Here is a 54964-nt window from a genome sequence, read left to right on the forward strand (position 1 = left end):
AATCTTCGGGCCGTCCAGATTCTGCTCGGTCATACGAAGCTGGAAAGCACCGTTCGCTATCTCGGCGTCGAGGTGGATGACGCCCTCAGAATTGCCGAGCAGATCGAGCTATAAGTTTTATGACCATCGGCAACAGTCGGTGGTCTCTCTCGCGCCATAAGCAGACATTGCAGAGGCCAGGGCCGGTTATATTTGGTCAACCTCGCTATCGCTGAGGGTTATCGTGAAGTTTCATATGAAGCTTCGACCAATCCGCGTTGACCGATCGGAGGCGTTAGCGAGTTGCTTTGCATCGCGTGGATGAATCCAACGAGCTGAATCTACGAAAGGAAATACCGACGAGCCTCCCATAGATGCCACCTTGGCTAGAGTAGTTTTTTCTGATTTCTATCATATGGGTTGCGTTGGATCATGCGTAGGGTTGGGGAAATGGTAATGTATTCCAAAGGCTCGGAGTGGCGGCAGTGGGACCTCCATATCCATTCGCCGTTGTCCTTTCACTGGGAAGGACCCAAGTTCGAGCCGGGAAAGGAAGACGCCATTATCGACCAGATGGTGGACGCCCTCAACAAGGCTGCACCGGCCGTTTATGGTTTCATGGATTACTGGACGTTCGATGGCTGGTTCGCTTTGAAGCGAAGGCTTTCGGCTCCGGGTGCTCCCAAGCTGAACAAGGTGGTATTTCCGGGGATTGAGTTACGCCTGATCGCGCCATTTGATGGCCGTCTCAATGCCCACGTGATCTTTTCCGACAAGATCGAAGACCAGGTCCTGATCGATTTCAAAGGCAAGCTGAAGCTAGCGCTCGGTGATCAGCCCCTATCCGATTTTGCCTTGCGAAATTACGCACGGGCTGCCGATGCGGATAAAATGAAACTACACGGTATCGACGTCGAACGCGTTAAGACCGACGATGCCTATGCGCTGGATGCTGGATGCAAGATCGCGGAGATCACGCCTGAAAGCTATCGAGACGCAATTGCATCCGTTCCCGATGGAATGGCCCTTGGCTTTATGCCCTTCGACACCAATGATGGATTAAGTAAGGTCCACTGGGACAAGCACTATGCTTACGCCCTTGGATTATTCAAGAATTCACCGATCTTCGAGGTGCGCAATCCAGACACCGCCGCTGCCTTCGCCGGCGTCCGCACCGATAAGAACGACAAGTGGTTCGACCAGTTTCAGGCTTCTCTGGGCGGTGTTCCGCGCCTCTCCGTATCTGGAAGCGACGCCCACAAATTCGTTGGGACGCCTGGCGACAATAATGACCGTGGGTACGGCGATTTCCCGTCGAACCGCATTACGTGGATCAAAGCCGACCCTACCTGGAAAGGCCTGCTTCAGGCACTTAAAGAACCCGCATTGCGGTCATTCATCGGCGAGATGCCTCCCAAAGTAAGGACGATCCGCGAGAACAGCACGTACTACATAAGCCGAGTGACCGTCGTAGCGGAGCACGAAAGGTATTCCGGCACCTGGCTCGACGGCACAGATATCGAACTTAACGCGGACCTAGTTGCGATTATCGGTAACAAGGGAAGTGGGAAGAGCGCCCTGGCAGACGTCATCTCTGCGGTTGGGGATTCGCAGCAGCACCAGCACTATTCGTTTCTCAAAGCCCGCCGCTTTAAAGGCACGTCTGGTGATCCAGCCAAGGGGTTTTCCGGTGAGCTCAGCTGGCTTTCGGGTAATCCCCTCAAACGTAATCTGAACGTTATCGCCGATCCGTCCGCAGTGGAAATGGTCCGCTATATTCCCCAGGGACGTTTCGAGGCGTTGTGCAACGCACATGTCGAAGGACGATCGGACGAGTTCGAACACGAACTTCGCGCGGTGATCTTCTCACATGTTCCGAATGAGGTCCGACTGGACGCCTCTGATTTCGATCGTTTGATCGAACGTCAGGAAGCGCCATCACGTGCGAAATTGAACGAAATGAGGCGCACCCTCGCCACTCTGAACGAGGAAATCGTAGACATAGAGGAACAGATGCGTCCGTCCGTGCGGATGACACTTCAAAACCAGCTAACCTTGAAGCGGCAGGAGAAGCAAGCGCATATCGCGACGAAGCCAGCAGAAATCGTTGCGCCAACAGGTGGGGTGTTGCCCGAGCAGCAAGCCGCAACTGCACGTATAACGGCGATCGTCGACGAGTTGTCTCAGATGGACCAGAAGCTCGCGGCGTCAATGAAAGTAAAAGAGCGGGAAGCTCGTCGCCGGCAGGCGATCGCTAATCTGCAAAGTCGTATCGAGATTTTGAAGTCACAATACGATGATTTCCTGGAGACGACGGCGTCAGACTGGAGTGATGCCAACGTTAAGGCCGAGGACGTCGTTAAATTTGCAATCGATGACAAGCGCTTAATTGCCGAAACCGCGAGATCGACGAACGCGGAAGCGGCGGTCAGTTCGCAGAGCGCCATGGATGATGCTCCCCGCACGGGACTGCTTGAAGAGAAAGCGAAACTGACGGAAACGCTTAACGCCCCCCAGCAGCAGTACCAAGCGTATTTGGAACAGTTGAATGTATGGCAAACTACGCTGGGCGATATCGAGGGGACGGCGACAAGCCCAGAAGCGAAAGAGGGCTTGAGGCCCGTCTCTCCCATTTGGATTCCTTGCCAGATCAGCTTGAAGCAAAGCATCTCAAACGCCGAGAAGTCGCGAAAGGCCTCCACGGTGTTCTCGACGAGCAGCGAGCATCCCGCGCCGCCCTTTTTGAGCCGATACAGAGTTTGGTCGAAGGGAACAAGCTGATCGGTGCCGAGTACAAGCTCGAGTTTCAGGCGCGCTTGACCGGGGCATTATCGGACTTCACCGATAAGGTTTTCAGTCTCGTCAAGCAGCAGTCGGGCATTCTTCGTGGACAGGTCGAGAGCAACGCCGCTCTGAAGGCTGTCCTCGACGGAGTGGATTTCTCGGATGCGGACCAGACAGTTCAGTTCGTCGAGAAAGTCCTGGAGATGATCAAATCGACCTCGGTTGACGGCGATATGTCGGCAATCCTTAGAAAGGATCAGAGCGCCCGAACCCTTTACGACTATATGTTTGGACTATCGTACGTGGAGCCCGCATACACCCTACTTTTCCAGGACACCCCGATCGAGCAACTGTCTCCGGGACAACGGGGCGCGCTGCTACTGATTTTCTATTTGCTGGTCGACACCAAACGAAATCCGATCGTCTTGGACCAGCCCGAAGAGAACCTCGACAACGAGACAATCGTGAGTCTTCTCGTGCCGGTGGTCATCGAAGCCAAGAAGCATAGGCAGATCATTATGGTGACCCACAACCCAAACCTAGCGGTCGTTTGCGATGCTGAACAGATCATTCACGCCACTTTCACCCGGGCGGATGGTCAGAGGATCGCGTACCATTCAGGTTCAATCGAGAACGAGGAAACTAATCTCCGGGTCGTTGACGTCCTGGAAGGAACGATGCGCGCGTTTACTAATCGCGGTGGAAAATACCACAGCCATTGAGTTTGTTAGTGTAGGGGCTGAAATGCCGCGTATTCCTGTTGATTCTGATATTCCGGTCTATCTGGCACTATCGCTTGCCGCCGCTTTGCAGCGTCCCATCGAGGGCCGCGCGCTGGTTATTGTTCCAGATGACGGCAACTGGAACGATTTCGGGTCCAGGCTACGAGCCGACTTGCATCTCGTCGGGGTCCATGGTGCCGAAGGTTCTCTTCGTATGAGGCTGTTGATCCAAGGCTGGAATTCGCCTCGGAGCTATTTCATCGATGAGCTCAACCTAGATGAACCCGAACGACCGCTGAGGAGGCGTATCCGTTGGATCAGAGCGCCGTTTGTTTCAGTATTGGAGAGCGAAAACGACTATCGCGCGCTCGTCGATCTGCTCGGATTTGAAGATAGCATCGGTTGCCTTCGGCGCATGCACGATGCTGTGCTCGCGAAGTTGGAAGAAGAGGCGGAGGACTTAGCAACACTCACGCTCACTCGCACGATTGACTTTCATCAGGGCGCACTCCGGGACGAGGCCACTTGGGTCGCCTTCCGCCAGGCCGATCGTTTTTTGACGCCCAATCGCCCGCCCGATGTCGAGGAGGCGGCAAACTCGTTCATGGTCGAGGCCAATCTGCGCGGAATGACCGGCATACATATCCCCGACGCTGATTTCGGCGAAGCCTTTCCGTTGTCGCGACGCGCTCTCGTTGTGGTCGGTCAAAACGGCACAGGCAAGACTCGATTATTCAAGGCGATGATAGACGGTTTGAGGGTTGCGCCCCCCTGGGAAGATGAAATCGACGTCGATCGTGCCGCCACCTTTGAGCCGCGGCCGCTTTTTTCGCGACTGATCGTCTTTTCATCGGTGGCGTCGGACTCGTATCCGCAGTCGTTGCCGCCTTGGGAAGGAATCGACTATCGATACCACCGAATGATTGGCTCTTTCGGCGGCGAGGGCGGCGGCCTAACGATGGCATTAATCGACTGTTTGCGCGCCGACACCGGTACGCAGGGCTTTGGACGCTCGGGGGCGATGGCTCTGTTGAACTCCGTACTCGAGCCACTTGGTATTTCAGACAACCTCTTGGTCGAGCTAAACGAAGCGATCGAACCCGACACTCTGCCGCCGCCTTTGCGCATCGAAGACCACGATTACTTCCCCGTCTTCCGTCGCATGAACGAGCAGCGCAACCTCCAATTATATGCCCGCATTAACACCTCCCGACCACCGATCATCATGACCGGTCGTATGCAGCCGCGAAATTTGAGTAGCGGTGAAGTTGCGTTGCTCCGTTTCGCCGCCTATGCGGTAGCCTCGCTTCGCCGCGGAACCATTTTCCTATTCGACGAGCCCGAGACACATCTTCATCCAAACTACATCTCTCAGTTCATGGAAATGCTTGACCGCTTGCTCGAACAATCGGGTTCGGTCGCACTCATTGCGACCCATTCAGCCTATGTCGTGCGCGAAGTGCCGCGACGACGGGTGCGAATAATCACGCGCGATCCCGACGATGAGACGATCATGATCGATCCGCCAACAATGCAGACGTTCGGTGCAAGCATCGATACGATTTCACAGTTTGTTTTCGGCGACGTTGGGCCCAAACACAGGTTCCAAAGCGTCATCGAGCAATATGTCGAGGAAAATCCTGAGGCGACTTTGCACCAAATCCGCCGAAGATTTGCGTCCGATTTAAACCCAGAGACTTTGTCCTATATTGCCGAACTAGTCGCGCGGCGGGATCAGCAATAATGAAGTATCTTCCATTGCCGCCCGGCGCGGGTGACGGCGTCATCATGAGGCAATGCCGCAAGCCGGGATGGGCTCTTCGGCAGGCCCGCTGGCTAGCTTCGGCTGCGACATACCAAAGATTTCATGGCAATCCGTGGAGAATACTGCCAGCCGGCTTCACTGGTGCGGACGCAGATGCTCTTTTTGGGTTATACGACAGCCGCGGAGGTTCAGGGCCGATTGCTCGGATACGGCGGCCAGCAATTCCTTACCAAAGCTGCCCGATGTGCGGTTCTCTCGGTGGACGCTCGCTTGATCATGCGTTGCCCCGCAGCCGCTTTCCCGAATTCTCGATCCTACATGAGAATCTCGTGCCGGCCTGCACGATGTGCAACACCGACGAGAAGGGAGGAACCTATCGCGGTATTCGTCGTCCCGAAAGATTCATTCACCCCTATTACGATCGTTGGGCATCGCGCGCGCTTTGGCGTATTGAATTTGGTCCCGATCTCGATGCTTTGCAATTCAAAGCCGTATCGTTGCCGACTCTCTCCCGCCTCCGGCGTCATATCGTTGACTTTCATGTGCAGACGCTGCTCGGAAAGGAATGGCGGGACTCTGTTCGACGTGAATGGGGGCCTCTGCCCGCCAATTTGCGAAGGCGGGTGGGCGCAGCGCCGAGCGTAGACGAGATGCGAGCCGAACTTGAGATACGATTGAATGATGCAATCGCCTGCTATGGCGATAACTGCTGGGACGCAGGCTTCTTGCGTGGCGTGCTTGCCGATCCTGCAGTGGTAGCTAAGTTAATCTTGCGGGTACAGGCGCTTCCAGGCTGAGCAAATCAGAAACAACAATATTTGGCAGGTCCGGCCGCTGGCCTTCGGCTCTTCCAAGCCACGAACGCGACTAGGAGTTCCCTCCGCCGAGTTAGTGGAGAAAACATAGCAACCGTTTCCACCTTGTTTCAGACACATGGATTAGCTCCGACATGACCGCTTCGGGCCGATAGTGGTCATCTCACCCTATCTGGAGAAGACATTTACGCACAATCGATCTTCAGCGTGACCATAACGGGATCGCCGGCGCGGTTCCTCAGTTGCCACGCCGGAGGTCACCTCCAAGATGCGCACGAATTCGCAAGGCGGTTCTATCCACGCTAGGTTTGAGCCGAAACAGACCGGATTTTGGCTTCCATCCTGCGTCGTCCAAGGCCGATCCAAACGACGATTGAGGTCTTCGGTCGACCTCTTTACGCTCAGGTTTTCGGCGTTTCGCCATATTGATTTCCCCAACTTTCCGGCGACGCTGAGGAGCGTCTACACTGTTGAAGACATCATCCTTCTACAGACCGCAAGTTGGTCGCGGTGCACCACGCTGTGGAGAATTGGGGTCAGCGGTATCCAATCCGACGGGTTCTTTCGAGGTGGTAGGTAGTCTCGCCAGGGCTTCTTTCACTTCGGTCACTGACATCACTTTTTTCCCGAGCAGTTCTTCGGCTATTGCGAGAAGGGCGTTGTGACGCAAGTCCAGTATCTCCTTCGCTCTTGTAAATTGGCTTTCCAGCAAGTCGTCGACCGCTTTGCGTAATCGGTCGTCACTGGCACGAAGCCGTCCGACGTCATTGTATCCCGCGATATCGATCGCCAGTGTCCGACCCATTCCAAAGCAAGCCTCGAGCTTGGTGGCCAATTCCGTTGCACGGCCCAAGTCGGAGCTTCGATCGCCTGCGACAGCTTCTGTGAACTCGCCGAGAACCAATGTCTCCGCTGCGAGACCGCCGAGGTTCATTCGAGAAAGTTTGGTTGCGGGGGCAGGATTTCCTGACGCCATGACGACGCCACGCTGAAGCGCACCGTTGAACACCGGCTGAGAGGAAAACGGCTTTGGGTATGTCCAGGCGAGATTAGCAGCGCTAGTGAACAAACCCCCGCTCGCCGTTGCAATCGCAGTGTCAGTCAGGTCAACGATTTTCGAGCACTCCTGATAGCCGCAGGACCAGCGGATGTAGGAGCCGTTCTCATTTTGGCCCGTCTCGACGATATCGCCGGTCGGGCGGCCACCAGACTGCGAGACCGTGCCGAGAAACTGCCTCGCCTTGATGCGCTGAATAATGTCAATCGCGACGCTCCGCACCTCTGCGGTATTTGCTGCCGTGCCCCCGGTTTCAACGCCATAGGCGACGATCATCGTGCCGGTATTCGGGTTGATGAACATCGAAGGGTAGCCGGAGCGTGTGTTTACCCCGGTGATCACGACTTCCTCTGGTCCCCAAGCAAGTGGTGACGCGAGCAGATCGGACATGCGCGCCCAGCGCAGGCAGATCGTGTTCGGATTCGGCGGATCGGGATTGATCGACGTGTCGCGGCACATGTAGAGCATGACGGCGTAAGCGATGCCATCGACATAGGCCATGACGAGCTCTTGCGAGAGATAGCCGCCTGACGCTACGAGGTTTGTCTGCCCCTGCGTGGTCCACGTGTCGCCACCGTTTACGGTTTTCATCTGATAGAGTGCGCCTACCGCCGCATCGATACGCGAGATGCTGAGCCAGTTTGCCTCGTCCTGCACCAGGAGCGACGTCTCGGACAGCGCTGGCGAGCTGCTCGTAATCTGGATCTTGGAAACCCACGTCGCACCGTCATCGTCCGAGGTCAGCACGAAGTTGTCGGCCGCTTGGTAGGCGTAAAGCAGCAACCTGCCAGAAGGCGTGCGCTTGATCTGACCGTAGAATGAGAACGTATCGCCCACGATCGGCGATCCGCTCGGCATATCGCCGGTGATGACCATCTCCGTCGCTTCGCTGAACTCGTCGCCGAAGATGGACGTCCGCTGCAAGTGCGTCGGCCGGCCGTCCTCGATGTCTTGCTGTACGTAGCAGAGGATCAGGCTACCGTCCTTCCGTGCGCCGAGCGCTGGATAGTTGTGGCGGTGCTGACCGTCGGTGATGCCGTCCCCGATCGTCACGATGTTGGGCCAAGTCTTACCGCCGTCCGGCGAGCTTTTGTACATCAGGTTGCTGGGAAGGCGGCGCAAGCCGACCTTGACAGTGCCGGCAGCGTTGCCGCTGAGCTGCACCTGCGTAACCTTCGTGATGAGGCCGATATAGTCGATCACGCCGGCGTTGGGGCAAGCGAACGGGCCAAGCGTGACGGGCTGATCTTTATTGAAGCCAGTGATCGTCACCGTGATGCCGCTGTCGTTACCGCTCGAGGTGAACCGGATCTGTGTCGAGCCTTTCACGCCCTCCGCAGCGAAGCGGCCGTTCAGCACGAGGTTCTGCACCCCGCCGGCATTTGCCGTCTGGCTCAAGCAGATGCAGTTGTCTTCGTCACCGCCATGGTTTTCGCCCATGTAATAGGCCACGCCGATGCGATCGGAGCTCGCGGCCAAAACGGGAAAGTGCGAATACTTCTCATTCGAGATGAGCGACGAGCCGAAGGGTATCTGCGGCCAGTCGCGTTGCGCCTTACGCACGGCAATGTCGGCGTTGTCGCCCTGCTGGCGCGTCGCGAAATAGTTGGTCGGCTTCTGCGTACCGGAACGATCGCCCAGCTTACGCATCGACCGGCGCCCAATCGAGCTTGTCACCGGGCTCGACGAACCAGTCAACGGTTTCGTCTGCCGGCAGGAATGCGCGAGGGCTCAACGCCGCGTCCGGATTCGGCCTGATCGAAATCCATGCATCCACACTGCAACGCAGCTGGAAAACCGGCTGGCCCGCAACGTCACCCGCTCTTGGCGCGACGTTCGTCGTCTCGCCTGCTTCGGGCAGCGTTTCCGACCACATGCGTTTCGTGATGAGAGGTTGAACCGAGTCCTTGTACCCGCGGGCGCCGGCATAACCGGCAAGAACATGAAGTCCTTCAAGAGCCATGTGCTATCTCCGAGTAGACAGCACATAATGCGCGAACGATACGCGACATTACCGCGCTTCTCGGCAATTGGCTAGGCCTTGCACTCATAAACCGGGTTTGCAAATCGGTTTGATTTTGATTCACTGAGGCCTTGATTTGGAGGCCTCTCATGACCCGTCGCCGGTTTGATCTCACCGATTTCGAATGGACTGTTATTCAGCCCTTGTTGCCCAATAAGCCGCGTGGCGTGCCGCGGGTTGACGACCGGCGTGTAATCAACGGCATCTTGTGGCGCTTCCGGACAGGCTCGCCTTGGGCAGACGTTCCAGATCGATATGGTCCGTATACAACCTGCTACAACCGGTTCGTGCGATGGCGCAAGGCGGGCATCTGGGATCATGTTCTGGGCGAGATTTCCAAGGCTTTCGATGGCGATATCGTCATGATCGACAGCTCCTGTGTCCGCGTTCATCAACATGCGGCGACGGGAAAAAGGGGGATCAAGACGATGGCTGCATGGGACGTTCCCGTGGCGGCTTGACCACCAAAATCCACGCCGTTGTCGATGCCGATGGACGACCGATCCGTCTCGCACTACCGCCGGCCAAGCCCATGATGGCCGCATGGCGGAACCATTGTTACAGACAATATCCAAGGGTGCGATCCTGCTGGCGGACAAGGCCTACGATACCAACGCGATCAGAGCATTTGCAAAGCAAAGGCAGGCATGGGCCAATATTCCTGCCAAGAGCAATCGTAAGGGAAGCTTCCCTTTCAGCCAATGGGTTTACCGGCAGCGCAATCTCGTCGAGCGTTTCTTCAGCAAACTCAAACAGTTCAGAGGCATCGCAACCCGTTACGACAAAGACCCCATGAACTTTCTCGCCGCCGTCAAATTGGCAGCGGCAAGAATCTGGATCAGATCGTTATGAGTCTGCGGCCTAGGGCGCAGCCGTCGTAGCCGGCTGCGTCACGACGGGTCTTCCTCCGCATCAGGGTCTTCCGCGTAAGCCAGCCGAAGATTGAAAAGAACCTCTCCCATTTCATCCAAGATTTCCCCTGTGCCCCAGCCTGCCGCATTGGCAGCTGCTATAAGTTGCTGCATAGCGGGCTCGATACTTTCCTGAAATTTTTGATCACGGTCATGATGATCCGGGCCAATTCTAGAAGCGGCGGCAGGCATGGAGGTCTCCTTTGCAGCAGAACCACAAGGAGGCTCTAATGTTCCGCGCTGCCGCTGCCATTCTCCAGGAGATATCACTGGCTAATGAGCCGCGACCGGTGCACTGACATGGAACCAAATTCTAGTTTCTGGGTTCGGCGCCCGGAGGTGCCCCATATGCCGAAGTATTTTTTCCATGTCCGCGACTACGAAGAGTTTTTTGAAGATCTCGAAGGCGCGGATTTCGCAGACGATAGAGCTGCTATCCAGGAAGCGACCGCAGCGGCGCGCGAAATTTGTGCGGAAAAGTTAAAGTTTGGCGAGGAAATTGACGGCCATGTATCCGAGGTTACTGCCGAGGACGGGGTCGTTATCGAAACTATCCCGTTTAACTCGGTGATTGACATCTGACACCCGCGTCTTAGCCGTTTGCAGGCCGTGCTTGTGTTCCTGATGGAAACGGCGCAAGGTGTATTCATCGCTCCCAACCGAGATCGTAGGCGGTGGCGACTGAGGGTTACTATGAGCTCCCGCCTGCCGAGCAGGGGGACGCCATGGAGCGCCCTGAAAATATACCCGACAAAATCGAAACTCTGCGCCCCGTGCTGATGACGTGGGCGAGACACTATTGCGCGGACGAGGAGAGCCAGAAGCTCCTTGTCGATGCGACGTTTGAGCTGCTTTCCAGGACGGCCGAGATAACGGAAGAAGCTGCCAAGCGCCACCTCCATCACCTAGCGCGGATCGTAAATTCTGGCGCCCTAGTCGCTGCTCTGACTGATTAGATTTGCATCCCAAGCGCCAACGATCACTACCTGACATCGCTCGGAACAATCGAGGGGTGCACTGGTTTAGGGGCCGGAGGTGCAAACCATGCCAAAATTCTATTTTCATGTTCGCGCGGGCTCGGAGTTAGAGCCCGATCCGAGTGGCGTTGACTTCCCGTCTGCCGAAGCCGCGAAATCAGACGCGACGGAAGCCGCACGCGAAATCTTGTCCGACATGGTGCTTACGGGAGAACCAATTGACGGTGAGACCTTCGAGATAACGGACGAAGTCGGAAACTTAGTCGCGAGAGTACCATTCCGCTCGGTACTCCGGCTGGAGTGAGTGCTCGGAGAAGCTTCAAGATCCGGTGCGGGTTTAGCTCCTGCTATACCGGCTGCGATTTCCAGACCCTGGGCGCGGCCATAGTACAAGGCTCCTTCCGTAGTGCTGCAATCGTATGGGCGAAAGGGCCCATCTATTGACAGCACGCGTCAGTTCCTCACCCCGGCATTTTTCCGTCTCTGCAGAACATACCTATTGGGGATGACTATGACTGAAACACCACGCTACGGCGGGTACGATCGCGCCGGAAAAATTATAGGCTTCGTTCTGACACTTGTCTGCTACGCGCTCGTAGTCTGGCCAATCGCGCGAACTCTTTTTTAGGTTCAAGCGACCCTCAGGTGAAAGTCCTGACGCCATCTCAGCACCGCCGGTTCGCTAAAACTGCCGCCGCGTGTTCAAGTACGTCGTACATCGTAGTCTCCCGTCATTGCAGTAAACCGCGGCGACCGGCAAACCTTCCCGCCACGCCGGGAAAGCTTGTCGGCGAAATTCATTTCAAAAAAGCGGTTGAGAAAGCGAATGCTCATGAATAATCTCCACGTATGGCTCAGCACCCGATTGTTCCGCCAGATCATTTGAAGATGCTCCAGCGCGTCACTGAGCGCTTGTGCCTTGATCGCGGTATCGATGTGAACTCAGCCGATGCCCAGGATCTAGCTGCAACAATTGTGGCCCGATACCAGAGCGGGATCGACAGCGAAGAGGCTCTACTGGCTTCTTTCTCTGAAGATGATGAATGGCGATATCGGTGAGACCTAATCTCTCGACGATCAAGAACATTCTGTTAACCAGTTGAGTATTAGAATGCATTTGTCGAAAGAGTTGAGCATCTTTCCGCAACATGCGAAAATCTGAGCCCTCCCGCGCCTCTTGGTGCTGGAGGGTTCTTTTTGTTTTATGGCCGCGGATTTAACAAGTGGGTGGCAAGACTAGCGAAATCTTCCCTCAATCGTATACTGGCGCCATGAACATAGATCTCTCTGCACTTGATGAACGCGCCGAAGCCGAAGAGCAAATGGCGGAAGCGATGCGCCTCTTGAACGCCTCCATCCGGCGCGTCCATCGATCAGGTCTCTTGGTACAGGCTGAGATCCTCACCATGCACTCCCCGGGAGGCTCTGTTCCCCAGTTGAACCTCGCCACGCTAGACCGGCAGTACGGAGCAATCTGAGACAGGACTGGCGGCTGAAAAAGGGCCTCGCCACTGCACATGACGAGACCCTTTTTACCAGAGCGTCCAACTTCTACTGGCAGCGAAACGTAAACGCCACGGTCAGTTGCCAGTCAATGAAACCATCAGCCTTTTCCTACGGCCGATGTCCTATCGCGAACGAAGCATGTCCGAGAATATCTTGCCTATCAAACTATGATGAAATCCGCGTTCGTGATTGTGGGTTTATTCGTCAGCGTTGCAAACAGCACGCCATCGAACGAGACACCGGACCCGTCCCGATCATAGAACAGTTTGCCGGTGTCCGTTTCGTAGACGATGCGATCCGTCGAGTCTGCGGCAAGGCCTGTACCGTTTGCACGAAATGCGTCTGCTGAAAGCGTCCCTGTCGAAGCTAGAGCTGTGAAGATTGCGTTCTCCAACTGGATCGTGTCGTCGATCGCGCTGAAGTCTGTGATTTTGTCGGCGTTGGTCGCGGCGTTGAGTGCGGTATGGAACAGGAATGTATCCTTGCCGCTTGCCCCCGTCAGCGTATCGTTTCCAGCGTAACCCTTGATCACGTCGTTTCCGCTGTTGCCGAATATCGTGTTCGCAGCCGAGTTCCCGGCAAGAGTATCGTTAAACGCGGAGCCGCTGATGTTCTCGATTGAGATGAAGGTGTCGCCAGCAGCGTCTCCCTTGTTTGCAGATGGCGTCGTGAGGCTGACTGTCACCCCGGCAGAAGAATAGAAGTACGACGCGGAATCAGTGTCTGCGCCGCCATCAAGACTGTCCGCACCGGCTCCTCCGGCGAGGACATCATTCCCTTCGCCTCCGGCGAGCGTGTTGTTGCCAGCGCCAGCGTAGAGCTTGTCTGCACCAAGTCCTCCATTTGCAACGCCGGTATAGCTGCCGCCGCGCGTGTCGAAAGTGTCGGCGCCATCTTCCAAATTGACATCGCCAATCATGGTCCCGTTATTCAGGACAACGTCCTGCCCTGTGCCGCCGGACACACCGCCTTTGATGATCCCGGTATTTGTAAGTTTAAAGGCCTCCGAGGCATTCACGAAGACCGCATAGGTCTTGCCTTCGATAACACCGCTGTTTTCAACCGTCGATTGGGTGGTTGCGTCTGACCCACCGATCGCAATAGCAGCATATTTTTTCCCGTCAATTCGCCCTTCATTGATCAACGTACTTCTGTTGCCGTCGAGCCGTACAGAGAACGCGCCGGTATCGTAACCTGCCAGGTGACCTGTCTCAGCAACATAAAGAGTGTTGTCAAAGTCTGTGGTGGAACTGCCTCCCATGAAGATTGCGCGGAAGTCTCCCAAGACGGTACCATAGACATCAATAAGGTGCCCACTGCCGCTCGCGGTAATCCCGACATCATCGGTGGATGCCACCGTTACGCCTTCGGCGACAAACCCGTCGTCGCCAGCAGCCAGTATACCCTGTACACCTGTTCCGGAGATACTTGAGACAAATGCCCTCAATGCCATTGTTCTACTCCCTGTTGTCGGGTCCAACGGCGGGAGTATCTATGAAAGTTCGAAAACAGCAATGGGTAATATAGAACGGTCAGACGGGAGCAGTTCTTGACGATTGGCGCCACGTACCGGCTGCATCACCCCCTGCCATTTTATCTGAGGGTGGAATGGCTGCAATTGGGCCCAAAGCGGCCATACGGTTACAAAGCGAGCGTGATCTTTGTGCCGATACGGACTTCAGGTCCTTCATGAACATCCAGATTGTAGTAATCGCTCGTTGATCGGGGAAATCCGAAGCTCATGGTGTGGCTGGGGAACTCGGCGTCGGCATCGAAAGCGTCCGTTGAATACCAGAGCAGCATGGGTTTTGTTATGCGGTTCTTTACCAAGTAGCGGGCGAAGTAATCGCAGATAGCAAAATAGATAAGGATGATGTCCTGAGCAGGATAATCGTCTTCTAGGTCATCCTGCAGATGAATCTTGTTTAGGAACATTTCCACCGAGAAGTCATCTAAACGTGTAGCTGCTTCGGAGGTCTGCTTATCTATCGAGGCAGGTGGATTGCGCGGACCTAAGAAATAGCCGTTGTAGAAGCTCGCTTCGACTAGCCAATCGACCAAACCTTTCGGGAGGGTGGGAGTGAAAAGTCCGGCGCTCCGTGCCACGACATCAGCCGCCATTTCATTAAATCGGTGTCCAATGTCTGCGTGCATGAAGTACCCCGCCGAGCCCAGTCGGGCCGATAACAACCCAACCTATACGGATGAACACTGCCGACTGCAATTGGGCGCGAAGCGGTCACCCCCCAACGATTCCATTTTAACCGCGGGCGGAAAGGCTGCAATTGGGCCAAAAACCGCCGCACGATGGCCCAAACTGGTTCGCCGCCCTTCGTTGTTCTCGCAGGGGTCATGAGGTCGAACTTCAAGTTTTCGGGAACTCTTGTAAGTTTTGCCAAGATCAGTCGTTATTGCAACGTAACAAGAAGCAGTCGTCGGCCCTGCGTGGGAAAACCCTACGATTGCGTTGCCGCACCATTCCGGAGGCATTTTATTTGCGGCCATTAGCCTCAGAACCGCTCGTTGGTAATACAACGAGGTAGCGTTGAGATCTGGGTGCGAAGGCAGTGTTTCCCCATCACACAATAGGAACTTTAGCTCTTGTGACCCGGCGTGAAGGATGTTTACGAACTGGCCAAGCGCCCAGTAGCCATTAAGATCGTTGTATCTGCTGACGAAGGTATCAAGAACGTCGTGGCAAATCCCTTGGAACTGACTTCTTCTGGCCATTTCCTCATCCATTATCAACCCGCTCGCACGCCACACGATAGTGGGACTAAACATGAAGCCGCAATAGCCGCGCTGTCGGCAAACGGCCATGACGTCTGCCCCGTTTGCCTCGAAGTCCTGGAGGCAGATGATCTCTGCGCCACCGATATAGAAATGGGGATTTGCCACGCTGAATGCCTCGAAGGCTCCCCGGTCGTCGATATCGACACCGGCGAGGTATTGCCCGATGGCGAGCTCGATACTTATCGCTTCGGCGACCTGAATGCTCCGGCACCGCGGCCTGCCAAACTCGACGGCACTTCGCTCTGGGCCGCGATCTACGGCGTCATGGGCTCCGACATGCCAGCTGAGCTTACGAGCGACGTGCTCGAAGGCGTGGCCGACATCCTGAACGTCTCGGTGTAACGATGATCAATCTTACTCGAAGCGGTCTATCCTTCACCTCGAGCAGGATCATCGAGAGTGCCGAGGCGCTCGTCCCTCCCAAACCCGCAATCTCTGATGACATGCGCGCCATGGTCGACGTCCTTACCAACTTCGGCCAGATCCGAAGCAAGCCCGGCGCTTACAGGATGGCCGACGGCACGATGATCATTCATCCGGTTCTCAGAAGAGAGCTTGATCGCCACGTCGCGCGGCAAGCGGACCTGATTAAGGCGGAGAGCGACCGCATGCTACTCGCCGCTATCTTGGGGCGTAAACATGGATAGCCCCCTCCGCCTTCGCCTGTCCCGCGCGGCCGGTTTCGATCTTCAAGCGCTCTCGAAGGCTGCGAACGGCCTGCCCGCCGTCAACGTGGCGCGGCCATCCGCGTTCGGAAATCCCTATGTCGTCGGCGGCCCTGTCGATCGAAAGCAGGTGCGCCGCTGGGGCTGGAATTTCGGCCACCTCGATTATGTCTGCGCCGACAACATGGACGCGGTTCGGCGCTTCCGAGCGTGCCTCCTTACGGACGAGGCCATCCACTCTCACGTCGTCAAGAAACTGGGCGGCCGCAATCTCGCGTGCTGGTGCGAACCCGACGAGGATTGCCACGCCGACGTTCTCCTTTGGTTTGCCAACCGGCCCCAGTGCCAAGAGGTGCAACAGTGAAACTTTCAACTCTCCTTACCGCCTACGGCGACGACACTATTCAGTTTCAGGCGCTCGACCAGTGCGCCGACAGCATGAACATGAACCGAGGCGTCACGAAGATCACCTTCGGCACCGAGCAACCGATCGGGCCGAACGGCACCGTGAAAATGGGCCTCGTGGTTTGGCTCGATCGTAACCGGGTCGCGCAGCTCATCGCCGACGAAAAGGCGGAGGCGTCCAAGTGAAAAATCCTAACCCTGTGAACCTCCAGACCAGTCAGGAATTGCGGGCACAAGGCTGGCAAGCCGAGAGCCGAGACGCCGACGGGCATCTGACAAGCTGGCATGCCCCAATTGATGCTGATGACCGCGGTATAGCCGAGTGGATCATGGAATGCACAAGCAGCGGCGAGACGGTGACATTCTGGCCCGCATCCGGTCCCCTGCCGCCTGCGAAAGAACTCGCAAAGGGTGACGAGTGCTTTACCGTCGTATTTTCCGGCAATTTGCGTAAATTGAAGGGTAACCCACACCACTTCAATACGCAGTTCGGGCCAGTTTTGTCGATCGGCGTAGGAAATGCGTTCGAAGAGGCGACGCCCTCATCAGTTCCGATTGTGTTCGGTCTCGAAGCACAAGGCCACATCCCGACTATAGAAGCGATGCTTAACGACGGTGAAGAGTGGCCGGAAATTGGTCGCCGCATCGGTTGGGACTGGAAAACTGCTAAGGCCTATTATCAAAGGTTTCTCTCCAATTCCCCAACCAGCGACGTTCCCGCGTCGGACACTGCCCCAATTTCACCCTCATCAGAAACCGCAGGGACCGTAGAAGTATGCCCAGAGTGCGATATCGCAGGCTACAAGCATTTGCGCCGCAGGGGCGAACCCGTCCAGCGCCGCGCCGGGAAGTGGTTGCCCCCGGAGGAAGCTAATCGACCGGAAGGATACGAGTGCCTTGTGACCATCCCTGTACGGTGGGAACGCTGCTTCAGCGGTCACGGCTTCGTATGGGCGTCAGTCAATCCTGAACTTGTCATCGAAGCCAAAGCGGTAGCCTGGGCGCCATCACCGGAAACACTGCCACCCGTTGATCAAATGGCAGGCACGCATTGCCTCGACCGGGGCCAAAACAATCATATTCGTCAGACCCGTAGTTTCCGCAGGATACGTTCAGCCAGCTCCGCAACATCTTCCCTAACTTGGTCCAGAGTAGGCGACCTAACCATCTGCTCCAGATCGCTACGAAGCAGCCCAGCAGTAGCGGGTGGAAGTCTATCGATGACCAAAAGAAGCGCAAAACGCTGGTGGATCGCGTCATTTCCCTGCAGTACCCGGCGCAATGCAGGAATTGCGGCAGCACCAGTTGCAACAAACAGATCAGCGATCGGCTTCGCCACGGGCCAATTACCGTCGGCAATCCAAGCGGCTAGGCCGTCGAGTAGTGGGGTGATGGCGGGAAAATCCGCTGCTCCGAGTTTCTCAACAGCGTCTAGGTCATATTTATTCACGGGTAATCGCATCTTGTCGCCATTGAGGCTGTCCAGCTCTGACATAAACTTCCAATCTGTTGAACGAAGATCGGCGTCGGCATTACGCGGAAACCATAACTCACGCCTCTTCGACCATCCCTTTGTCTCTCACCAGGTACAGGGCGCTAGCTGTAGATGGCAAGCATTTGCTTCCTTTAGGACCACGAACGTGCTGCCACCCGCACAGAGTTTGGCAGCGCATATGCTACTTGATAGGAGGGGCGTTAAATTCTTCTTCGAACGCGTCTTTCCATTCCTCCATCGAATAATAAAGGTCCGTCGACGGCCATTCTGGCGCGTTCTCTACACTCCATGTCAGATGGATTTGAGCAAACACATTGTCGGGGATTTGGAAGAGGTAATCGCTCCGGCCCGTGCGTTTTGCAATTGCCTTGGTATTCGCCCCGTAGAGAATGTGCTCTTTCGACATCTCTCGGTGGAGCTCTGCCTCAGCTTCAGCAGCCTCATTGCTGTCCAAGATAGTCCATTGCGAAGGGTAAGAAAATTTCGGCTTGGGCATGAACTTGCGCATTGTCCGTTTCTAGGCTGCAGGTTTTTGCCAAGAAATGGCGGAGCTGGCTACCCCCCATCACCCTCACAGAGGGAGGCAGGGACCAATGCTTAACCGTCGCGCCTTTTTGACTAGCGCCGCAGCGCTTGCCGTAACGCCAGCAATCCCCGCGCAGCTGTTGGCAGCAACAGCGCCAGCCGCCGTATCAGTGACAACCATATGGGTCGGCGGCCACTATGGCGAGTTCGACTGGCACCCATTCCACGCAAAGGACAGGCTCGACGCCTTGCGCCAGCTCCTGCACTACCACGGCTGGAACGAAGAAGAGATCGGCCGGGCGCTCACCCTTCCGGAGGATAAGCTCGCGAAGGAGCTCTCTAGCGCCGAGATCGACGTTGCCCGCGCTGAGGCCATGGATGGGCTTCAGGTCGATGAGATCAAGGCACATCACTGGATCAGAGCAGGCATGGGTGCGTGCTGCAGCCGTTGCAGCTACGAATGCGATGCCGAGAGCGGCGCCCGTGCCGTCGGCGAGGAAGCTGTCTGCGAGGAGTGTCTGACGCTCGAAGACAAGTTGACCCTCGGCGACAACGATGAGGTTGAGGAAGAGCTAATTGAACTGATGATGGACTACGAGTGCGCCGAAGCCGAGGTTCGCAAAGTCCTGACGCGCAGCATGGACCCGACAGTCATCCCGGCGGCTATGTGGGAGAAGTGCTTGGCAACCGCGAGGGCAGAGCTATGAGCGACGTTTTCGGCTCGCGCCTGTACCGCACGCCTTACCTCGTAATTCCCCGTCTAGCTCTCGAAGCCATGCCCCTCGAATGGCAGGAGCGCTTCGAAGCACTTTTGAAGGAAGCGGATGAGGCAGGCATTCAGACGCCGTCCTACCACGTTTTCAGGGACGTGTCCGACGGCAACCCGGAGGCTATTCGCGGCTGCAAGCAGGTCAATCGCGGGAAATGGGACGAGCGCCCGTTTTACCGCCTGACCGGGGGCTGGCATGACGACCCTTGGGCAAATTACCGCCACGGCGATGCAAAAGCCTTGTCCGGAAGGGGCGGCACGGATGAGCTATAAAATGGGCCCGATCCAGATCACGGTCCACGGCGACCGGTTCAAGCTGCTCAACTCCGGCAACGGAGATTTCAACACCGTCACGTTTTCATACCCCGAGCTAATCCGGCTTCGCTCGCTGCTCGACGCGGCGATCGAGGATCATCGTCACGATGAACCAGAGGAGCAGCAAGCGTGAATGTGACCCTCCGACATCAGCAGTTAAGTTGGGGAGCGGTCCCCGTCCCTTATGCAGCGCTCTGGAGTGGCGAAGCGGCCCAGATGTTCATCGCCACCTGCCCGCATGCAAAGGTTCCTGCCATCTGCGATCACGAGGCGCGCGGCACCGGCAAGCCAATTTTCGGCAAACCCCACATGACGCGTCAACGCGAACTGATCATATGCGAGCGCTGCGACCTTTGCGCTCGTCCGCTTGCGGGTCGCACGAAGATCTCTCTATCGCATGCGAGCTTCCGCGTGAGCGGAGCCCAAGGTGGCTGCATTATGCAAGTCGAACCTCTGGTGCATAAAGACTGCGCCTTAGAGTGCGTGCGCCATTGTCCGTCGCTGAAGCGGGACATTGATGCAGGAACGCTTTTCGTTCGCCACGTCCTCAAGCACCGAACCCAGCTTGCCTTACTGACGGAAGCCGCAGTGGAAGAGTTCTGCGGGGTGAGGCGCAAAGGCATCGTTGGTCACGCCAAGGTGGAATTGCAACGCTGGCGCGATCGTGACCTTCATTGGCTTGTGAATAGCGGGAATAACGGGGACAAATGAGACGCACTGCCGAGATCCCGGCGGGCTGTTGGCCCGCCCTCTTACGAGACGAACATGCCGCTGCCTATGCTGGGGAGCGGACGGTAGAACAGTTTTTGAGCAGGGTCGGGAAAATCTGGCCCGAGCCATTCATTGACGTTGGGTCCGGGAAAGGGAAATTCCGGGCTTGGCGGAAGGTGGACATAGACCAGGTGATAAACCCGGCATCGGCCGTAAGCGCCGGCGACCCGGAGGGACTTTGATGGTCCCGATGGAGATGCCTCGCTACACGTCGTTTCGCACGCTTGCGAGCGGCGCCACCGGTTTTTACTGGATCTGCCCGATGCGATACCGGAAGCTCGGAAGTCCTTACAAGGCGTCACCGCTCGGTGAAAACCTCTCTGTCAAAGAATTGCACGCGGCGGCCAAGCTCTGGAACGATAGGCTCGACGCATGGCTTGTCGAGCGGCGCGGCGGTCATGAGGTGGACACCAGCCGATATGGCAGCATCGAGTGGCTGATCAACACGTACCTCTCCCATGACAGCTTTCTTGAAAACGTGCAGGAGTTCAGCCGGCCGGATTACAAGCGCATCCTGGACCGCGTCTCGGACACAAAGATCAGAGCGGAAAAATCTGGCCTGCTAGTCAGGATCGGTGACGCGAAAATCAATCAGGTGTCGGTTCGCACCGCAGAGAAGATCTACAAAGAGTTTGCCGACGCGCCGCGCTCGGCCGAGAAAGTCGTTTCCTACTGCAAGACGATGTGGAAGCGCATGATACCGCACTACCCCGAAATGTTTCGCCAGGACACGAAAAACCCGTGGGAAGGTGTGACGGTCAAAAAGCGCGTGAAGAACATCAAGGGTTACGTCGATCGCGCGACGGTCTACAGGTTCGCCAACGCGGCTATCAAAGAAAAGCGCGGTGAGCTGGCCGCGGCTGCCATACTGGCATTTGAATGGCTGATGCGCCCTACCAGCATCGGCGCTGGCTATGCCGCGTGGACCGGCTATCGTGGCGCGGCGCATCCGGACAAGATTTCAGTGCGTCACCGTAAGACGGGCGAGCCGGCGCTGCACCCGCTTGAGTTCATTGACGATGACGGCCAGCTCGTCTCACTCTATCCCGACGCTGAGAAGATCCTGAAGCAGGTGCCTCGGTACGGCGTTTCGATCGTGGCGCAACACAACGGCAACCTCTTCGGTGACGGCGGCTACCTGACACAGGAAGTTGCCGCGCTGGCCGCGAAGGTCGGCATGCCCGGTTTCACGCTGGACAAGGCCCGCCACGGCGGAATGACCGAACTGGAAGAGCTCGGGTTGACCGAAGGGGAAGGCCGGGCCTTGTCGCGGCACCGTACCTCGCGCGCCTACAGCGGCTATGCAAAAGAGACGGAACTGCGGACGCTCAACGCCACGAAGAAGCGTTTCGGCCATTATGAACAGCCCAAAATTATGAACAAAAACAATGCTGAAAAATCGGCCGAAAATGCCGAAACACCCGCGATTGTTCATAACAAACGTTGATTTTCCTGCATCCTGCGAGGCCTGCAAATCCTTGTACCCCGGTTCAATTCCGGGCGAGGCCTCCAAAGTCTTTCACCAAGACGAACTCTCTGTATTCCCTTGAAAATTTCCACGTCGGGTCGTTTCTTAGCCGTGCGCGCCCATGAGCTGGGAAGCTGTTCGCCTGCGCATGTCAAAAGTGATTGTGCATGAGCCGGTCGATGCGACACGGTGCGCCTCTCAAAAATGCACGCAGCGGGTCTGCCAAAGAACAAAGACATAAAAGTGTAAGCGCGGCCGATAGATCGCCTCGCGCTTGCGAGGAACTTTTCCAGCTTTTTTCCATTCTCCTTCACAGCAAGAAATATATGCGAAGGAGTGCATGTCATGGCGACCTACATCGATGAACGTGGAGATCGCGTTGCAAGCGCGGAAGCGGACAAGAAGGTCCGCGCCACGACGACAGAAGCTCGGCAGGGGCCTTTAGGGAAACCTATTTTCATCGTCCTCGTCTGCGGCCTGCTGCTGGCACTCGTCGCCTGGGCGGGCGCCGAAATTTTCGGTGAAAGCACCGATAACGACGCCGCGACTGAGACGCAGCAGGTGACGCCGGCGGAGACCGCAACCGACGCGCCGACAACGCCCAGCAGTGATGTTCAGCAGCCAGCGCCCGTTGATCAGGATCCGACACCACAGTCCGGCACCGGTGGCTAAAGTCTCCAGGAAAGACACGGTAAAAGGTGTTGTCAGAAACGCTTGAGAGAACATGCAAGCGAAAGGCCGTCCGGTTCTTAAAGACCGGACGGCCTTTCGCCTATGTCGTGTGACCAACATCAAAGAGTGTGGTAATCGCGGTGGAAATAAACCAGCGCTTCGCGGGGATCGCCGATTTCCATGGCCATCACCTTGCCGAAAAGCACCATATGCGTGGCGATTGCTTTGCTGTCGATTATCTCGCAATCGAATGCGGCAAGCGCACGGGAAAGCACCGGCGCCCCCGTCGAAAGCGTTGTCCAGTTGCCGTAATCGAAACGCAGTTCCGGCTCGATCCCGTCTCGCCCGGAAAAAACGTGGGCGAGGTCCATCTGGTCGGCCGCGAGTACGTTGAGCGCAAAGCGGCCGCTCTCCACAAATATCCTGTTTCTGGGATTGGCAAGATTGAGGCAAACGAGAACCGTTGGCGGATCGTCGGATACCGAGCACGCCGCGGTGATGGTGACACCGCGGCGAACGCTCCCCTCGGCGGTCGTAACGATATGGACGTGCCCTGCCAGCCGGCTCATTGCATCGCGATAGGAAAGGGGATCGAGGGCAAGCGGACGCGACACGAAATTCTCCAGGGATTTGACGGCATACACATAGACGCTGACGGACAATATGTAAGCCGCAATCACGAAAACGCATACCGCAAGACGATCTTTTTCCTTTGACCGCATCCTCCGCATCCGTAAAACAGCAATGGACTGCGTCCATGACGTATTCGCGGCAGCCTCTGAATAGGATGATTATGCGTAGACTGATTGCCAATCTCGCCCTGGTCACGCTTCTCAGCACGTCGGCGGCGTCCGCTGCAGGCCTGAAGATTGCAGTCGTGGCTCCCGAGAGCGGACCCTTTGCGCTTCTGGGCAAGCAGATTCTCGATGGCGCGACCTTTAAGGCAAAAGAACGCGGCAGCGAGATCGTCACCGTCGCAGAAACCTGCGAAGCCGCGGATAACGACGCCTTGGGCAAAGCGATTGTCGATAGCGGCGCGGAAGCGGCAATAGGATTTCTGTGCAAGGAAAGCCTTGAGGCGAGCCTCACTGCCCTGGCGGCCGCCAACATCCCGGCGATCACAGTGAGCGTGCGCTCCGATATCCTCATGGAAGACGCACTCAAGAACAACTGGCCTCTCTTTCGGCTTGTTCCCAATGCGGCAGCCGAAGCGAAAAAGATCACCGAGGTCATCCTTTCTGGCTGGAAGGACAAGCCGCTCGCATTGATCGACGATGGCACCATTCATGGCCGGGAACTTGTCGAGGCGGTCAAGACCGCGATCGGCGAAGCGGGTCTGACGCCGGTTTTCACAGATACGTTCCGCCCGTCTCAGGAGCAGCAGGTCTCGCTTGTGCGGCGCCTGATCAAGAGTGGCGCAACCCATGTGTTCGTGGGCGGCGATCGATCGGACATGGCCGTCATCGCCAGGGATGCCAAGGCGGAAAACAGCGGCCTCACCTTTCTCGGATCGGAAGTCTTGAACGCAGCCGACCAGCCCGTGCCGCTTCAGGAAGGCGTGATGGCGGTCGCCTTACCCGATTATGCCCGCGACCCGATCGCCGCAAAAATCGTGACGGAATTTTCCGAAGCCGGCATCGTGGCGGAAGGATATGTTCTTCCAAGCTTCTCGGCCGTCACGATCCTGGAGGCGGCCAAGGACACGTCTTCCGCGCAGAACCTGCCGCTACGGGACGCCGTTGCGGGTGGACAGTTTGAAACTGCGATCGGAACCGTGCGTTTCGGTCCGGATCACGAGCTCACCCCCTCCCCCTACCGGCTGCTGGTGTGGCGCAACCATCGCTTCGTTGAGCCGGCACAGCAGAACCAGTGAGCAAAACCGGTGATCAGGAACGCTGACATGAAGGCGGGCATCCGAAATGCGATCACCGATGTCGCCGGCATCAAGGTCGGCAACGCCCAGGATCAGCGATTGAAATCCGGCGTTTCAGTCGTCGTCTGCGACGAGCCTTCGGTTGCGGCCTGTCAGGTGCTCGGGGGCGCGCCCGGCACGCGCGAGACGGATCTTCTGGAGCCTCACAACACGGTTCAGTCCGTCGATGCCATCGTGCTCTCCGGCGGGTCAGCCTTTGGGCTTGATGCCGCCTCGGGCGTCCAAAGCGCGCTGGCTGAAAGCGGCCGTGGCTTTGCCGTCGGTCCGGTGCGCGTTCCGATCGTCCCGGCCGCAATTCTCTTCGATCTCCTCAATGGCGGCGACAAGGATTGGGGACGATATCCGCCCTATCGCGAGCTCGGTTACGAGGCCGCCCGCAACGCCGGGCTTGACTTCGAAACCGGAAGCGCCGGCGCTGGTACTGGTGCGTTGACCGCCGGTCTGAAGGGAGGCCTAGGCACCGCCTCGACAGTCGCCGGCAACGTGACGATCGGTGCGCTGGTCGCGGTCAATGCGCTCGGTTCGGCAACGATTACCGCCACGCCGCACTTCTGGGCGGCGCCCTTCGAGGAAGGCGACGAGTTTGGCGGGCTGGGCATGCCTCATCCCTTTCCGCGGGAAGCCCGCGCCATCCGCACCAAGATGGGCGGAGACACAAACGGGATGCGCAACACGACCATCGCCGTGATCGCAACGGATGCGATCCTGACGAAGGCAGAGGCCAAGCGGCTCGCCATTTCCGCCCATGATGGTTTTGCGCGTGCTTTGTGGCCGGCCCATACGCCATTCGACGGCGATATCGTTTTCGCGCTCGCGACCGGAAAAAGCGGAACGAGGCCCGACGAGCAGGATTTCATAACCCTTTGCGCCCTTGCCGCGTCGACCATGGCACGCGCCATCGCGCGCGGTGTGCATGACGCATCGTCCGATGACGGCGATATCCTACCGTGCTGGAGCCAGATAAAGGCTATGGCATGAGGCGCGTTCACCACGCTGACGGCGAAATGCGCCTGCAATATTGTTTGCATGGCTGAGCGGTGGTATTGCCCGGGAAACTCTGGAGCCCAAGCATCATGACCCTGCCAATCCGCATCGCCCCTTCCATTCTCGCGGCCGATTTCGCCAAGCTCGGCCAGGAAGTGCGCGATGTGACGGATGCCGGCGCTGACTGGGTGCATCTCGACGTCATGGACGGGCATTTCGTGCCGAACATTTCCTTCGGCCCCGACGTTATCAAATCGCTGCGCCCCTTCACCAAGGCAACATTCGATTGCCATTTGATGATCGCCCCGGCCGATCCCTATCTTGAAGCCTTCGCCAAGGCGGGCTGCGACATCATCACGGTTCATGCCGAGGCCGGTCCACACCTGCATCGCTCGTTGCAGAGCGTGCGCGCGCTTGGAAAGAAGGCGGGCGTATCGCTGAACCCGGCAACGCCGCCGAGCGTCATCGAATATGTCCTCGATACCGTCGATCTCGTTCTTGTCATGTCGGTCAATCCCGGCTTCGGCGGCCAGAAGTTCCTGCCGTCGGTGCTGGACAAGATCCGTGCCATCAAAAAGATGATCGGCGATCGTCCGATCGATATCGAGGTGGATGGCGGTGTCGCCACCGACACGATCGCCGATATCTCGGCTGCCGGCGCCAACGTCTTTGTTGCAGGCTCCGCCATCTTCAAGGGCGGAAAGATTGAAGCCTACAGCGACATGATCGGCACGCTGCGCACCCTTGCGGAGGCTGGACGCTGATGGCCGCGCCGGCCCGCAGGATCGCATGGATCGCGGGCTGGCTTGCGCTCACGGTCGCGCCTGCGTCGGCAGGGGATATCGCCTCCCTGCAGACGATCGGTTTTTCGGCGGATGGCGCCATCTTCGCTTTTGAGGAATACGGCGTGCAGGACGGCTCCGGCTTCCCCTATTCCAACATCTACATGATCGACACGAAGGCCGACCGTTTTCTGGAAGGAACGCCCGTGCGTTCGCGGATCGACGACGAACGTGCCTCGCTCGGCTCTGTCCGCGCCCAGTCGGCGAAGGCAGCCTCAGCCGTCTTGAACCGCTACGGCGTTTCCGACAATCCCGGTCTGCTCGCGGCCTACAATCCAGTGACCGAAGGCGGCGATGGCAAGACATTAGCCTACCGTGCCCACGCGGCGCTGCCCCCCGTCGGCGAGCCCTATAGGCTGGCCTTGGAAAACGTTCCGCTTCCCGCGCCTGAAAACTGCGCCGGACTTGTCGGCGATACCAAGGGTTTTCGACTTTCCTATACCCGTGAAGACGGCAAGCCTTCCTCCCGAACACTGCATCTCGACGAACGTTTGCCAGAAAGCCGCGGGTGCCCGACGGATTACAGGATCGGTGCGGTGGCCATCCATCATCCATTCGGCGGCGCGTCCGTTCATGTGGTGATGGTTCAGGTGGTCCGTTACGGTTTCGAAGGCAGCGACGGCCGCTGGATCGCCGTGCCCGTGACGGATATGCCATGAGACTTGAAAAGGGTGCCGACGCACACGGGAAATCAGGCCCGACGACGCGGATCCTGCTGCGTTTGAAGCGAACGGCGCCGGGCGGCGGCGAAATCATTCTCGGCGCAATCGCATGGGGATTGCTGATGGCGGCCGCAGCCTTCGGTGCCCTCTATCTTCAAAACCGGGCGGAAACGTCGCGTCTGGCTTCCGTGCTCGTGCTCTATCTGTGCGGCGGCGTGCTGGCCTGGCCGTTTGCCCTTTCCTTCGCCCGCTTCTGCGCCGAGGGTCGCCGCGCCGATGCGCGTTTCGCAGCCTATTTCTTCTGTCTCACGGTGTTCACGGTCCTGGCGACGGCCTTCCTCTTCGCCATGCAATACAGGCAGTTCTACGAGCGCTGGCATGCCCCCTTCGGCACGCGCATCTGGGTCTACCAGTTCCTGTTTACCGGCGCGAATTCGGTCTATCAGTTCGTGGTCATGGGCGTTCGTCTCTTCGTGCCGTTCGGAGTTGTCATACTGGCTGTCGCAAGCCTGTGGCTCGCCCGCCCGAAGCTATCCGCCCACCCACACGTACTCGAACGTTGAGCTTGCCGCCCATCTTTGCTAGAGGCACAGCCAAACTCATCCAATTACGAAAGAAGAGCCCATGATCCCCCGCTATTCCCGGCCGGAAATGGTCGCCATCTGGTCGCCTGAAACCAAGTTCCGCATCTGGTTCGAGATCGAGGCCTATGCCTGCGACGCACTCGCCGAACTTGGCGTCATCCCGAAGGAAGCGGCAAAGACCATCTGGGAAAAGGGCGGCGCTGCGGAGTTCAACGTCGCGCGGATCGACGAGATCGAAGCCGTCACCAAGCACGACGTCATCGCCTTTCTGACCCATCTCGCGGAGTTTGTCGGACCTGACAGCCGTTTTGTCCATCAGGGCATGACCTCTTCGGACGTTCTCGACACGACCTTCAACATCCAGCTCGTTCGCGCCGCCGATATCCTGCTCGCAGATATGGACCGCGTGCTCGCAGCGCTCAAGGCGCGCGCATTCGAACACAAGGACACCGTTCGCATCGGTCGCAGCCATGGCATCCACGCCGAGCCGACGACCATGGGCCTGACGTTGGCGCGCTTCTATGCCGAAATGAACCGCAACCGTGATCGCCTCGTTGCCGCCCGCGCCGAAATTGCGACCGGTGCGATCTCCGGCGCCGTCGGCACCTTCGCCAATATCGATCCGAGCGTCGAGGAATACGTCTGCGAAAAGCTTGGCCTCCAGCCGGAGCCGATCTCGACGCAGGTCATCCCGCGCGACCGTCATGCCATGTTCTTCGCGACGCTCGGCGTCATCGCCTCCTCGATCGAGAACGTGGCGGTCGAGATCCGCCACATGCAGCGCACGGAAGTTCTGGAAGCGGAAGAATTCTTCTCGCCGGGCCAGAAGGGTTCGTCGGCCATGCCGCACAAGCGCAACCCTGTGCTGACCGAAAACCTGACCGGTCTTGCTCGCCTCGTGCGCATGTCTGTCGTCCCGGCGCTGGAAAACGTGGCCCTCTGGCACGAGCGCGATATCTCGCACTCTTCGGTGGAGCGGGCCATCGGCCCGGATACGACGATCACGCTCGACTTCGCGCTGAACCGCCTTGCCGGCGTCGTCGAAAAGCTGGTCATCTACCCGGAAAACATGCTGAAGAACATGAACAAGTTCCGCGGGCTCGTGCATTCGCAGCGCGTCCTTCTGGCGCTGACCCAGGCCGGGGTTTCGCGCGAGGATTCCTACCGCCTCGTCCAGCGCAACGCCATGAAGGTCTGGGAACAGGGCAAGGACTTCCTTGAAGAGCTGCTCGCTGACGAGGAAGTACGCGCCGCCTTGCCGGAAGCGACGATCCGCGAAAAATTCGACCTTGGCTATCACACCAAGCACGTCGATACGATTTTCCGCCGCGTGTTCGGCTGACGGGATCAAGGGGAGCCAGGCGGCTCCCCTTTCCGCTCCGGCGCCTTTCCGTTCCGCTTTGAGCCAGTTGCGTCAAATCCGAACAGTTTTCTCAATCGATTTCTCAGCTTTGTATGAAAAGCTTCCGTTCAAATGAAAAAACGGGAGGCAAGACATGCCAAATCAGCAGGTTGTCGAACGCAAGGCCAAGAGAACGCAAACGAAATTCACCGGTGAAGTGACCTGCAAGGGCAAGAGCAGCCGAGGCGTGGTCAAGGATCTGTCGCCCGCCGGGATCTGTTTCCAGCTCTATTTCGATATCGATGCGAAAACCGGTCAGGAAGTGACCATCCAGAGCGAAGAACTCGGTCATATGAGCGGTATCGTCCACTGGTATCGCGGCGACAAGATCGGCATCCGTCTTCTGTCGTCGTCCAACACCTCGGCGCAGGTCTCGTCCTACTTCAAATATTTTCGCTGAGGACGCAGGAAGCCTGCGGCCTCGCATCCGCTGACGGCATCAAAGCGCGCCATGAGAACTCAAGGGCGCGCTTTTTCCATCAGGCCAACCTCTCAGGCTCCACCATCCTTCGATAGAGATGCCATGTGGCATGCCCCAACACCGGCATGATCACGGCGAGGCCGACGAAGACGGGAATAGACCCGATCACGAGGCCAGCGGCGACGATGAGCCCCCAGACGGCCACCGGCAATGGATTGACCAGGGTTGCCCGAATAGACGTCTGCACCGCGCTGACTGCGCCGACATCCCGGTCCAGTAGCAAGGGGAAGGATACCACCACCGTCGACAACACCGCGACCGCGAACACGAACCCGACGGCATTGCCGACAAGGATGAGGTTCCAGCCGGCTTCGGTGTAGAGAATACCGTTCAAAAACGCCATGAACGAACGCGGCGGCTCCTCGGCGATCATCTGGACATACAGTGCCTGCGCGACAACCAGCCAGGCCACGAAAAGCACGAACAGCATGGCTGCGATTGCAAGGATCGACGGCATGGCGGGGGAATGGCGAACCTCAAGCGCGTGATACCAGGATGTATCCATGCCCGCTTCCCGACGCCTGCTGATCTCATAGAGTCCGATGGCCGCAATCGGGCCGATCAAGGCGAAACCGGAGACCAGCGGATAGAGCAGCGGCAGCATGTTTGCTCCGGAACTCCACGCCGCCAGAACCACACCGGCAATCGGATAGATCAGCCCCAGAAAGACGTAGTGAGACGGTTTTTCGCAAAAATCGTCCCAGCCGCGCGCGAGCGCGTCGAAGACGTCGGATACGCCGATCTTTCGGATACCGGGATGGGCAACGGTGCCTTCGGCGCCGGCCATTACATGAAATGCTGTCATGACGAGATCTCCTCCGGGGAAAATCTGCGCCGCGTCGATCCGAAAACAGTATGCAAGGACGAAGCCGGCGCAACTGGTATCGTGACATTCCGCATTCTTCGAAACCTGCGATGGCGCCGGAATCGATCATTTATGCGATAAGTATACACCCGATTTGCTTTTCCATCACTTGACTTCAAAGACCGACAACCTCACATCGCCGTTACTATGAAAGCATCCGACGCAGATATCCTCATCGTTCCCGGCTATACCAATTCCGGCCCCGACCATTGGCAGACCCGCTGGCAGAACAAGCTTACCTCCGCCCGCCGCGTGGAACAGGCCGAGTGGGCAAAGCCGGTGCGCGAAGATTGGGTTGCGCGCATGGTGGAGGAGGTCAATGCCTCAGCCAAGCCGGTGGTGATCGTCGCCCATTCGCTCGGCGTCGCCACGGCGATCCATGCCCTGCCCCATGTGGAGAAGAAGATTGCCGGCGCCTTTCTGGTTGCTCCGCCCGAAGTCACCAATCCGAAGATCCGCCCGAAGCATCTGATGACCTTCGGCCCTTATCCGCGTGACCCGCTTCCATTTCCCTCGGTGATGATCGCCAGCCGCAACGACCCCTTCGGCTCCTATGATCATGCCGGCGATATCGCCAACGCCTGGGGATCGTTGCTTGTCGATGCCGGCGAATCCGGGCACATTAACAGCGAATCCGGCCACGGCCCATGGCCCGAAGGCACCATGGTTTTCGCGCAGTTCCTGAGCAAGCTGCAGGTGTAATGCGTAATCTCCCGTATCGCCGTGACATTCGGCGGTACCTCAGCGTATTAATCTGACTTTCACAAGTGATGTAGACAATAGGGCCCAATCTACTCGACAGACGGCCGGGACGTGACGACATCCAGAACCAGAGGCACGCGCAAGCCGAGCGATCTTGCCAGCACCGATCCAGCCGTTCGAGCGTTTCTTGACGGCATGCCGGCCGCGTATTGCCTGCTGAACGGCAAAGGCGTCATCCTTCATTCAAATGCAGCCTTGTCTGATCTCCTGCCGGGGGCAGCACCCCCTGCTCATCTCGAGGATGTTCTCAGCGAAGAGTGCGCGTCCAGCTTTCGTCAGGCCATCGCCGCGCTGGACGAGGCCGGTGCACCTGTCGCCCTGTGCGAGCTGAAATCTCCCGGACGCGGTTGGTTGCAAGCCTCCATTTCGGCAAAAGACATAGACGGAACGCGGCACTATCAGCTGCAGGCATTGCCGATTGATGGCGTGATGCGCAGGCTCCTCGTCTCTCAGGCGCATGAGCGGCGGTGGAAGTATGCCCTCGACAGCGCCCATCAGGGCGTTTGGGACCACGATTTTCAGGCGAATGACCTGTTTTATTCGGCGGCCTGGAAAAGAATTCGTGGCTTGTCCCCGGATGCGGCCGTCAACGGTGAACTCGATGTCTGGATCGAGAGTGTCCACCCCGACGACAGGGCCTGGGTTCTCGAATGCATTCGCCGCCAGGACGAAGGTGAAGTCGAATTCAACGTCTTCGAATACCGGGAGCGCCACGCGGACGGACACTATGTCTGGATCGAAAGCCGTGGGGCTTCGATCGAATGGGGGCCGGATGGCAGGCCCACCAGGGTCATCGGGACCGACACGGATATAACCGAGCGCAAAGTCAATGCGGGCCGCCTGGAAGAGATTTCACGCCGGCTGCAGCTAGCACTCGATATTTCCAAGATCGGCGTCTTCGAAGCCAATTTGGACCGCGGAAGCGCTGTTCGCGATGCCGAGCTGATCCGGATGTATGGCTTCGATCCGGAAACGACCGATCCCTCCCGTGCGATCTTCGAGGAATGCCTTCATCCAGACGACTATGAGCAGGCCTTTAGGACCATCGCGGAAGGCATCGCATCCGGCGAGCCGTTCCTGAATGCGTTTCGCATCGTGCGCCCGGACGGCTCGGTCCGGTATATCCGTTCGCGGTCCATGGCCTTTGTTGATACCGAAGGTGAGCGCAAGCTGGTCGGTGCCAACTGGGATGTGACGGAAGACATCGAGCTGCGCAACGAACTCGAGAAAGCCCGACAGCTGGCGGAAGCCCGCAACGAAGAGCTTGAAGCGGCCAAGGCACGCATCGAGTACAACGCCCTGCATGATCATCTGACCGCACTTCCCAACCGCAGATATCTGGACCAGCAGCTGGATGACTGGATCGGAGGCAAGACCGATTACTGCGCCATCATCCATATCGACCTTGATCGCTTCAAGCAGATCAACGACACGCTCGGTCATCAGGCCGGCGACGCAATGCTCGTTCACACCGCGCAGGTTCTGTCAGGAGCCGTTGAAGCCGGCGATTTCGTTGCCCGTATCGGCGGTGATGAGTTCGTCATTCTCTGCGCAAGCCGCAGTTCCGCCGACGATATCGTTCCGATGGCAAATCGTGTCGTTGATCTCTTGCGGCGGCCGGTTCCCTATCAGGGCCATCTCTGCCGTTTCGGCGCCAGTGCCGGCATCGCATGGGTTGGCAACGAAGCGCACGATGCGCGCTCATCCCTGATGAACGCCGATATCGCGCTTTACCGCGCCAAGAACCTGGGAAGAAACCGCTCCGAATTCTTTACAGCGCACCTGCAGACCCAGATCCAGCACGCCAAGCGCACCGCAGACGATATTATTCGTGGGATCGAGGAGGGAGAGTTCATCCCCTTCTACCAGCCGCAGTTCGATGCAAAAACCCTGGACCTAGCAGGCGTCGAAACGCTGGTGCGCTGGCGCCATCCGCGCCTTGGCCTGCTGACGCCCGACCATTTCCTGAAAATCGCCGAGGACATCGACGCGCTGTCAACGATCGACCGAGCCATTGCACTTCAGGCTTTTGAAGATTTTGCCGACTGGGAACAATCGGGGCTGCCGGTCGCACGCGTATCGCTGAACGTTTCCTCGCGGCGCCTGCGCGAACCGGATCTCGTCGAGAACCTCAAAAAACAGAACATCCCGCAGGGGCGTGTTTCCTTCGAGTTGCTGGAATCGATCTTTCTTGACGAACTGGAAGACGGCGTCTCCGAAACCATCGCGGCGCTCAAGGCGCTCGGCATCGACATCGAGATCGATGATTTCGGCACGGGTCACGCCTCCATCATCGGCCTGCTCAAGCTCAGCCCCGCGCGTCTGAAAATCGATCGCGCGCTGGTAAAGCCGATCGTCGATATGCCGGAACAGCGCAGGCTCGTCGGCTCGATCATCGATATCGGCCACTCTCTGAATGTGGAAGTGGTTGCCGAGGGCGTCGAAACGATCGCGCATGCCGTCATCTTGCAGGAACTGGGCTGCAATGTCCTGCAGGGCTATGCTTTTGCAAAACCGATGGAAAAGCAGGATTTCGAGGCTTTCGCGCGCGCCTGCAACTGGCCCCAGCAGGTCGGCGGTTCCCCCAGCCGATCGGCCTTGCGCTGAACGATAAAACGAAAACGGCCACCCGCTGATGATCAACGGGCGGCCGCGTTTCGATGAGAAATGTCGCGCTATCAGCCGTTTTCGATCTGGGAGATCGCTTCGGAAAGCAGCTCGACCATCTTGTGGCGAATCTGCTCGTCGGTCTGCGCTACGCCGGCAGCATCGAAATCGGCGCGCAGCTTGCGCACGACGTCTTCATGGCCCGCTTCCTCGAAATCCGCTGCAACAACCTCGCGGGCATAGGCCTCGGGATCCTGCTTGCCAAGCAGACCGGCAGCCCACAGGCCGATCAGCTTGTTTCTGCGCGCCTCGGACTTGAAACGCAGTTCCTCATCCAGCGCGAACTTCGCTTCGAATGCCTTTTCGCGATCCTGCATACCGGTCATGTTCGATCTCCCTAGAAATTCACTGCCTTAGCGGCCTGCGCCCCATAAACCAAAAGCATGACAAAAGTGCAATGCGAAGTTTTTCGCTTTCATGACTTTGAAGTAGACTGAAGGCGCGAATTCCGGGGACGGGGTAAGACGCCGATTGTGAAATCGTTTCTTTTCCGCTATGGACCCGCTTAGGAAATGCATATCGGCGCGGCCCAAGCGTGCCGGAAACTATAGAGACACCATTGATGAATCGTCGCCGCCGTATTTACGAAGGCAAGGCCAAGATCCTTTATGAAGGTCCAGAGCCAGGCACGCTGATCCAGTTTTTCAAAGATGATGCCACCGCCTTCAACAAGAAGAAGCACGACATCATCGACGGCAAGGGCGTGCTGAACAACCGTATCTCGGAATACATCTTCACGCACCTGAACCGGATCGGCATTCCGACCCACTTTATCCGCCGCCTCAACATGCGCGAGCAGCTGATCAAGGAAGTGGAGATCATTCCGCTTGAGATCGTCGTGCGCAACGTTGCCGCCGGTTCGCTTGCCAAGCGCCTCGGCATCGAGGAAGGCGTGATCCTGCCTCGCTCGATCATCGAGTTCTACTACAAGGCCGATGCGCTGGATGACCCGATGGTCTCCGAAGAGCACATCACCGCCTTCGGCTGGGCCAATCCGCAGGAACTCGACGATATCATGGCGCTCGCCATCCGTATAAACGACTTCCTTTCCGGCCTCTTCCTCGGCGTCGGCATCCAGCTCGTCGATTTCAAGATCGAATGCGGCCGCCTGTTCGAAGGCGACATGATGCGCATCATCCTCGCCGACGAAATCTCGCCGGACAGCTGCCGTCTGTGGGATATCGAAACCAAGGAAAAGCTCGACAAGGATCGGTTCCGCCGCGATCTCGGAGGTCTGGTCGAAGCCTATCAGGAGGTCGCCCGTCGCCTCGGCATCATGAACGAGAACGAACCGCCACGCGGCTCCGGCCCGGTTTTGGTCAAGTAAGCAGGATTAATCGACAGTGATCAACGCACGAGTAACTGTGACGCTGAAAAACGGCGTTCTGGACCCGCAGGGCAAGGCAATCGAAGGCGCCCTCGGCGCCCTCGGTTTCGACGGCATCGGCCATGTCCGCCAGGGCAAGGTCTTCGACCTTCAGATCGAAACCGCCGACAAGGCGAAGGCCGAAGCCGACCTCAAGGCCATGTGTGAAAAACTTCTGGCTAACACGGTAATCGAGAACTATTCTATTTCCCTCTCCTGAAGGTTGAGGAAAATAGTCGATGGCAGACATTACAAATGATCTGATCTACGAACTGCTCAAGAAAATGCAGATGGATCTGTCCAATCTCAAGTTTGAGATTTCGAGCATGAAGTCTGAATTGGGCAACATTCGCAGCACGATGATCGTGATCCAGCAAGACATAAACAATATTTATGCCACGCTCGCGCGTCACGAAACCCGCCTCGACCGTATTGAAAATCGCCTCGAACTGCGCGAGCTCGCCGAGGCCCAAGCAAGGTTTGAACCGCACCCATGAAATCTGCAGTCGTCCAGCTTCCCGGCCTCAATCGCGACCGCGACATGATCGCGGCGCTGACCAAGATTTCCGGCAAGGCGCCGGTGACCATCTGGCAGACGGAAACCGAAATCCCGGATGTCGATCTCATCGTCATTCCCGGCGGCTTTTCCTATGGCGATTATCTGCGCTGCGGCGCGATTGCCGCCCGTATGCCGGTGATGCAGGCGATCAAGGCCAAGGCCGAAGCCGGCGTCAAGGTTCTGGGCGTCTGCAACGGCTTCCAGATCCTGCTTGAAGCCGGTCTCCTGCCCGGCGCCCTGATGCGCAATGCCTCGCTCAAGTTCGTCTGCCGCGAGATCAAGCTTGAAGTCGTCAACGCGGACACGGATTTCACCCGCGCCTATCAGGCCGGCCAGATCATCCGCTGCCCCGTCGCCCATCACGACGGCAACTACTTTGCCGACAGCGAAACCCTGAAGGCGATCGAAGACAACGGCCAGGTTCTGTTCCGCTACGCCGACGGCACCAATCCGAACGGCTCGCTGAACGACATCGCCGGCGTGATGAACAAGGCCGGCAACGTTCTCGGCATGATGCCGCATCCGGAAAACCTGATCGAAGCGGCCCATGGCGGCTCCGACGGCCGCGGCCTGTTCGCCTCGGCCCTCGACGTAATCGCCGCTTAACCCTTCGCTTGCTAGAAGGCAGCTGACCGCACGACGCGACATGATTCGCGTTGTGCCCCGCTAAGAACGAGGCTGCTCATGCGCGCTGTTTCATCCCTCCGCCTGTCGATCGCCCTTGCCGGCCTTGCAACCCTCGCCGGCTGCCAGACGGAGCCGCCGGCACCGGCGCGCAACACCGCCGCCCTGCCGACGATGGAGCGGATCGCGCTGGCCGCCAGCAGCTGCTGGTTCAAGTCGAACGACCCGGCTTTCAAGGCCTATCGTCTGGCGCCGGAACTCAACTCCTTCTCAGGTCGTCCGCGCATCCTGATCGTCAAGCGCAATTCTCCGGAATCGCGCCCTCTGGCGGTCGTCCAGGCAGAAGGGCAGCCTGCTCGCCTGCAGGCGTTCGGCCCGCTGTTCAACGAAGCGATCGGGGCTCGCATGACCTCGGATATCCGTCGCTGGTCAACGGGAAACAGCACCTGCAAGAGCGCCGCCTGACAGCGACCCGGTCCAACCGTCAAAACTGGAACAACTTGGCTTCAGGACTCTCGAACGTGAGTCGCCTTTTGTCCTATCGCGTTCAATATTGCGCGGGAATGCAACCTGCGATTTCTGGCCTGGCTAATTCTAGCGAGTTCCTTTTCAATCCGCGCTGATAAAAGCTCATCTCGACGCCGGCTCCGAATCCTCCCGTCGTTCAGCAGGGAGAGCTTCGCATCCCCGTCATGAAATCACTTTAGATGCGAATGACCGGCACCGCTGGCGTCCATCATTCCTTGACCTTCTTGGCGCTACCCGTCGCATTCAAAAAGGCATGACCATGAGCATTACCATCTACCACAACAACCGTTGCGGCACGTCCCGCGCAGTTCTCGAAATGATCCGCGAGGCAGGCGCCGAGCCGATCGTTGTCGACTACATGAAAACCCCGCCCGAAAGAGAACTGCTGCTCGCCATGCTCGTGGCGATGGATCTGTCCCCCCGCGCACTCCTGCGCACCAGGGAAGCGGCCTACACCGAACTCGGACTTGCCAACACCGAGTTGACGGACCGCGACCTGCTGGACGCCCTCATTGCACACCCGCAACTCATGGAACGCCCCGTCGTCATCAGCGAAAAAGGCGTTCGCCTCTGCCGTCCAAAGGAAAAGGTGCTGGAGATCCTCTAAACAAGGATTGACCCGGGTTCGAGGCAGCCGGAAAGCCGGCGGCCTCATCTCATTCAAAACTAGCCTTTGAATTCAATTCCAAAATGGCCGCGCCGCCTCTTGCCGCGCCTCGTCCGCGGTGACACCAATGTCGAGCAATTGCTCCGGCGACATCTCGCTCAACGCCAATCGGCTACGTCTTTTCTGGCCACAGACGATTATCCAATCAAGCAATGCCCTGAAAAATCGCCGCTTTTTCTGACGTGAAAGCGATGGCGGGATTGCGCCTCCGCAAATTGTATCTATTGCCACCATTGCATCACCCAGACATTGATTGAACCATTACAATTTGTATGTCCGACTATTGATTGACTCATTGATTGTTTCAATCTACAGAATTGTAACCATGACAAATTGGATTCCAGACCCCCAACAAGGCGATGGCCCGATGTATGCCCGCATCGCAGAGCAGATCGAGCACGCCATTACGGATGGCACATTGCCGGTCGGCGCAAAGCTGCCGCCGCAGCGCAACCTCGCCTTCGATATCGGGGTGACGCTTGGCACGGTGGGACGCGCCTATCAGATCGTGCGCGAACGCGGCCTGGTAAGCGGCGAAGTCGGTCGCGGCACTTATGTGCTGGAACACACGGAAAGCCGCCCCGCCGAGCAGGCCGATCCGCTGACGACGGCGCTTGCCGGCACCCGGCCGATCAAGGCGCCACCGGGAAAGCTGCGCTTCGATAGCACCGCTGCTCCCGATATCGGCCAAGGCCGATCGCTGGAAAAGATCGTCGTCGATATCAGCCGCGAGCATCACGCCGAGATTGCCAGCTATACCCGCGATTTTCCCGAACACTGGTTCGAGGCGGGCAGCCAGTGGTTGGCAAAAGGCACTTTCCGCCCCCTCCCCGAGCGCATTGTCCCGACGCTCGGTGCGCACGCCGGCGCGGTCGCCGTGATCGCGGCCGTCACGGCGCCCGGCGACAAGATCGCGTTCGAAAACCTCACCTACTCTCAGGTCAGCCGCAGTGCCGGGCTGATCGGCCGTCGCACGATCCTGCTGCGTTCGGATGATTACGGCCTCGACCCGGATGACTTTGAGAAGGTCTGCGCCCAGCAGCATCCGAAACTCGCCTTCCTGATGCCGACGGCGCAGAACCCGACGGTTGTCAGCTTGTCGCTGGAACGACGCCAGGCCATCGCCGACATCGCCCGCCGCTATGGCGTCTGGCTATTGGAAGATGATCTCTATGGCGCCATGACCGGCAGCATGACCCCGCTGCTGGCCGAACTCGCACCGGATCGTACCTTCCTTGTCGGAGGCCTTTCGAAATCCGTTGCCGCCGGCATTCGCGGCGGCTGGGTCGCCTGCCCGCCGCATTTCAGCCAGCGCATCCGCATTGCCCACAAGATGGTGAGCGGTGGCGTGCCTTTCCTGATGGCGGAACTTGGCGCGCGAATGGTGCTCTCCGGCGAAGCGGCGCGCCTGCGCGCCCGCACCATCGAGGAAATCCGGGCGCGGGAAGCGATCGCGCAGGAGATTTTTGCGGGGCTTGACTTCAATTCAAACCCCAACGTGCCCTTCCTCTGGCTGAAATTGACGGAGCCCTGGCTTTCCGGAACCTTCAAGCACGCCGCCTTCGAGGAAGGCGTGCTTGTCGATGATGAGGACGAGTTCAAGGCCGGCCGCACCGATGTTGCCTATCACCGGGTGCGCATCGGTTTTTCCTCGCCATCCCGCGAAGAGGTCCGCCGCGGCTTCCTGACCCTGCGCCGTCTTCTGGACAGCGGCCGGGCCGGTTACGACAGTTTCGCCTGAGCGTGATCAAAAACCCCGGCAATGACTGTTTGCAAGGGCATTTTCCTGTCGCGCCGCAGAACATCATAGGCTAAAGAGACCGCAAAAGCGCGCCTCTTCGCGGCCGAGCTTTCGGCTTCGCGCCGAGGCTCCCGGCTCGCCCAACGGACCCAGTGGAACACGATGACCATTTCCAACACCCGTCCCATCACCCCAGATCTCATCGCCTCGCACGGCCTGAAGCCCGATGAATACCAGCGCATCCTGGACCTCATCGGTCGCGAGCCGACCTTTACCGAGCTTGGCATCTTTTCGGCCATGTGGAACGAGCACTGCTCCTACAAGTCCTCGAAAAAGTGGCTGCGCACGCTTCCGACCAAGGGGCCGCGCGTCATTCAGGGTCCGGGCGAAAATGCCGGCGTTGTCGATATCGATGATGGCGATTGCGTCGTCTTCAAGATGGAGAGCCACAACCACCCGTCCTATATCGAGCCCTATCAGGGTGCGGCGACCGGCGTAGGCGGCATTCTGCGCGACGTCTTCACCATGGGCGCCCGCCCGATCGCGGCGATGAATGCGCTGCGCTTCGGCGCACCGGATCATCCGAAGACCCGCCACCTCGTTTCCGGCGTCGTAGCCGGCGTCGGCGGTTATGGCAACTCCTTTGGCGTTCCGACCGTCGGCGGCGAAGTCGAGTTCGATGCCCGTTACAACGGCAACATCCTCGTCAATGCCTTCGCAGCCGGCCTTGCCAAGTCGAACGCCATCTTCCTCTCGGAAGCCAAGGGCGTCGGCCTTCCCGTCGTCTACCTCGGCGCCAAGACCGGCCGTGACGGCGTCGGCGGCGCAACCATGGCATCGGCAGAGTTCGACGAGTCGATCGAGGAAAAGCGCCCGACCGTTCAGGTCGGCGACCCCTTCACCGAAAAGTGCCTGCTGGAAGCCTGCCTGGAGCTGATGAAGACCGGCGCGGTCATCGCCATTCAGGACATGGGTGCTGCCGGCCTCACCTGCTCGGCCGTCGAGATGGGCGCCAAGGGCGACCTCGGCATCGAGCTTCAGCTCGATCAGGTGCCGGTGCGCGAAGAGCGCATGACGGCCTATGAAATGATGTTGTCCGAAAGCCAGGAGCGCATGCTTATGGTTCTGGAACCATCGAAGGAAGACGTCGCCAAGGCGATTTTCGTCAAGTGGGGCCTCGATTTTGCGATCGTCGGCAAGACAACCGACGACCTGCGTTTCCGCGTCATCCATCAGGGCGAGGAAGTCGCCAACCTGCCGATCAAGGAACTGGGCGACGAGGCACCGGAATATGATCGTCCCTGGACACCGGCCGTCACCCCTGCCCCGCTCGCCACGAACGATGTGCCCCAGGCGGATGTCGCCGATGCGCTTCTCTCGCTCGTCGGTTCGGCCAACAACTCCTCGCGCCGCTGGGTCTACGAGCAGTATGATACGCTGATCCAGGGCAATTCGCTGCAGCTTCCCGGTGGCGACGCCGGCGTGGTGCGGGTCGATGGTCATCCGAGCAAGGCGCTGGCCTTCTCCTCGGATGTTACCCCGCGCTATGTCGAAGCCGATCCGTATGAAGGTGGCAAGCAGGCCGTTGCCGAATGCTGGCGCAACATCACCGCGACCGGCGCCCTGCCGCTCGCCGCCACCGACAACCTGAACTTCGGCAACCCGGAACGCCCGGAAATCATGAGCCAGCTGGTCCATGCCATCAAGGGCATCGGCGAAGCCTGCCGCGCGCTCGATTTCCCGATCGTCTCGGGCAACGTCTCGCTTTACAACGAGACCAACGGCCAGGGCATCCTGCCGACGCCGACCATCGGCGGCGTTGGCCTGATGAAGGATTGGGCGACCATGGCCCGCATCCGCTTTGCTGCTGAAGGCGATGATATCCTGCTCGTCGGCGCACCGGAAGGTCTCGGCACTCATATCGCCCAGTCCGTCTACATGCGCGACATCCATGGCCGCACCGATGGTCCGGCGCCGCATGTCGATCTCGCCCATGAGCGCAAGACCGGCGATTTTGTCCGCGACCTCATCGTTGACGGCCTTGTCAGCGCCGTTCACGATTGCTCGTCGGGCGGTCTCGCGCTCGCCGTTGCCGAAATGGCGATGGCGTCCGGCATCGGCGCGAAGATCGATGCCGTTGCTGGCCGCGATCCGATCCCTGTCTTCTACGGAGAGGATCAGGGCCGTTACGTCGTGACCGTCAAGGCTGAATATGCCGAGCAGCTTGCCGAGCGCGCCAGGGCAGCCGGTGTCAATGCGCCGGTCATCGGCCGCACCGGCGGTACGGAAGTCGTTCTGGGGGCAGCGCGCCCGCTTGCAATTCTGGAATTGCGCTCCGCCCATGAATCGTGGTTCCCTGACTTCATGGATGGCACTGGGCAGATCGCTGCCGAGTGAAGTGCAAGGAGTAGTTAAGATGCCGATGGCCCCTGGCGATATCGAAGACATGATCAAAGCTGGCATACCGGGTGCGAAAGTCACCATCCGGGATCTGGCCGGGGACGGCGATCACTACGCCGCCGAGGTGGTGGCCGAGGCCTTTCGCGGCAAGACCCGCGTGCAGCAGCACAAGATGGTCTATGATGCGTTGAGCGGGAACATGGGCGGCGTGCTTCACGCACTCGCTCTGCAAACCTCCGCGCCCGAGTAAGCCGCGATGGCGAACCTGATCAATGAACTGGTCACGGGCGTCGTCGAAAGCGTCCTGAAGGAAGTGCTGAAGAAGACGGGCGTCAAAACCACGTCGAAGCGCACGAAACGCCAGACGCGCAATGCGTCTGGCCAATTCACTAGGACGAAGGCCAAGCCGAAAGCAAAGCCCGCGAAAAAGCAGGTGAGCCGCCGTCGTACCGCTGCTGCGCGCAGCAGAGCTAAAACCTGAACCACCGATCATTCACGTCGGCGTGACTGTTCAGGCACAGCCATCAATTTTTGTTGCGCAGGCGGGTGTAAACGACCCCTGTGCATGTTATCTAGGGGCAATCGACCCTGCCCGACCTTGAATCGGGTAACGAAGGATTTTGACATGAGCGGAATTAACGATTTCATCGACAATGAAGTGAAGACGAACGATGTCGTTCTTTTCATGAAGGGCACCCCGCAGTTCCCGCAGTGTGGTTTCTCGGGCCAGGTGGTCCAGATTCTCGATTATATCGGCGTGGATTATAAGGGCATCAACGTGCTCGCGGACGCCGAAATCCGTCAGGGCATCAAGGATTATTCCAACTGGCCGACGATCCCGCAGCTCTACATCAAGGGCGAGTTTGTCGGCGGCTGCGATATTATCCGCGAGATGTTCCAGGCGGGCGAACTTCAGTCGCACCTCGAAGAAAACGGCATTTCCGTCAAGGGCGCTGCCTGAGGCATGGTGTAGCGAGATCGAGGAAGGCGCCCGCGCCTTTCTCTCTCCGAACCGTATGACTTTCGGGTCGTGTTCAGCATTTCCGACGCGAATGAATGATCCTGGTGTCATCATTCGGTGATGATTGCGCGTTATCGCGCCACCTGTCAGCTTTCTTCGAAGGCTGCTCCAAACCTCCTGCCGTCGGACGCCTCAGCCCGCGGCGTTTATAATATTCATCTTTGAAAGCGCTTTCGAATTTGCGCGTTTCAAGTTTTGACGTCCCGGCATGCCCTCGGCAGCGTGGCGCCTTCGTATTGCATCGGCCATCCGCCGCGTCAGGAATCCGCAATGACGACCACTATGTCTGAAACGGCAGTCTTGCCCGCTCTTCCCAAATCCCAGTTCATTGCGCTGATGGCGATGCTGATGGCGATCAATGCGATCTCGATCGACATCATGTTGCCCGGCTTGCAGGAGATCGGTGCGAGCCTCGGCGTGAGCGATGAGAACCAGCGCCAGTTCGTCATCACGTCCTATCTGCTGGGCATGGGCCTCGCGCAGCTTTTCTTCGGTCCGTTGTCGGATCGATTCGGCCGCAAGATCCCGCTTCTGGCGGGACTCGGCATCTACGCGCTTTGCGCGCTGGCAATCGTCTTCGTGCCGACGTTTGCGGGTTTGCTTGCCCTGCGTTTCGTCCAGGGCATCGGCGCCGCCGCGACGCGTGTGATTTCGGTCTCGGTTGTCCGCGACGTCTACGGCGGCCGCATGATGGCAGAGGTCATGTCGCTGGTGATGATGGTCTTCATGATCGTGCCGGTTATCGCGCCCAGCGTCGGCCAGCTGATCATGATCTTTGCGGAATGGCACATGATCTTCGTCGCCATCTGCATCTTCGCGGTTTTCGTCGCGACGCTGGTCATCGTCAAACTGCCGGAAACCCTGCCGGATGACCATCGCCGCCCCTTTACGCCGACGGCGATCATTGAGGGCTTCCGGATCGTCCTCACAAACCGGACGGCTCTGTTCTACACGCTGGCGATGTCCTTCATCTTCGGCGGACTGTTCGGCTTCATCAACTCGGCCCAGCAAATTCTCGTGGGTGTTTATGATCTCGGCGTCTGGTTCCCGCTGGCCTTTGCCGGTTTCGCCGGCCTGATGGCCGTCGCCTCTTTCGCCAACTCGAAATTGGTCAATCGCTACGGCATGCGCCGGCTCTCCCACTCGGCCCTCGTCGGCTTCACGCTCGCGAGCTTCGTGTGGATCGCCGCCGCATCGATCATGCCCCTCCCCTTCTGGCTGTTCGTCGTCATCTACGCCTGCGCCATGTTCCAGTTCGGCCTGATCGGCGCCAATTTCAACGCCATGGCGATGGAGCCGCTCGGTCGCGTCGCCGGTACGGCCTCGTCGGTCCTGGGCTTCACCCAGACGATCGTCGGCAGTCTCATCGGCGCGGCCATCGGCCAGGCCTTCGATGGAACCGTGCGGCCGCTTGCCTTCGGCTTTTTCGCCGTTGCCGTCATCGGCTTCGTCTTCGTGCTGATCGCGGAGAAGGGAAAGCTTTTCCAGCCGCATACCCCGACACACTGATCCGAAATTCCGTCCCTCCCAAGACGACACAGGTTTTGTCATGACCACCACAACCACCGCTCCCAGCGAAGCGCCCACAGGCGCCGCCCGCATCAATCTCGGCTTCTTCGAGTTCGTCATCACCATCGCGCTGATGACGGCAAGCGTTGCGCTCGCCATCGACATCATGCTGCCGGCGCTGCCGAGCATCGGCCAGTCGCTGAATGTCGCCAATGCCAACGACACCCAGCTCGTCATCGCCGTCTTTTTCCTCGGCTTCGGCTGTTCGCAGATCATTTTCGGCAGCCTCTCCGACACGTTCGGCCGCCGCAACATCCTGATCCTCGGCCTCGGCTTCTTCGCCTTGACGATGTTTGGCGCGGCGATGACCCAGAGTTTCGAAATGCTGCTTTTGCTGCGCTTTGTGCAGGGTATCGGTGCGGCCGCGGTGCGCATCACCACTATGGCGATCGTGCGCGACTGCTTCGGCGGCCGCGAAATGGCGCGCGTCATGTCCTATGTGATGATCGTCTTCATGATCATCCCAATCGTCGCCCCCTCCATCGGTCAGGCCATCGTTCTCTATGCCAACTGGCACTGGATCTTCATCCTGCTGGGCTGCGCCGTCGGCATTCTGTGCGTCTGGGCGATGCTGCGCATGAAGGAATCGCTTCCCGTCGAAGAACGTCTGCCGCTTTCGGTTAGCGCCGTCCTCTCCGGCTTTGCCACCGTTCTCACCAACCGCATCACCTGCGGCTACATGATTGGCCTGACGTTGTTCACCGCCGTCATCTGCGCCTATATCGTCACCGTCCAGCAGATTTTCGGTGAAGTCTATGGCCTCGGCGACTGGCTGCCGATCGCCTTTGCCGGTACCGCCGGCGGCATCGCCGTTGCCAATTTCGCCAACGGCTATTTCGTCCGCAGCTTCGGCATGCGCCGTATCTCGCATGTCTCGATGATCCTGTTCACCGCTCTGTCCGTGTTCGGCCTCGTGCTGGCCTTGAACGGCAAGCCGGACTTCATGGTCTCGTACATCCTGTTTTCGATCCTGCTGATGTTCTTCGCGGTCATCGCCACGAACTTCACCGCCATCAGCCTCGAGCCCATGGGCCATCTCGCCGGCACGGCAACCGCCGTCACGGGCTTCGTCTCGACGACGGGCGGCGCGTTGATCGGTGGTGCGGTCGGTCAGATGTTCAACGGCACGGTCCAGCCGATTTTCGCCGGCTTCGCAGCCTTCGGCTTCGTCACGATCCTCGCCGTGCTCTGGGCGGAAAAGGGCAAGCTCTTCACCCATCCCGGCGACGATACCGCCGCGCTCGAAGCGGGCGGCGGCCACATGTAATGACAGAGGCCCGCGCCATCCGGCGCGGGCCTCTGATATTCCGGCTGCAGATGGGTCAGGCAGCCCGGCCGTAGCTCTCGCGGCCGGCGGACTGGCCAAGCCGGAAACGCTGCAGCAGATGCTTCAGCTCCTGGCTCTCCTGGGCCAGCGTCTGGCTGGCAGCCGTCGTCTCCTCGACCATCGCCGCGTTCTGCTGGGTCATCTGGTCCATGGAATTGACGGCGGTGTTGACTTCCTGCAGGCCCGTCGCCTGCTCGCGCGCCGCCGTGGCGATGGACGCCACATGGTCGTTGACGCGGTTCACCAAGGCTTCGATCTCGACCAGGGCTTCGCCCGTGGCCTTGACCAGGGACACGCCCGTCTGCACCTCGCCGGCCGAGGTGCTGATCAGCGTCTTGATCTCCTTGGCGGCATTGGCAGAACGCTGGGCAAGCTCGCGAACCTCCTGTGCGACGACGGCAAAGCCGCGACCCGCCTCGCCCGCCCGCGCCGCTTCCACACCGGCGTTCAGCGCCAGCAGGTTGGTCTGGAAGGCGATCTCGTCGATCACGCCGATGATCTGGCCGATCTGGCTGGAAGAGCCCTCGATCCGCCCCATGGCCGTGATCGCGTTGCGAACGATATCGCCGGATTTGGCGGCACTGGACTTGGTTTCGGAAACCATTTCACGTGCTTCGGCCGCCCGCTCGGAGGCGCTCTTGACGGTCGAGGTAATCTCGTCGAGCGCCGCCGCGGTCTCCTCGAGCGCCGCCGCCTGCTGCTCAGTGCGCCGCGACAGGTTGTTGGCGGCTTGCGAAATATCGCCAGCGCTGCCGTTCACCACATCCGTCGAGCGGGCAATCGAGCCGATGACGTCGCGAAGAGCGGCAACCGCCGTGTTGAAGTCGTCGCGCAGCTTGCCGTATTCCGGCGAGATGCGGCCGATCTCGGCCGTCAGGTCGCCGCTCGCCAGCTTCTCCAGCGCGCCGCCGACGGTTGCCATTGCATCAGCCTGACTTTCGGCGCTGGCGCGCGTGCGCTGCTCGTTGCCGCGGCGTTCGCCGTCCAGCTGCGCCTGCTGCTCGATTTCGCGCTCACGCAGCTCAATGCGTTCCCGCACGGAGTTGCGCAGTTCCACCAGCACGGCCGCCATCTGGCCGATCTCGTCACGCCGGTTCGTTTCCGGAATTTCGTTCTCGACCTTCTCGTCTGCAACATCGCACATCGCAGCCTTCAGCCGCTCCACCGGCTTGACGACGCTGCGCACGATGCCGAAGGCCGCAAGCAGGATCAGCACGGCGGCCACGCCGCAAATGCCAATGATCGTGATCAGACGCTCGCGGAACATGGCGGCAAGATCGTCCGCATAGACGCCTGTGCCCACGACCCAGCCCCAGGGTGCAAAGCCCGCGACATGGGAATATTTCAGCACCGGCTCGTCAGCGCCCGGCTTCGGCCAGTAGTAGTCGACGAAACCCTTGCCGGAAGCCTGCACGGTTTTCACGAACTCGACGAAGAGATGCTTTCCGTTCGGATCCTTGTTTGCCGTCAGGTCCTTGCCGTTCAGTTCCGGCTTCACCGGATGCATCACCATCGTCGGGTGCATGTCGTTGATCCAGAAGTAGCCGCTGTCCTGGTAGCGCATGGCGCCGATGGCCTCGATGGACCGCTTCTGAGCCTCCTCCTTCGTCAGCGTGCCGGCCTCTTCGAGCTTGTGATAGGCGGCAAAGACGGTGACGGCATTGTCGTTCATCGAAGCAAGCATAGCCTTGCGCTCGGCCACAAGCTTGTCCTGCGCTTCGAACAGCTCGTAAGTCATGGCGCCGGCCATGGCGAGCAATGCTAGTCCGACCAATGCGTATAGCCGCACCGAAATCCGAAAGTTCTTCATGCGTGGAAATCCCCTACCTCTTTGGGGGCATGATACCGCCAGCTATTTTCAAACTTCCTAACAAACAACTTGCTACAAATTGGAATATATTCTTTACCGCGCGTTAACCACGCAAAGCCCCCTTTCCGCGTTTCGTATCGCCGTCTGGCGTCAGCGCAGGGCATGGGCTAAGCATGTCTCGCAAAACTGTGCCGCGGTTTTGCGCAAAGACATGCGTAAAAACAAAAACCTGAAGCGGACGAGTAATCCGAAAGATTGCGACACGCTGTAGCGTCGCCGAAAAGCGGAAACGGAGACTTGCATGACCAAGCCGAAGGGCGAACTGACCCTCAGGACCCTCGCAATGCCGGGCGATGCCAACGCCGCCGGCGACATCTTCGGCGGATGGGTCATGGCACAAATGGACTTGTCCTGCGGCATTCGCGCGGCCGAGCGGGCGCGTGGCCGTGTTGTCACCGCCGCCGTCAAGGAAATGGCCTTCGCCCTGCCGGTCAAGATCGGCGATACGCTCTGCATCTATACGGATATCGTCAAGGTCGGTCGCACCTCCATCACGCTGAATGTCGAGGTCTGGGCGCAGCGCTACCTCTCGGATCGCATGGACAAGGTCACCGACGCCGTCTTCGTGATGGTGGCGCTGGATGGCCAAGGCAGTCCAACGCCGGTGCCGCCGGAGAGTTGATCTTATACCAAGGATCGATGATAGGAACCTATAGGATCGGCTCGATCGGGTTTTCCGGCTAGGAGAGGTCCGCAGAGCGATGCTTGCGCATCGGTCAAGGGCCTCGACGCCGCCGGAAAGCCCGAGAAGCCGACCGGAGGTGGCATTGGACTGGTCTCTGGCGTCGTTGCGATGCTNTAGAGGCTCTAAAGCAGCCGAAGGTAATCCGAGGATCGGTCGAAGCTCAGCCCGGGAAACACCGTGTTCGTCAGCTTATCCGGCGTGATATCGAATTGCCGCGAGATCATTGCGGCCGCCAGTTCGCGGATATCGCCGGTGGGCATCAGGTCCCGCTGGTCGAGCAGTTTGTCGTCGGAAAGACCGGACCAGCGCCCCAGCACCCGCCCGCCTCGTATATCGCCGCCGGCGACCAGGGCAACGCCACCGGTTCCGTGATCGGTCCCGCCTGAACCGTTCTGCCTCACGGTGCGGCCAAACTCCGTCATAGCCAGAACGATAGTCTGGTTCCATATCTCCGGCCCCAGCCCCGATTTCAGCGCGATGATCGCCGATGCCAGTTCCTTCGCCGGTCGGGCGAAGCCTTGAATCTGACCGACATGCGTGTCCCAGCCCGTGATCGAGAAGCTCGCGACGCGATAGTCCGCTTTCAACATCTGTGCAGCGACACGCGCGACATCCGCTGCCGTGGTTCTCTTTTCGGCATCGACCATACCCCGGGAGGCCTTTCCGTCGGCCCGGGTCGCTTCCGCCAGGGCGGCTGCGAAATCCGAATCGTTCTGATAGAGGCGTGCAAGAAAATCCGCTTCCTCGCGCATGGAGCCGAAATTGGAATCGGCCGACCAGACATCCACCGCCTCGGAACCGGAGAGGATCAGTTCGGTAGACGTATTGATGTCGATCGCTCGGCGGGAGGCGGTGCGGGGAATGGCCGCCAACGTCCGGTTCAGCCATCCGCTCTGCTGTTCGCGGACATGGCCGCCGCCGCTTTCCAGAATGTCCTGACCGTCGAAATGGCTTCGCTGGTCCCGGTAGGGTGTGGAGACGGAATGCACGAAGGCGATATCCCGCGCCTTCCACAGCGGCATCAGATCAGCCGCCGCCGGGTGAAGGCCAAACCGCCCGTCCAGGTCGAACAGCCCCTTGTCTGGCGTCAACGCCAGCTTCGGACGCAGTTTGGCGAACGCGGGATCGTCGTAAGGCTGGAGCAGATCCAACCCGTCCATCGCTCCGCGCAGCACGATCGTCACGAATCGGCGCTCGCCGGGCATGGCCATGAGGCTCACCGGCGTAAACACCGGAGCCGCCGCCGCACAACAGGCGGATGCAAGAAAAGAGCGGCGGGAAATCAAGGTATCGGCCATCACAGCCTCCAGGTACATGCGAAAATAAGCGCTGGCTCCGATCGCGCCCCATAAGGCGCAATCGGCCTCAGCGGCGATTGAACTCGGGCGACGCCAGCACCAGCATCATGCCCGTCGCCTGATCGGGCGCCTGCGAGACCACGCGGATCGTGTCGTCGCGGGCGGCGTCCGCCAGTGTAGCCTTCAGAAATTCCCGCGGATCCCGGTCGGTGCCGAACCGTGCCACCGCCGTCCGCGCCCAGGAAAGACGCTCCGCAAGCTGCCCCCCGGTGACCCATGCGGAAAAACCTTCTTCGAAACCTGCCGGACTGGGAGGCTGCCAGAGAGGCTGCCCCATGCGCTTCAACGCCAGCGACCCCAGCATGCGGCCGGCCCTGTACCGGCTGCGCCGCACAGCACCGTCTTCGCCTTCGAAGGAAAATGTCGAAGGACCGGTCATCGACAGGAAAAAGCGCTCCACGTCGCCGTTTCCGTCCAGGGCGCGCAGTCCTGCGATCATGAAGTCAAAGGGCTGCCGGGCCTTGGTGCCTTCGTTCCGCCACGCCGCGGGATGGGCAAGCATCGTCGAATAGACCGCGGTGAGATCACCCTCGGTACGTTGCCATGTATCGGTCATCGCCTGAACGAGATCGCTTGGCGGATCGTCGCTGATGAAATGAACAACGAGCTTCCGACAGATATGGTCTGCCGTCTTCGGATGCCGTGCGAGGTTTTGGATGAGCTGGAGCATGTCGCCGGGCCCGCGACCGTCGTCGCCGTACGCGACACCAAGAACCTCATGGGTGCCGGGCTCGGCAAATTTCGAGCTGAAGTCCATTTCCATGCGCTTCTGGCTGATCACCGTGCCGGTCAGCACAAGCGCGGCATTTCGCACATCCGTCTGGGTATAACCGCTGTTGGCGCCAAGGGTATGAAGCTCCAGCAGCTCGCGCGCCAGATTTTCGTTCAGCCCCTTCTTCTTTTTAACGCCGACCGGCGACGTCGGGCCATAGGAAACAGACTGGTCGAGATAGCGGAGCATGGCCGGATGCTGGATCGCCGCGCGCAACAGTTCCGCAAACGGCCCGCCGACATTCGGCCGGATCGCCTCTGCTTCGTAGACCATGACGAGCTGCCGAAGCAGGTTGTTCTTGTTGGCGCTGACACTGAAATGATCGCTCCAGAAGAACACCAGCCGCTCATAAAATCCCAAAGGCGAGGTCACGGTCTGAACGAAGCGCGCCGCGCTGTCCTGCACCCACATCCGCAGGGAAGCGCGCCGCACCTTGGCCTGCAGTGTGCTCACCTCGTCCTTGGAAGCGGTCCTGCGCGCCTTGCGCAGCATCGCTTCCGTCTCGATGATGCGGCGTCGCCGTTCGGCAACCCCGCCTAGGGGAGAGAGCGGTGACTGCGCCGTGCCGACAGCAATCTGCGCGATGAGGTCGTCGGCGGTTTCCGCCGGCTTCTCGCCCGGCCGAAAACCATAGCCGTAACGCAGCATTGCCATGGTCGACAGGGAAAGGCTCATCTGTTTCTCCGGTTCCGGTCCCGGAAGGATATAACGCTTCTCAAGGCGTAAACGGGGCAGGATAAAGACATGGACAATTTGTAATCAAAGCCTTGCCCGGACCTGTCCTGAACGCTCTACCCCTTGAAGACAAAAGCAGCGCCACCGGCAATCAGGCAGAAGCCGATCGCGTGGTTCCAGGTGAGCGATTCCTTAAGCCAGAACACCGAGAAGCCCGCGAAAACCAGAAGCGTGATCACCTCCTGCATCGTCTTCAGCTGGGCTGCCGAATAGACCGTATGGCCGATGCGATTGGCGGGGACGGCGAGGCAGTATTCGAAGAATGCAATGCCCCAACTGCCGAGAATGGCGATGTAGAGCGGCGAAGACGTGTACTTCAGATGTCCGTACCACGCGAAGGTCATGAAGACGTTGGACAGCAGCAGGAGCACGATCGGCCAGACGGCGGCGGCGTTGAGGGTAAAGGGCACGGCGCGAATCCTTTGACAATGAGGGTTTCCTGCCGGGGTTAAATCGGTCGTCGAGGAAGTCAAGCACCCGCTTCTTTGCCGGGCCTAGGACCAATCCACATTCAGCTCAGGCCGTGGCGAAAATGATGATTTTCCGCGACCCGGAGCGCTGCGTACTTCAGGTACGTGAGCACCGGAAGCGCGGGGAAGCGCCGTTTTCAGAACAGCATGGGCTGAATGGCATTGGCCTAGTCTTGCGGCCGGTGCCGCGCCTCGATCGGCTGCGGCACGTTGATCCGGCAGACCAGCTGCGCCACCGCCAGCAATGTCATGAGATCGCGGATCATAGGCCGCACATGGCGCTGCCAGTCGATATCCTCGCGCGGGCCGGGCAGCTCGAAGAAGTTTCTCTTTGTCGGCACCAGAAGGAAGGCATCGCCGCCCATTAGCGCCAGCCTGACGATGTCGTCCGGCCACGCCTCGGCCAGATAGTTCAGCGCCTGCGCGATCGGGCCAACCACAAGCGGCGTCGCCCGTTCGGGATGATCGGTGCGAAAATCGTAGCTTGCATCCAGCTCACCGAAACCGCTACGGATATTTTCGAGACTGCGATCCCCGAACAGATCGTCGACAAAGCCCTTGAACCCGTAAAGCCGCTTGGCGGCAAACAGCCGGCCGGCAAAGGCATGCGGTGGATTGAAATAGACGATCACGCCCTTGAACACGTCCCGCTCGTGTTTTCCGCCCGTCGTCAGCCGCACCTCGCACAGGGTGAAATCCATGCCCTGATAGACGCCGGAAACGAGATCGTCGTAATGGGCGCCGTTGTAGCGGATCAACCCCGGCTTCGGCAGCAGCTTCATGAATTTCGGCTCGGTGCCGTTGCGGTAGCGAATCTGCCCGGCAAAACCAAAGATCACCGGCAGCATCCGGTCGCGCAGGGTCTGGCGGAACTGCGCCATAGGCCGGTTGGCTTCCTTCCAGAGAAAGTAGCCCACGAGGCACATGACACCGATGACGAAACCGATGAAGCGCGGTTCCTGGAAGCGCGCCACCACCACGCCGAGCACCAGCGCGCAGATCACCCCGAACGGCACCATCGTCGGCAAGCGCCGCCGCTCCATCTCCTGCAGGACCGCCGGTCGCTGGCCATTGTATTCGTCGATGGCGACATGGATTTTCTCCATCGTCGCCGCATCCGGCATGATGCTCGCCTCGTCGAATGCCCTGGCCATAGGCTCTGCCCCCCATCGGCAGAACACCATAGCATGAAACCGGCCGCAGCACCCGATCTTCCTCTGCGCTCTCAGATCAGTCGGAGGCCGGCGCGACGCTTCGGCGCCAGAAGAGGAAAAGCAGCAGAGCACCGACCGCCACGCCGCCGTGAACCCAGTAGGCAAGCGCGAAACCGCCGATCTCCACCAGCCAGCCCGCGACGATGTTGCTGAAGGATGCGCCGATGCCCTGCACCGTCATCACGGCAGCCAAACCGACATTGAAACGACCGGATCCCGAGAGGATGCGCTCGGCCGCAATCGGCGTGGCGATACCGATCAGCCCGGCGCCAAGCCCGTCGAGGATCTGTACGGGGTAAATCATCCAGAAATCGCTCACCGTACCGGCGATTGCGCCGCGCAGCGGCAGGGCGCAAAGCGCGACGATGAACACGGACGCCAGCCCGAAGCGTCGGATAAGCCACGGCGCCGCGACGGCGGCGGCAATCATCGTCATTTGCGCGACGCCGGTGATCAGCGCCGTCGTGCGGAACGGCGTGCCAAGCTCTACCGAAAACTGCTGGGCGACCAGCCGGCTGACGGGCGCATTGCCGAAATGGAACACCAGCATCACCACCGCCAGCACCAGCAGGCCGGGTTTCGACAGCAGCACCGAGTAGCCGGAGGGACCGAGCTCTCCCTCGTCCGACGCCAGCCCGCGCGCAACCTTGTGATCGATCTTCGCGGGGTCGATCAGCAATGTGGCGACGACCGCCCCGATTGCGGTCACGATCATCAGCGCAATGATGCCGTTCATGCCGTACAGCGCGGTGGCGACATAGACGCCGACCAGCGAGACGACATTGCCGGCATGGTTCCAGAATTCGTTGCGCGAGACCTGCCCCGGAAAGGCCGCCTCGCCGACGAGCCCCAGCGTCAGCCCCATCATTGCGGGACCGATCACGGCCCCGACGATGGCCGTCACCGTCTGTCCGCCGATCACGACGGCGACGGTGGGCGTCGCCAGCGTCCACAATGCCAGCGCGGTCACGAGCAGGACCGGCGCGATCACCAGAAACCGTTTATAGGGCGTGCCGTCGACAAGCGCTCCGAAAAGCGGCGTGGCGATCATGCCCAGCACGCCGCCGAAGGTCGCGATCATGCCAAGGGAAAACGGCGACCAGCCGTTGGTCGCGAGATAGGCGTCGAGAAACGGCCCCAGACCGTCGCGGGCGTCAGCCAGAAAGAAATTCAGCGCCGCCAGCGCGGCGATCGTCCCGCCAACTGGAACCGCGGCCGGCGGCGCAGCCGCGACCATACCCTGGGAAGTCTGCATGCTGCGCTCCGATCTCGCTGATCTTTGTCGGTGAAGGGCCTGTCGAAAACTGCCGCCGCGGGGTCGAAATGGATGCGCCCGCGTGGCGGTTCGGAAAACGGCGCTTTCGCCTCGAAAGTTCCGGCGTTTCCCGCCGATTTTGCAATCTGCGACCCAACCTCCGGAATATCCGGCGACGTCGGATTTCGTTGCCTTTTTGTACTCATTCCCCCTTTTCTTATGGCCGGACTCTCTCCATATTCCCCTGATGTCAAAAGCGCCGAAAAAACCCGCTCGCCCCGCCACCGGTTTCGAGGAAGCCCCGCAGGCTGCCCTGACCGGCACGCCGCTCTCGTCCAATGTTTCGGATTGGGCCGAAGAGCTGCAGCGCATGGCCGAGGCCGAGAGCATCGAGACCCGCCACGACGTTGCCTCCAAGGCCGGCAAGCACCGCAAGAAGGTCGAGAACGAAGCGCGCAAGCACGCCGAGAAAACCTCCGTCCAGAAAACCTCCCGCGGCGTCTCCATCGGCGCCTCGTCCGATCCGAAAACCCGCGCCGCCGCCGGCCTCAATCCGGTCTCCGGCCTCGATATCTCGCTGGAGGACGCTGACAAGCTGACCTCCGGCAACGGCGTCACCGCCACCGTGGAGGCCCTGGCCTCGCTGATCGAGAGCGGCAACCCGCTGTTCAAGGACGGAAAGCTCTGGACCCCGCATCGCCCCGCCCGACCGGACAAGTCCGAAGGCGGCGTGCCGATCGTCATGAAATCGGAGTACGAGCCCGCCGGCGACCAGCCGACCGCCATCCGGGACCTCGTCGAGGGCCTGCAGAACGGCGAGCGCAGCCAAGTGCTGCTCGGCGTGACCGGCTCCGGCAAGACCTTCACCATGGCCAAGGTGATCGAGGCCACCCAGCGCCCCGCCGTCATCCTCGCGCCGAACAAGACCCTTGCCGCGCAGCTCTATTCCGAGTTCAAGAACTTCTTCCCCGACAACGCGGTCGAATACTTCGTCTCCTACTACGACTACTACCAGCCGGAAGCCTACGTGCCGCGCTCGGATACCTTCATCGAGAAGGAATCCTCGATCAACGAGCAGATCGACCGCATGCGCCACTCCGCCACCCGCTCGCTCTTGGAGCGCGACGACGTCATCATCGTCGCCTCGGTCTCCTGCATTTACGGTATCGGCTCGGTCGAGACCTACACCGCCATGACCTTCCAG

At 59.2% G+C, this 54964-nt stretch carries 58 protein-coding genes and 1 pseudogene (1 of these 59 cut by a window edge); 41 read left to right on the forward strand and 18 right to left on the reverse strand.

Annotation, left to right across the window (positions count from 1 at the left end; all coding sequences use genetic code 11):
• The first annotated feature begins 435 nt into the window (after nt 1-435).
• Genes BLX89_RS19265 through BLX89_RS24370 form a run of 4 tightly spaced genes read left to right on the forward strand, consistent with a single transcriptional unit; the run spans nt 436 to nt 6047 of the window.
• Nucleotides 436-2760 carry a coiled-coil domain-containing protein gene (locus BLX89_RS19265; RefSeq protein WP_245292869.1) on the forward strand — a complete coding sequence of 775 codons (2325 nt, stop codon included), beginning with the start codon at nt 436-438 and terminating at the stop codon, nt 2758-2760.
• Nucleotides 2739-3485, forward strand: a complete 747-nt coding sequence (locus BLX89_RS25100; RefSeq protein ID WP_245292870.1) for a P-loop NTPase family protein — start codon at nt 2739-2741, stop codon at nt 3483-3485. Before BLX89_RS19265 ends, BLX89_RS25100 begins: the two co-directional genes overlap by 22 nt.
• 22 nt (nt 3486-3507) lie before the next feature.
• Nucleotides 3508-5229 (forward strand): AAA family ATPase, encoded by a 1722-nt coding sequence (locus BLX89_RS19270; RefSeq protein WP_075292597.1) that lies wholly within the window; start codon nt 3508-3510, stop codon nt 5227-5229.
• A complete protein-coding gene (locus BLX89_RS24370) occupies nt 5229-6047 on the forward strand; it encodes an HNH endonuclease (protein ID WP_143523685.1) in 819 nt (272 codons plus the stop codon). The genes BLX89_RS19270 and BLX89_RS24370 overlap by 1 nt, the downstream gene beginning before the upstream one ends.
• 505 nt (nt 6048-6552) lie before the next feature.
• On the opposite strand, the gene BLX89_RS19275 is transcribed toward BLX89_RS24370, so the two are convergent.
• Both BLX89_RS19275 and BLX89_RS19280 read right to left on the reverse strand, forming a co-directional pair.
• Nucleotides 6553-8772, reverse strand: coding sequence for an exo-alpha-sialidase (locus BLX89_RS19275; RefSeq protein WP_075292598.1), 2220 nt, complete (start codon nt 8770-8772; stop codon nt 6553-6555).
• Complete coding sequence (locus tag BLX89_RS19280; RefSeq protein ID WP_075292599.1) at nt 8765-9085, reverse strand: hypothetical protein; 321 nt, start codon at nt 9083-9085, stop codon at nt 8765-8767. The genes BLX89_RS19275 and BLX89_RS19280 overlap by 8 nt, the downstream gene beginning before the upstream one ends.
• Before the next feature lie 149 nt (nt 9086-9234).
• Here BLX89_RS19280 and BLX89_RS23950 point away from each other — a divergent pair.
• Nucleotides 9235-9997, forward strand: a pseudogene (locus BLX89_RS23950) (IS5 family transposase).
• A 38-nt stretch (nt 9998-10035) separates the two neighbouring features.
• Here the strand turns inward: BLX89_RS23950 and BLX89_RS19295 are convergent.
• On the reverse strand, nt 10036-10248 hold the full coding sequence (locus tag BLX89_RS19295; RefSeq protein ID WP_075292601.1) for a hypothetical protein: 213 nt from the start codon (nt 10246-10248) through the stop codon (nt 10036-10038).
• 156 nt (nt 10249-10404) lie between these two features.
• Here BLX89_RS19295 and BLX89_RS19300 point away from each other — a divergent pair, with 156 nt between their 5' ends.
• Both BLX89_RS19300 and BLX89_RS25485 read left to right on the forward strand, forming a co-directional pair.
• Nucleotides 10405-10638 carry a DUF6894 family protein gene (locus BLX89_RS19300; RefSeq protein WP_075292602.1) on the forward strand — a complete coding sequence of 78 codons (234 nt, stop codon included), beginning with the start codon at nt 10405-10407 and terminating at the stop codon, nt 10636-10638.
• Between the two features lie 462 nt (nt 10639-11100).
• Nucleotides 11101-11337 (forward strand): DUF6894 family protein, encoded by a 237-nt coding sequence (locus tag BLX89_RS25485; RefSeq protein WP_075292604.1) that lies wholly within the window; start codon nt 11101-11103, stop codon nt 11335-11337.
• 398 nt (nt 11338-11735) lie between these two features.
• On the opposite strand, the gene BLX89_RS25370 is transcribed toward BLX89_RS25485, so the two are convergent.
• From BLX89_RS25370 to BLX89_RS19330, 3 genes are all read right to left on the reverse strand, one after another.
• Nucleotides 11736-11867: a hypothetical protein gene (locus BLX89_RS25370; protein ID WP_280950592.1), complete on the reverse strand. Its 132-nt coding sequence runs from the start codon at nt 11865-11867 to the stop codon at nt 11736-11738.
• Nucleotides 11868-12699: 832 nt separating this feature from the next.
• Nucleotides 12700-13992: a calcium-binding protein gene (locus BLX89_RS19325; RefSeq protein WP_083637703.1), complete on the reverse strand. Its 1293-nt coding sequence runs from the start codon at nt 13990-13992 to the stop codon at nt 12700-12702.
• Nucleotides 13993-14180: 188 nt separating this feature from the next.
• Entirely contained in the window at nt 14181-14693 is a 513-nt protein-coding gene (locus BLX89_RS19330) for a hypothetical protein (RefSeq protein ID WP_075292608.1), read from the reverse strand.
• 459 nt (nt 14694-15152) lie between these two features.
• On the opposite strand from BLX89_RS19330, the gene BLX89_RS24375 reads away from it, so the two are divergent.
• Genes BLX89_RS24375 through BLX89_RS19350 form a run of 4 tightly spaced genes read left to right on the forward strand, consistent with a single transcriptional unit; the run spans nt 15153 to nt 16588 of the window.
• Complete coding sequence (locus BLX89_RS24375) at nt 15153-15674, forward strand: hypothetical protein (protein ID WP_143523686.1); 522 nt, start codon at nt 15153-15155, stop codon at nt 15672-15674.
• Nucleotides 15675-15676: 2 nt separating this feature from the next.
• Nucleotides 15677-15979, forward strand: coding sequence for a hypothetical protein (locus BLX89_RS19340; RefSeq protein WP_075292610.1), 303 nt, complete (start codon nt 15677-15679; stop codon nt 15977-15979).
• Nucleotides 15972-16361, forward strand: coding sequence for a DUF4326 domain-containing protein (locus tag BLX89_RS19345; RefSeq protein ID WP_075292611.1), 390 nt, complete (start codon nt 15972-15974; stop codon nt 16359-16361). The genes BLX89_RS19340 and BLX89_RS19345 overlap by 8 nt, the downstream gene beginning before the upstream one ends.
• Nucleotides 16358-16588: a hypothetical protein gene (locus BLX89_RS19350; RefSeq protein ID WP_075292612.1), complete on the forward strand. Its 231-nt coding sequence runs from the start codon at nt 16358-16360 to the stop codon at nt 16586-16588. The genes BLX89_RS19345 and BLX89_RS19350 overlap by 4 nt, the downstream gene beginning before the upstream one ends.
• A gap of 898 nt (nt 16589-17486) precedes the next feature.
• Here BLX89_RS19350 and BLX89_RS19355 read toward each other — a convergent pair.
• Both BLX89_RS19355 and BLX89_RS19360 read right to left on the reverse strand, forming a co-directional pair.
• Entirely contained in the window at nt 17487-17897 is a 411-nt protein-coding gene (locus tag BLX89_RS19355) for a DUF5071 domain-containing protein (protein ID WP_075292613.1), read from the reverse strand.
• A gap of 181 nt (nt 17898-18078) precedes the next feature.
• On the reverse strand, nt 18079-18405 hold the full coding sequence (locus BLX89_RS19360; protein ID WP_075292614.1) for a hypothetical protein: 327 nt from the start codon (nt 18403-18405) through the stop codon (nt 18079-18081).
• Nucleotides 18406-18490: 85 nt separating this feature from the next.
• On the opposite strand from BLX89_RS19360, the gene BLX89_RS19365 reads away from it, so the two are divergent.
• The 6 genes from BLX89_RS19365 (at nt 18491) to BLX89_RS19390 (ending at nt 22417) form a co-directional block, all read left to right on the forward strand.
• Nucleotides 18491-19129, forward strand: a complete 639-nt coding sequence (locus BLX89_RS19365; protein ID WP_075292615.1) for a hypothetical protein — start codon at nt 18491-18493, stop codon at nt 19127-19129.
• Complete coding sequence (locus BLX89_RS19370) at nt 19126-19464, forward strand: hypothetical protein (RefSeq protein ID WP_075292616.1); 339 nt, start codon at nt 19126-19128, stop codon at nt 19462-19464. The genes BLX89_RS19365 and BLX89_RS19370 overlap by 4 nt, the downstream gene beginning before the upstream one ends.
• Nucleotides 19454-19639 (forward strand): hypothetical protein, encoded by a 186-nt coding sequence (locus BLX89_RS24380; protein ID WP_143523687.1) that lies wholly within the window; start codon nt 19454-19456, stop codon nt 19637-19639. The genes BLX89_RS19370 and BLX89_RS24380 overlap by 11 nt, the downstream gene beginning before the upstream one ends.
• Nucleotides 19636-20217, forward strand: a complete 582-nt coding sequence (locus BLX89_RS19375; protein ID WP_245292871.1) for a hypothetical protein — start codon at nt 19636-19638, stop codon at nt 20215-20217. Before BLX89_RS24380 ends, BLX89_RS19375 begins: the two co-directional genes overlap by 4 nt.
• A gap of 241 nt (nt 20218-20458) precedes the next feature.
• Nucleotides 20459-21724 carry a hypothetical protein gene (locus tag BLX89_RS19385; protein ID WP_075292618.1) on the forward strand — a complete coding sequence of 422 codons (1266 nt, stop codon included), beginning with the start codon at nt 20459-20461 and terminating at the stop codon, nt 21722-21724.
• A gap of 366 nt (nt 21725-22090) precedes the next feature.
• On the forward strand, nt 22091-22417 hold the full coding sequence (locus BLX89_RS19390) for a hypothetical protein (protein ID WP_075292619.1): 327 nt from the start codon (nt 22091-22093) through the stop codon (nt 22415-22417).
• Nucleotides 22418-22536: 119 nt separating this feature from the next.
• On the opposite strand, the gene BLX89_RS19395 is transcribed toward BLX89_RS19390, so the two are convergent.
• Nucleotides 22537-22986 carry a flavin reductase family protein gene (locus tag BLX89_RS19395; protein ID WP_245292879.1) on the reverse strand — a complete coding sequence of 150 codons (450 nt, stop codon included), beginning with the start codon at nt 22984-22986 and terminating at the stop codon, nt 22537-22539.
• A gap of 221 nt (nt 22987-23207) precedes the next feature.
• On the opposite strand from BLX89_RS19395, the gene BLX89_RS19400 reads away from it, so the two are divergent.
• The 7 genes from BLX89_RS19400 (at nt 23208) to BLX89_RS19430 (ending at nt 29224) form a co-directional block, all read left to right on the forward strand.
• The gene (locus BLX89_RS19400) at nt 23208-24290 is read left to right on the forward strand and encodes a branched-chain amino acid ABC transporter substrate-binding protein (protein ID WP_075292795.1); all 1083 of its coding nucleotides are present in this window, start codon (nt 23208-23210) and stop codon (nt 24288-24290) included.
• Between the two features lie 27 nt (nt 24291-24317).
• Entirely contained in the window at nt 24318-25328 is a 1011-nt protein-coding gene (locus tag BLX89_RS19405; RefSeq protein ID WP_075292620.1) for a P1 family peptidase, read from the forward strand.
• Nucleotides 25329-25423: 95 nt separating this feature from the next.
• The gene (rpe, locus tag BLX89_RS19410) at nt 25424-26098 is read left to right on the forward strand and encodes a ribulose-phosphate 3-epimerase (RefSeq protein WP_075292621.1); all 675 of its coding nucleotides are present in this window, start codon (nt 25424-25426) and stop codon (nt 26096-26098) included.
• Entirely contained in the window at nt 26098-26835 is a 738-nt protein-coding gene (locus BLX89_RS19415) for a DUF2259 domain-containing protein (RefSeq protein ID WP_075292622.1), read from the forward strand. Before rpe ends, BLX89_RS19415 begins: the two co-directional genes overlap by 1 nt.
• Complete coding sequence (locus BLX89_RS19420) at nt 26832-27401, forward strand: hypothetical protein (protein WP_245292872.1); 570 nt, start codon at nt 26832-26834, stop codon at nt 27399-27401. Before BLX89_RS19415 ends, BLX89_RS19420 begins: the two co-directional genes overlap by 4 nt.
• Before the next feature lie 61 nt (nt 27402-27462).
• A complete protein-coding gene (purB, locus tag BLX89_RS19425) occupies nt 27463-28764 on the forward strand; it encodes an adenylosuccinate lyase (protein ID WP_075292623.1) in 1302 nt (433 codons plus the stop codon).
• 154 nt (nt 28765-28918) lie between these two features.
• Nucleotides 28919-29224, forward strand: a complete 306-nt coding sequence (locus tag BLX89_RS19430) for a PilZ domain-containing protein (protein ID WP_075292624.1) — start codon at nt 28919-28921, stop codon at nt 29222-29224.
• A gap of 79 nt (nt 29225-29303) precedes the next feature.
• Here the strand turns inward: BLX89_RS19430 and BLX89_RS19435 are convergent, their stop codons facing one another.
• A complete protein-coding gene (locus BLX89_RS19435) occupies nt 29304-30110 on the reverse strand; it encodes a DUF2189 domain-containing protein (protein WP_075292625.1) in 807 nt (268 codons plus the stop codon).
• 207 nt (nt 30111-30317) lie between these two features.
• On the opposite strand from BLX89_RS19435, the gene BLX89_RS19440 reads away from it, so the two are divergent.
• A complete protein-coding gene (locus BLX89_RS19440) occupies nt 30318-30872 on the forward strand; it encodes an RBBP9/YdeN family alpha/beta hydrolase (RefSeq protein WP_075292626.1) in 555 nt (184 codons plus the stop codon).
• Nucleotides 30873-30983: 111 nt separating this feature from the next.
• Nucleotides 30984-33539: a sensor domain-containing protein gene (locus BLX89_RS19445; protein ID WP_075292627.1), complete on the forward strand. Its 2556-nt coding sequence runs from the start codon at nt 30984-30986 to the stop codon at nt 33537-33539.
• Between the two features lie 71 nt (nt 33540-33610).
• Here BLX89_RS19445 and BLX89_RS19450 read toward each other — a convergent pair whose 3' ends face one another.
• On the reverse strand, nt 33611-33925 hold the full coding sequence (locus BLX89_RS19450; protein WP_075292628.1) for a DUF1476 domain-containing protein: 315 nt from the start codon (nt 33923-33925) through the stop codon (nt 33611-33613).
• A gap of 236 nt (nt 33926-34161) precedes the next feature.
• On the opposite strand from BLX89_RS19450, the gene purC reads away from it, so the two are divergent.
• The 6 genes from purC to arsC all read left to right on the forward strand — a co-directional run bounded on the left by purC (nt 34162) and on the right by arsC (nt 37283).
• The gene (purC, locus tag BLX89_RS19455) at nt 34162-34926 is read left to right on the forward strand and encodes a phosphoribosylaminoimidazolesuccinocarboxamide synthase (RefSeq protein WP_075292629.1); all 765 of its coding nucleotides are present in this window, start codon (nt 34162-34164) and stop codon (nt 34924-34926) included.
• A gap of 16 nt (nt 34927-34942) precedes the next feature.
• Entirely contained in the window at nt 34943-35185 is a 243-nt protein-coding gene (purS, locus tag BLX89_RS19460; RefSeq protein ID WP_075292630.1) for a phosphoribosylformylglycinamidine synthase subunit PurS, read from the forward strand.
• A 19-nt stretch (nt 35186-35204) separates the two neighbouring features.
• Nucleotides 35205-35462, forward strand: coding sequence for a hypothetical protein (locus BLX89_RS19465; RefSeq protein WP_075292631.1), 258 nt, complete (start codon nt 35205-35207; stop codon nt 35460-35462).
• Nucleotides 35459-36130 (forward strand): phosphoribosylformylglycinamidine synthase subunit PurQ, encoded by a 672-nt coding sequence (gene purQ / locus BLX89_RS19470; RefSeq protein ID WP_075292632.1) that lies wholly within the window; start codon nt 35459-35461, stop codon nt 36128-36130. Before BLX89_RS19465 ends, purQ begins: the two co-directional genes overlap by 4 nt.
• A 78-nt stretch (nt 36131-36208) precedes the next feature.
• The gene (locus BLX89_RS19475; RefSeq protein ID WP_075292633.1) at nt 36209-36613 is read left to right on the forward strand and encodes a hypothetical protein; all 405 of its coding nucleotides are present in this window, start codon (nt 36209-36211) and stop codon (nt 36611-36613) included.
• A gap of 322 nt (nt 36614-36935) precedes the next feature.
• Entirely contained in the window at nt 36936-37283 is a 348-nt protein-coding gene (gene arsC, locus BLX89_RS19480; RefSeq protein ID WP_075292797.1) for an arsenate reductase (glutaredoxin), read from the forward strand.
• A gap of 72 nt (nt 37284-37355) precedes the next feature.
• On the opposite strand, the gene BLX89_RS25375 is transcribed toward arsC, so the two are convergent.
• Complete coding sequence (locus BLX89_RS25375; RefSeq protein WP_143523689.1) at nt 37356-37577, reverse strand: DUF1127 domain-containing protein; 222 nt, start codon at nt 37575-37577, stop codon at nt 37356-37358.
• A gap of 91 nt (nt 37578-37668) precedes the next feature.
• On the opposite strand from BLX89_RS25375, the gene BLX89_RS19490 reads away from it, so the two are divergent.
• The 7 genes from BLX89_RS19490 (at nt 37669) to BLX89_RS19525 (ending at nt 45341) form a co-directional block, all read left to right on the forward strand.
• A complete protein-coding gene (locus tag BLX89_RS19490; RefSeq protein ID WP_075292635.1) occupies nt 37669-39084 on the forward strand; it encodes an aminotransferase-like domain-containing protein in 1416 nt (471 codons plus the stop codon).
• Nucleotides 39085-39246: 162 nt separating this feature from the next.
• The gene (gene purL / locus BLX89_RS19500) at nt 39247-41481 is read left to right on the forward strand and encodes a phosphoribosylformylglycinamidine synthase subunit PurL (RefSeq protein ID WP_075292637.1); all 2235 of its coding nucleotides are present in this window, start codon (nt 39247-39249) and stop codon (nt 41479-41481) included.
• A gap of 19 nt (nt 41482-41500) precedes the next feature.
• Nucleotides 41501-41734 (forward strand): BolA/IbaG family iron-sulfur metabolism protein, encoded by a 234-nt coding sequence (locus tag BLX89_RS19505; RefSeq protein ID WP_056326083.1) that lies wholly within the window; start codon nt 41501-41503, stop codon nt 41732-41734.
• A gap of 6 nt (nt 41735-41740) precedes the next feature.
• Complete coding sequence (locus BLX89_RS19510) at nt 41741-41965, forward strand: hypothetical protein (RefSeq protein WP_075292638.1); 225 nt, start codon at nt 41741-41743, stop codon at nt 41963-41965.
• A gap of 144 nt (nt 41966-42109) precedes the next feature.
• Nucleotides 42110-42445 carry a Grx4 family monothiol glutaredoxin gene (gene grxD, locus BLX89_RS19515; RefSeq protein ID WP_075292639.1) on the forward strand — a complete coding sequence of 112 codons (336 nt, stop codon included), beginning with the start codon at nt 42110-42112 and terminating at the stop codon, nt 42443-42445.
• A gap of 330 nt (nt 42446-42775) precedes the next feature.
• Entirely contained in the window at nt 42776-44014 is a 1239-nt protein-coding gene (locus BLX89_RS19520; protein ID WP_075292798.1) for a multidrug effflux MFS transporter, read from the forward strand.
• A 40-nt stretch (nt 44015-44054) separates the two neighbouring features.
• The gene (locus BLX89_RS19525; protein ID WP_075292640.1) at nt 44055-45341 is read left to right on the forward strand and encodes a multidrug effflux MFS transporter; all 1287 of its coding nucleotides are present in this window, start codon (nt 44055-44057) and stop codon (nt 45339-45341) included.
• A gap of 55 nt (nt 45342-45396) precedes the next feature.
• On the opposite strand, the gene BLX89_RS19530 is transcribed toward BLX89_RS19525, so the two are convergent.
• Nucleotides 45397-47211 (reverse strand): methyl-accepting chemotaxis protein, encoded by a 1815-nt coding sequence (locus BLX89_RS19530; protein ID WP_075292641.1) that lies wholly within the window; start codon nt 47209-47211, stop codon nt 45397-45399.
• Between the two features lie 301 nt (nt 47212-47512).
• Here BLX89_RS19530 and BLX89_RS19535 point away from each other — a divergent pair, with 301 nt between their 5' ends.
• Entirely contained in the window at nt 47513-47893 is a 381-nt protein-coding gene (locus BLX89_RS19535; RefSeq protein WP_075292642.1) for an acyl-CoA thioesterase, read from the forward strand.
• 185 nt (nt 47894-48078) lie between these two features.
• Here the strand turns inward: BLX89_RS19535 and BLX89_RS19540 are convergent, their stop codons facing one another.
• The 5 genes from BLX89_RS19540 to BLX89_RS19560 form a co-directional block, all read right to left on the reverse strand.
• The gene (locus BLX89_RS19540) at nt 48079-49254 is read right to left on the reverse strand and encodes a DUF1501 domain-containing protein (protein WP_075292643.1); all 1176 of its coding nucleotides are present in this window, start codon (nt 49252-49254) and stop codon (nt 48079-48081) included.
• A 67-nt stretch (nt 49255-49321) separates the two neighbouring features.
• Nucleotides 49322-50761, reverse strand: coding sequence for a DUF1800 domain-containing protein (locus BLX89_RS19545; RefSeq protein WP_075292644.1), 1440 nt, complete (start codon nt 50759-50761; stop codon nt 49322-49324).
• Between the two features lie 116 nt (nt 50762-50877).
• Nucleotides 50878-51231 (reverse strand): DMT family protein, encoded by a 354-nt coding sequence (locus BLX89_RS19550; RefSeq protein ID WP_075292645.1) that lies wholly within the window; start codon nt 51229-51231, stop codon nt 50878-50880.
• 227 nt (nt 51232-51458) lie between these two features.
• Nucleotides 51459-52445, reverse strand: coding sequence for a hypothetical protein (locus tag BLX89_RS19555; protein ID WP_075292646.1), 987 nt, complete (start codon nt 52443-52445; stop codon nt 51459-51461).
• Nucleotides 52446-52521: 76 nt separating this feature from the next.
• Nucleotides 52522-53760 (reverse strand): MFS transporter, encoded by a 1239-nt coding sequence (locus tag BLX89_RS19560; protein WP_075292647.1) that lies wholly within the window; start codon nt 53758-53760, stop codon nt 52522-52524.
• Nucleotides 53761-54007: 247 nt separating this feature from the next.
• Between BLX89_RS19560 and uvrB the strand changes: the two genes are divergently transcribed.
• Nucleotides 54008-54964, forward strand: partial view of an excinuclease ABC subunit UvrB gene (gene uvrB, locus BLX89_RS19565; RefSeq protein ID WP_075292648.1) — the start only. It continues 2025 nt past the right edge of the window; only the first 957 of its 2982 coding nucleotides appear in the window; its start codon is at nt 54008-54010; the stop codon falls past the right edge of the window.

It is taken from the genome of Pararhizobium arenae (assembly GCF_001931685.1).
Lineage (GTDB): Bacteria > Pseudomonadota > Alphaproteobacteria > Rhizobiales > Rhizobiaceae > Pararhizobium > Pararhizobium arenae.

What these genes read in the sequence shown, in the direction of transcription:
- BLX89_RS19365 (WP_075292615.1), top strand. Translation starts at nt 18,491, where the DNA reads ATGCTTAACCGTCGCGCCTTTTTGACTAGCGCCGCAGCGCTTGCCGTA.
- BLX89_RS24380 (WP_143523687.1), top strand. Translation starts at nt 19,454, where the DNA reads ATGAGCTATAAAATGGGCCCGATCCAGATCACGGTCCACGGCGACCGG.
- BLX89_RS19525 (WP_075292640.1), top strand. Translation starts at nt 44,055, where the DNA reads ATGACCACCACAACCACCGCTCCCAGCGAAGCGCCCACAGGCGCCGCC.
- BLX89_RS19420 (WP_245292872.1), top strand. Translation starts at nt 26,832, where the DNA reads ATGAGACTTGAAAAGGGTGCCGACGCACACGGGAAATCAGGCCCGACG.
- BLX89_RS19465 (WP_075292631.1), top strand. Translation starts at nt 35,205, where the DNA reads ATGGCAGACATTACAAATGATCTGATCTACGAACTGCTCAAGAAAATG.
- BLX89_RS19450 (WP_075292628.1), bottom strand. Translation starts at nt 33,925, where the DNA reads ATGACCGGTATGCAGGATCGCGAAAAGGCATTCGAAGCGAAGTTCGCG.
- BLX89_RS19505 (WP_056326083.1), top strand. Translation starts at nt 41,501, where the DNA reads ATGCCGATGGCCCCTGGCGATATCGAAGACATGATCAAAGCTGGCATA.
- BLX89_RS19355 (WP_075292613.1), bottom strand. Translation starts at nt 17,897, where the DNA reads ATGTCAGAGCTGGACAGCCTCAATGGCGACAAGATGCGATTACCCGTG.
- purC (WP_075292629.1), top strand. Translation starts at nt 34,162, where the DNA reads ATGAATCGTCGCCGCCGTATTTACGAAGGCAAGGCCAAGATCCTTTAT.
- BLX89_RS19325 (WP_083637703.1), bottom strand. Translation starts at nt 13,992, where the DNA reads ATGGCATTGAGGGCATTTGTCTCAAGTATCTCCGGAACAGGTGTACAG.
- BLX89_RS19295 (WP_075292601.1), bottom strand. Translation starts at nt 10,248, where the DNA reads ATGCCTGCCGCCGCTTCTAGAATTGGCCCGGATCATCATGACCGTGAT.
- purL (WP_075292637.1), top strand. Translation starts at nt 39,247, where the DNA reads ATGACCATTTCCAACACCCGTCCCATCACCCCAGATCTCATCGCCTCG.
- BLX89_RS19275 (WP_075292598.1), bottom strand. Translation starts at nt 8,772, where the DNA reads ATGCGTAAGCTGGGCGATCGTTCCGGTACGCAGAAGCCGACCAACTAT.
- BLX89_RS19340 (WP_075292610.1), top strand. Translation starts at nt 15,677, where the DNA reads ATGATCAATCTTACTCGAAGCGGTCTATCCTTCACCTCGAGCAGGATC.
- BLX89_RS19520 (WP_075292798.1), top strand. Translation starts at nt 42,776, where the DNA reads ATGACGACCACTATGTCTGAAACGGCAGTCTTGCCCGCTCTTCCCAAA.
- BLX89_RS19475 (WP_075292633.1), top strand. Translation starts at nt 36,209, where the DNA reads ATGCGCGCTGTTTCATCCCTCCGCCTGTCGATCGCCCTTGCCGGCCTT.
- BLX89_RS25485 (WP_075292604.1), top strand. Translation starts at nt 11,101, where the DNA reads ATGCCAAAATTCTATTTTCATGTTCGCGCGGGCTCGGAGTTAGAGCCC.
- BLX89_RS25375 (WP_143523689.1), bottom strand. Translation starts at nt 37,577, where the DNA reads ATGGTGGCAATAGATACAATTTGCGGAGGCGCAATCCCGCCATCGCTT.
- grxD (WP_075292639.1), top strand. Translation starts at nt 42,110, where the DNA reads ATGAGCGGAATTAACGATTTCATCGACAATGAAGTGAAGACGAACGAT.
- BLX89_RS24370 (WP_143523685.1), top strand. Translation starts at nt 5,229, where the DNA reads ATGAAGTATCTTCCATTGCCGCCCGGCGCGGGTGACGGCGTCATCATG.
- rpe (WP_075292621.1), top strand. Translation starts at nt 25,424, where the DNA reads ATGACCCTGCCAATCCGCATCGCCCCTTCCATTCTCGCGGCCGATTTC.
- BLX89_RS19415 (WP_075292622.1), top strand. Translation starts at nt 26,098, where the DNA reads ATGGCCGCGCCGGCCCGCAGGATCGCATGGATCGCGGGCTGGCTTGCG.
- BLX89_RS19440 (WP_075292626.1), top strand. Translation starts at nt 30,318, where the DNA reads ATGAAAGCATCCGACGCAGATATCCTCATCGTTCCCGGCTATACCAAT.
- BLX89_RS19265 (WP_245292869.1), top strand. Translation starts at nt 436, where the DNA reads ATGTATTCCAAAGGCTCGGAGTGGCGGCAGTGGGACCTCCATATCCAT.
- BLX89_RS19540 (WP_075292643.1), bottom strand. Translation starts at nt 49,254, where the DNA reads ATGGCCGATACCTTGATTTCCCGCCGCTCTTTTCTTGCATCCGCCTGT.
- BLX89_RS19385 (WP_075292618.1), top strand. Translation starts at nt 20,459, where the DNA reads ATGGTCCCGATGGAGATGCCTCGCTACACGTCGTTTCGCACGCTTGCG.
- BLX89_RS19490 (WP_075292635.1), top strand. Translation starts at nt 37,669, where the DNA reads ATGACAAATTGGATTCCAGACCCCCAACAAGGCGATGGCCCGATGTAT.
- BLX89_RS19555 (WP_075292646.1), bottom strand. Translation starts at nt 52,445, where the DNA reads ATGGCCAGGGCATTCGACGAGGCGAGCATCATGCCGGATGCGGCGACG.
- BLX89_RS19370 (WP_075292616.1), top strand. Translation starts at nt 19,126, where the DNA reads ATGAGCGACGTTTTCGGCTCGCGCCTGTACCGCACGCCTTACCTCGTA.
- BLX89_RS19300 (WP_075292602.1), top strand. Translation starts at nt 10,405, where the DNA reads ATGCCGAAGTATTTTTTCCATGTCCGCGACTACGAAGAGTTTTTTGAA.
- purQ (WP_075292632.1), top strand. Translation starts at nt 35,459, where the DNA reads ATGAAATCTGCAGTCGTCCAGCTTCCCGGCCTCAATCGCGACCGCGAC.
- BLX89_RS19560 (WP_075292647.1), bottom strand. Translation starts at nt 53,760, where the DNA reads ATGCAGACTTCCCAGGGTATGGTCGCGGCTGCGCCGCCGGCCGCGGTT.
- BLX89_RS25370 (WP_280950592.1), bottom strand. Translation starts at nt 11,867, where the DNA reads ATGAGCATTCGCTTTCTCAACCGCTTTTTTGAAATGAATTTCGCCGAC.
- BLX89_RS19395 (WP_245292879.1), bottom strand. Translation starts at nt 22,986, where the DNA reads ATGAGCCGGCTGGCAGGGCACGTCCATATCGTTACGACCGCCGAGGGG.
- BLX89_RS19530 (WP_075292641.1), bottom strand. Translation starts at nt 47,211, where the DNA reads ATGAAGAACTTTCGGATTTCGGTGCGGCTATACGCATTGGTCGGACTA.
- BLX89_RS19360 (WP_075292614.1), bottom strand. Translation starts at nt 18,405, where the DNA reads ATGCGCAAGTTCATGCCCAAGCCGAAATTTTCTTACCCTTCGCAATGG.
- arsC (WP_075292797.1), top strand. Translation starts at nt 36,936, where the DNA reads ATGAGCATTACCATCTACCACAACAACCGTTGCGGCACGTCCCGCGCA.
- BLX89_RS19535 (WP_075292642.1), top strand. Translation starts at nt 47,513, where the DNA reads ATGACCAAGCCGAAGGGCGAACTGACCCTCAGGACCCTCGCAATGCCG.
- BLX89_RS19545 (WP_075292644.1), bottom strand. Translation starts at nt 50,761, where the DNA reads ATGAGCCTTTCCCTGTCGACCATGGCAATGCTGCGTTACGGCTATGGT.
- BLX89_RS19430 (WP_075292624.1), top strand. Translation starts at nt 28,919, where the DNA reads ATGCCAAATCAGCAGGTTGTCGAACGCAAGGCCAAGAGAACGCAAACG.
- purB (WP_075292623.1), top strand. Translation starts at nt 27,463, where the DNA reads ATGATCCCCCGCTATTCCCGGCCGGAAATGGTCGCCATCTGGTCGCCT.
- BLX89_RS19345 (WP_075292611.1), top strand. Translation starts at nt 15,972, where the DNA reads ATGGATAGCCCCCTCCGCCTTCGCCTGTCCCGCGCGGCCGGTTTCGAT.
- BLX89_RS19510 (WP_075292638.1), top strand. Translation starts at nt 41,741, where the DNA reads ATGGCGAACCTGATCAATGAACTGGTCACGGGCGTCGTCGAAAGCGTC.
- BLX89_RS19330 (WP_075292608.1), bottom strand. Translation starts at nt 14,693, where the DNA reads ATGCACGCAGACATTGGACACCGATTTAATGAAATGGCGGCTGATGTC.
- BLX89_RS19280 (WP_075292599.1), bottom strand. Translation starts at nt 9,085, where the DNA reads ATGGCTCTTGAAGGACTTCATGTTCTTGCCGGTTATGCCGGCGCCCGC.
- BLX89_RS19390 (WP_075292619.1), top strand. Translation starts at nt 22,091, where the DNA reads ATGGCGACCTACATCGATGAACGTGGAGATCGCGTTGCAAGCGCGGAA.
- BLX89_RS19405 (WP_075292620.1), top strand. Translation starts at nt 24,318, where the DNA reads ATGAAGGCGGGCATCCGAAATGCGATCACCGATGTCGCCGGCATCAAG.
- BLX89_RS19270 (WP_075292597.1), top strand. Translation starts at nt 3,508, where the DNA reads ATGCCGCGTATTCCTGTTGATTCTGATATTCCGGTCTATCTGGCACTA.
- BLX89_RS19435 (WP_075292625.1), bottom strand. Translation starts at nt 30,110, where the DNA reads ATGACAGCATTTCATGTAATGGCCGGCGCCGAAGGCACCGTTGCCCAT.